We start from the raw sequence: 56,767 nt of genomic DNA, 5'->3' as shown, positions 1-56,767 counted from the left end.
TGCTTTAATTGCCAACAAAAATCGGCAAAATCGCAAATAGGATAAATAGATTTATCCAAAGAGAAAAACAGCAGATCAATCCAAAAACAAAGAGACTGACTTTCTTGGACAGCAAGGCCATCAAAATAGACAGAATACCAAAAACTAGCAAGACTTTCTGTATGCTGAAGAGGTCAATCTTTCCCCCCAGAATCGGACTGCCCCAAGGAAGAAAGAAGAAAGCAATCCAGATCAACAGAACTAAACCAATATAGACCTTAGAATAGCGTGTAATAAATGATTTTAGATGTGCCATAAGCTACCTCCTAGGATTGTATATCCTTTAAATATTGTATGTGTCCGTTTTCGACAACTAATACATCTGTACAAAGGTCTGAAATATCTTCCGATATATGTGACGTCAGGATAACCAGACCATTTTCTTTTTTCAGATAAGATAAAATGACCTGTTTGGTTAACCTCACACTCTTCTCATCCAAAGCATTCATGGGTTCATCGAGAAAGAGTATAGATGGTTCGGCGATAAAGGCTTGAATCAAGGCCATTTTTTGCTTTGTTCCTAAGGATAAATGACGGTATTCAACGTCTTCAAATTCCTGTAAATCATAGTATTGAATCCAATAGGCAATTCTTTTTTCCGTAACTTTAGATGAAAAATACCTTAACAGTTCCAAATTTTCTCTCAGAGATAAATGAGATAAAAACTCGACTTTTTCAATTAAAACCCCTGCATCCTGAATATAATGATTTTTTATCCCGTAGACTTTCCCGTCTTGAAGAACTTTTCCTTTATCAAGCTTAATATAACCAGCAAGTATCTTTAAAAGAACTGTCTTACCAGATCCGTTATCACCTTTAAGACCGTAAATATTTCCTGATTGAAAGACCAGATTTAACTCATTTAAAATAGGTCTTTTCCCGTAATTTTTCTGTCCATTTATAATTTCAAGTCTCATCGTTTATCCTTTCTTAAATTTCTCTTCCAAGCGACTAACAATCAAGATAACCAATAAACTTAAGAGTCCTAAATACACTGTTACAATATGATCCATCATCCATTCTTGTCCCACAAATGCTAAAAAATAGAGAAAAAAGGAAAAACCAGCGCCCGCACTAATCAGTGCTATCAGATAAGACAGTAGTAAGTACAAGATCATTAACTGAGCAAGTAAAAAGAAAAGTGCGACTGTTTTGAAATGAATTCCTAGAGGAAATAAACCAAGGAACCAGACAAATAAATCTTGAGTAAAAAATTTAGAGATAACAACCAATCGTTTCCTTGTATAATCGAAAAAGGAGCTTGATTGATAGCGGATCAAGTGATGGTAATGGTCTGCCAAATCAGTTTCAAGTAAAATGACAGAGAGCCATCCTACCATGAAAAGCGAAAGATTTAACAAGAGTTTGGGGATTTCTAAATTCGCTTCAGAATAGTCATTATAGGAAAAGATTGAAATCAATTCCCTCTTGAAAAAGAGAAAAACATCCTGCTTTTGAACCGCTATTGACAATAGATAGTTAATCAAAATCATCATCAGAACTATACGAAGTAGTAAAACGATCTTTCTCTTTAGCCAAATATTGTTAAAGTTCTTAAACATTATCTTCATATTTTTTAAGTACCATATAGGGGACAATATAAAGGATATAAGGAGTAAAGAGTCTCATCAAACTGACATCCCCATAGCTAGCTTGCATCAAACTCGTCATAGGAACCATATAGTATGGCAAGATACTGTAGAGCATCATAGAACCAAGCCAAAGAAACATCAAATAGGCAATTGCCGAACGAGTCACATTCCCTAAATAATCAACTATTTTAAAAAAATAGACTGCATTGATGAAGATACCGATTAGAAGGACACACATAAAAAACAAATAGCTTTTTATTTCTCCATCTAAAAGCCTTTGTAAACCACTTCCATCAGAAAATAGAGAATTCCATTCCAGAGGCGAAAAAGTCCCAAAGAAATAGGTTATGATTGCAATTATCAGCACAGTCACTAAATATATCACACAAGGGATACTTGCAAGTTGAAAAGTCAACTTTCTTTTTAACCCTTGATAACTCACTTCTCTTCCAATACTCAATCGTAAAACTTTATTTTTCAGCTGAATGTATTGAAAACCTAGCAAAGAAATGATGATTGGAATAATAAATGATTGATAAAAGCCTAGATTGAACTGGAGAATACGAAAATCTAATGCTGATTTTAATAAGTCATTTTTAATTGCTTGTCCATCAAATTTGGCTAGGTCAGGTGCATGAATATCAAAAAAGAAATAAGTCATCAAAACATCACGATAAACCAAAGCAAGAAAAAGCAAAGTAAGCAAGACATAAACAAATTTATGCCTTGCCAAAGTTAAGAGAGGAATCTTCATAAGCCACCTCCTACAAATAAAAACCGATATAAATCAATGCCTCCCCGCTTTAGACTTCCCTAGTTCTCGTCTCAAGCGAAGCATTTTTTTGAAACAGAAATAAGTTAACCTATTCAGACCAATAGCTAGCAGAATAAAAAGAAACCAAATGCCCCATAACTTGATATCTGTCAAATTTCTCAAGACGATATTGAAAAACAGAACTGAAATAACTGTCCAAGCAAGGCTAAAAAGAGCATAGAGGGGGATGTAAAACCAGTAAAAATAGTAAAAAATTGGGAAAAATTTACTTTCTCTATTATCCTTTTCAATCCAGCTGAAAAAGTAAAACCAGGGAAATAAGATTATAAATTTAAACAAATGTTTCATCGACACCTCCTTTTTGATAGCGTTTTCTATTATTTTATTATATCAAAAAAATCTGGAAATGTCATTCCAGATTCTACTTTTTTATTTGCGTTTTCTTGCGATGAGATGGATCGGTGTTCCTTCAAAGACAAAGGCCTTGCGGATTTGATTTTCCAAGAAACGCAGGTAAGAAAAGTGCATAAGTTCTTCTTCGTTGACAAAGATAACAAAGGTTGGTGGTTTGGTTGCCACTTGGGTCGCATAGAAAATCTTGAGGCGTTTTCCTTTGTCTGTCGGTGTTGGGTTGATGGCAATGGCATCCATGATCACATCGTTCAAGACAGCTGATGGGATACGTGTGTTTTGACTTTCGCTGATTTGCTTGATCATCTCAGGAAGTTTGTGGAGACGTTGCTTGGTCAAGGCTGATACAAAGATAATCGGTGCATAAGGCAGGTATTGGAACTGCTCACGGATATCTTCTTCCCAGTTTTTCATAGTATAGTTGTCTTTTTCAAGCGTATCCCACTTGTTGACCACAATAATCATTCCTTTACCAGCTTCATGAGCAAATCCTGCAATACGCTTATCGTATTCACGAATGCCTTCTTCCGCATTGATGACCATCAAGACCACATCAGAACGGTCAATAGCACGCATGGCACGCATGACAGAGTATTTCTCGGTATTTTCATAAACCTTACCAGACTTACGCATACCAGCCGTATCAATCATGGTAAACTCTTGGCCATCTGTATCTGTAAAGTGGGTATCAATGGCGTCACGAGTTGTTCCAGCAACTGGACTGGCAATGACACGGTCTTCTCCCAAGATAGCGTTAATCAAGCTTGATTTTCCAACATTGGGACGTCCAATTAGGCTAAACTTAATCACATCTGGATTTTCTTCTTCATATTCATTTGGAAGATTTTCTACGATCGCGTCTAGCACATCCCCTGTACCGATACCATGGACAGATGAGATTGGCAGTGGTTCCCCCAAACCAAGAGCATAGAAATCATAGATATCATTTCGCATCTCAGGGTTGTCCACCTTGTTAACTGCGAGGATAACTGGTTTGTGGGTCTTATAAAGCTTACGAGCTACGTATTCGTCTGCATCAGTAATTCCTTCCTTACCAGACACGACAAAGACGATAACATCTGCTTCTTCCATGGCAATTTCTGCCTGATGCTTGATTTGTTCCATGAAAGGAGCATCGACATCATCGATTCCTCCTGTATCAATCATGCTAAAGGAACGATTGAGCCACTCACCCGTTGCATAGATACGGTCACGTGTCACTCCTTCGACATCTTCTACAATGGAGATTCGCTCACCAGCGATCCGATTAAATAGGGTTGATTTCCCAACATTGGGACGTCCTACAATGGCAATAGTTGGTAGGGCCATAATTTCTCACTTTCTACAATAACTTCTTCTGTTCAAGATTTTTTCTAGTTGAGCTTGGTTCTGCTTGACCAAACTGTTCTGCTAGACGCTGACTCCAGCTTGTGGTTGCACGCGCCCCAGCATAGTCAGCCTGTACACGGTCATAAGCTTGGATTGCATCAACTGTTTGTTCCTGATATTCTTCCTCAAATACCACCTGATTCAATGGCAAGCGAGGTTTGACCTCATGTTCTTCATTTGGTAGTCCTAGTGCCATCCCAAAGACAGGATAGGTGTAGTCAGGCAGGTTAAAAAGCTCTGCCACTTCTTCTGACTTGTATCGAACCAAGCCAATAATGACACCACCATAGCCCAAGCTTTCAGCTGCCAGCAGGGCATTTTGACCAGCAAGAGCCGCATCGACTGAACTAATCAAGAGACCTTCTACACCTTGGGGTTGGAAGGTGTCAGTATGAAGCTGGGCTCCCTTTTCTGCTCGGTTCAAATCTCCGACAAAGAGAAGGAAAACAGCTGACTGGCGAATGGCTTCTTGAGGTACCAATTCATACAAGGCATCCTTCTTTTCTTGACTTCGCACTACAATCACAGAGTAGGACTGGAAATTCTTCCAAGATGATGCCATTTGCGCTGCAGTCAGGATTTCAGTCAAGTCTTCCTGAGGAAGGACTTGCTCCTTAAATCTTCGAACAGACTTATGAGCTTTCATCAGTTTAATCGTTTCTGTCATCGACGGTTTACTCCTTCTAAACGAGTCTCCTCAGCCAAATAACGGATGCGTTCCATGACGCGTCTGGCTTCCCAGGTTTCGTCATTTCCATGTTTCCCTTTAGCAAAATGCAGCTCCAATTCTTCAAAGTTGAAGTTGGAGGTGAAAAAGGTCGGTAAATTTTCCTGCATCCGATATTGGAGAATGACCTGCAGGATTTCGTCACGCACCCAAGGTGTTGATTGCTCGGCACCAATATCATCTAAAATCAGGACTTCAGAAAGCTTAATCTCATCCACCAAGGTCTTGACATTGCCATCACCGATAGCATTTTTGACATCAATGACAAAGCTAGGATAGTGGAGGAGTGTGGATGAAACACCACGTTTTTCTGACAAATCATGGGCTAAGGCAGCCACCATGAAACTTTTACCCACACCAAAGTCTCCATACAAGTAAAGACCTTTTCGAATAGCTGGATATTGCTCCACGAAGGCTAATAGCTTTTCAAAAACTGGCAAGCGCCCCAAGTCATCCAAGTCTACTTGAGCCAAACTAGCTTTCCTGAGACTGGCTGGCAGATTGATTAACTTGAGACGGTTCTTAATAGCCGCTTCTTTTTCAGCCGCGATTAGTTCAGGAGTTTCTTCATAAGAAACATCCGCATAGCCATGGTTCATGACTAGTATAGGCTTGTAGCCTTTGGCAATATAATCTGTATCTCCTCGGAGGAATTTATCTCTCTCAGTGATGTATTGGTTAAACTTGGAAATACTACGGTTCAACTCGTCCTGATTGAGGGATTCTTGCTGGATAAAGGCCGCAATATCGGGGTCCTTCATGATTTTCTGGACCAAATCTTGATAATGAAAACGGCTAGGTTGACGTTTGAGTACGTCTCCGACACTTTCCATCTAATCTCCTCCTTTTTCTAATCGAGCTAATAGTTCTTGTTTCTTACGTTCTAGTTCCAGACGAGTTTCCTCACTGGTTTCATTCTTATAATCTGGGTTGCTCCACTTGGGTACATTGGACTTGGCAGGACTAGGGGTACTGCTTTTTTGAGCCTGATTCTTCTGCCCACGCTCACGAATTCGCAAGACTGCCTCTTCTGCCGAATGTATCTTTTGATAGGCATAGTCATTGGCTACCTTCATGGCATATTTCTCATTGATATTTGCCGAATCCACCTTATTAAAGGTCAATAAGAGAATGATATTGATAACTTCGTCCAGCAAGCCCAAGCCAGCCATCTGTTGCAAGAGTTCTCTTTCTGTTTGGGTAATAGTTCCCTTGCGTGTTTGCTTGATTTCTGCCAAGAACTGCAATGCAGTTTTACTTTTGGCCTCTTTGATAATGGTTGCTTCCTTAGGACTAAAGTCAGAGGAAACAGGTTTTTGAGCGATTTTTTCCCGCATGCGTTTGGTTGAAATAACCTGGGAAACAGCTGTTGACTTAGCCAATTGATAAGTCTCAAACCAAGTCCATTTCTTCTCCTCAGCAATGGTAAAGAGGTTTAAGACATCGGACTGCTCATCCGCAAAGCGAAGCCCATCTCTGGCCATAAGCTGACGAAAATGGTCTAAGTCAAAATCGTTGGCCACTTTCTTCTTGAGGCTAAGGTCTTCTTGACTTCCCAGTTCTGCCAAGTCTGGAAAGACTTGATTGAGTGAGACAGGTATTTCTTCTCCCTCAGCACTCTCAACTTTCAAATCCTCCACAGCTGCATCGCCAATCTTTTTCTCCAAAAGTCTGCGATAAACAGGATGTTCCAAGAAGTCCTGACTAGACAGAGGAGCATGGAGGGCTAGCTGATAAACGTCTCCCTTTTGATAGAGGGTCAAGAGATTGAAAGCAGATAGGATTTTCAGGGATTTTATCAGTCTATCCATCCCAAAGTTAAGATGGTTAAGAATGCTTGAAAAAAGATATTCCTTTCTACCATTATCCCAAAAACTAATCGTATAAAGATAAAGGCTCAGTGCCTCCTGACCGATAATCGGGAGGTAGCACTGTACCAGAGATGAGGTATCTTGCGACACCCGATTATTCTTTAGATAAGAAAAACGGTCAATTGGCTTCATTTATCTTTCCTTTTTCTTTTTAGAGGACTGGGTGATTTGTTGGAGCAAGCTCTCTAGCTCACTGACATCCTTAAAACTACGATAGACACTGGCAAAACGTACATAGGTAATCTCATCTAACTCAGCCAACTCCTCCATGACGAGTGAACCAATGTCCTCACTTTGAATTTCATTTTCATTTCGACCACGGAGTTTCTGTTCGATACGATTGACTACCATGTTGATTTCATCACTTGACACAGGACGTTTCTGGGCTGAGCGGATAATCCCATTAAAGATTTTATCTCTGGAGAATTGTTCCCGTGTGCCATCTTTTTTAACAACCACTAAGGTTCTTTCTTCTACCCGTTCGTAGGTTGTAAAACGGTGCTGGCATTCGTCGCACTCACGTCTTCTACGAATGGTGTTCCCTTCTTCTGCTTGGCGACTATCGATAACACTTGACTTGGTAGCCCCACATTTTGGACAACGCATCTTTTCCCTCCTTATCGTTTTCTTTTCATTATACCATTTTTTAAACAATTCCCAAAACAATTCTTCTTTTTGCTTGACAAGTTTTTTGTTTTGTTGTATTATTTAATTAAGACAAATAGATAAAAAGAAAGGAGACCAAGATGTCTTGGACATTTGACAACAAAAAACCCATCTATTTACAGATTATGGAGAAAATCAAGCTTCAGATTGTTTCCCATACACTGGAAGCCAATCAACAACTTCCAACCGTGAGAGAGCTAGCGAGCGAGGCCGGTGTCAATCCCAACACCATCCAAAGAGCCTTGTCAGACCTTGAACGAGAAGGATTTGTCTACAGCAAGCGAACAACTGGACGATTTGTAACTGAGGATAAGGAACTGATCGCCCAATCACGCAAACAATTATCGGAAGAAGAATTGGAACACTTCGTTTCCTCCATGACCCATTTTGGCTATGAAAAAGAAGAACTACCAGGCGTAGTCGGCGATTATATTAAAGGAGTTTAAGCCTATGTCATTACTAGCATTTGAAAATGTATCCAAATCATATGGAGCAACACCAGCCCTTGAAAATGTTTCCCTTGACATCCCAGCTGGTAAAATTGTCGGTCTCCTTGGGCCAAACGGCTCAGGAAAAACAACCCTGATTAAACTAATCAATGGCCTCTTACAACCAGATCAAGGACGTGTCCTGATCAACGACATGGATCCAAGCCCAGCAACCAAGGCCATCGTAGCTTATTTGCCGGATACAACCTATCTTAATGAACAAATGAAGGTCAAAGAAGCCCTAACCTACTTCAAGACCTTCTATAAAGATTTCAATCTTGAACGCGCCCATCATCTACTTGCAGACCTAGGTATTGATGAAAATAGTCGTCTCAAGAAATTATCAAAAGGGAATAAGGAAAAGGTACAACTGATTTTGGTTATGAGCCGTGATGCTCGCCTCTATGTTCTGGACGAACCCATTGGTGGGGTGGACCCAGCAGCCCGTGATTATATCCTCAATACCATCATCAACAACTACTCACCAACTTCTACCGTTTTGATTTCTACCCACTTGATTTCAGATATCGAGCCAATCTTGGATGAAATTGTCTTCCTCAAAGACGGAAAAGTCGTTCGTCAAGGCAATGTAGACGATATTCGCTATGAGTCGGGTGAATCCATTGACCAACTCTTCCGTCAGGAATTTAAGGCTTAAGCAAAGGAGATTATTTATGTTTTGGAATTTAATTCGCTACGAATTTAAAAATGTTAACAAGTGGTATTTAGCCCTCTACGCTGCTGTTCTAGTCCTTTCTGCCCTTATCGGGATACAAGCACAGACCTATAACAATCTACCTGTCAAAGAAAGTCAACCTACTATGCTACTTTTTCTAGCCCTCGTCTTTGGTGGCTTGATGATTACACTTGGGATTTCAACTCTTTTCTTAATCATTAAACGCTTTAAAGGTAGTGTCTATGACCGACAAGGCTATCTGACTTTGACCTTGCCAGTTTCTGAACACCATATCATCACAACCAAACTAATCGGTGCCTTTATCTGGTCGTTGATTAGCACTGCTGTCCTAGCTCTAAGTGCTGTTATTATTGTGACCATAACGGCTTCAGAATGGATCCCTCTTTCTTATGTGATTACATTTGTAGAAACACATCTCCCTCAGATCTTTCTTACAGGTATATCCTTCCTACTAAATACCATTTCCAGTATACTCTGCATCTACTTGGCTATTTCCATTGGACAGCTTTTCAATGAATACCGTACAGCACTCGCTGTTGCAGCCTACATTGGTATCCAAATCGTCATTGGATTTATTGAACTTTTCTTCAATCTTAGTTCTAATTTCTATGTCAATTCACTTGTAGGACTTAATGACCATTTCTATATGGGAGCAGGTATAGCCATTGTTGAAGAACTCATTTTCATAGCTATCTTTTACCTCGGAACCTACTACATCTTGAGAAACAAGGTTAATTTGCAATAATTTTAAAATCAAAAAGGATAACATCTCATCGCAGAGAGGCTATCCTTTTTCTTTTATTTTATTTTCTGTCTAACTTTATCTTACAAACGAATCCTTCTAACCAATTAAATGATAAAATCTGATTTAAAGGTCTTGTTTAATTTCTCTATTGTGACACTATCATTATATTCCTTACATATTCTCATAGCTTTGGAACATTCTTTTTTACCTAACTCTACTTGATTCGTTTTTATGAGATAAATACCTTTTAAAAAAAGCAAATAATTCTTTTCAAAATAATATCCTTGTCTGGTCAGTAAATTTTCTAAATCATCTATAAAAAATTGAGCGCTATCTAACAAATTATTTTTTAATAATAACTCTAAATTAAATAAATATAAAGGAATTACTCTATATGTTCCCATGTCTGTTTTTAAAAAATGTCGTGTTTTCTTGATTACCGCTCTATATAGTAAGCTTATGGTCTTAGTATTCATAAAAAACACCGAATTATAGAAAATTTTTAATTCATACTCCATCCAAGTATCTACAGAAAGCAAATACTTGATTAGCTCATTACATTTAGAGGCATTATAAGGAAGATTTGCAAGCCGGTTGATCTGTTGCTCAGCAATCAATTTTATGTGATAATTGCACAAACTTTTTTCCTGCTTTTGTTTTAGCTCTATTTTCTTTATTAGTTCTTGTAACAAAATGATATCTGAAGAGTTTACAGCATGTTCTAGTTCTTCAAAAAAACATTCTTTTTTGGAATAATAGCAATGAACTAATTCTTCAAATTCCGAAAATGATATCCCCAGGCGATTTAACAACATGTAAAAATGATCAATAGATAATTTTGTAATCCCATTTTCGAAACGAGAAATAGTTGACTCACTAATCTTATCACAAGCCAAATCTTTAAGACGAAAATTTTTTGAAATACGGATATCCTTTAAAACTGCTCCAAAATTTTCCATAGTATTCCTCTTCCATTTCTGCAAAAAATAAAACCTGTTTTTTTTATTTGTGATATGATTATGATTATACAAAAATAAAACAGAAAGGACAATATGATTATGAAAAAAATTTTATTGTCATCAGTTGCTTTACTGAGCCTAGTGACATCACTATCAGTAAATAGTCCAGTTTCTGCACAAGAATCTATCTCTCCCTAGGATTATAGCCACTCCAATGGCAGTTGCTTTCAATCAAAAGGTCGTTGGTGGTATAAACATTCTGACGGTTCTTACACTAGAAACGGGTGAAACATCAACGAGAGCAGTACCTATCGAAGACGTTAATGCTATGGAAAAGGTTTTTAGTAACCAAAACTTTAGCGAAGTAGTTCGTTTCCCAGATAAAACTAAGTCCGAGATTATTGCAAAAATGCAAGAGCTTTTCAAATCTTCTAGCGAAAGCGATGTGAACTATCTTTACCTTACTTGTCATGGAGGAGAAGATGGGACGATAGCCATTGGTAGCGATAAAACATCCTTTTCAGGTTGGGATCCACTTCAAAATAGAATGATTTCGCCTATGGCAGACACCAATACTAACGGAAAAATCACTTTAGAGGAACTGTATCAATACTCTTACCCTCTAGTCCTTGAAGCTGCATCCAGCAGTAACAAGGAGCAACATGTATCAGTTTATCCTAAAAACAGTCAATTTGTTTTATTTCAAAAATAAGGAGTTAAGAAAATGAAAGTATCAAAAAAAATCACATTATTTGGTTTATCTCTAGCTGGCCTAGCTTTACTAGCTTTCCCTCATTCGGGAAAGGCATTTGAGCTTAAAGGAGTTTGGCATGTTAAAGGAGGAGTTGTGTATCAAGATGACAAAATTCTTCGATTTAACAATGGCCATAGCGTAGATATCAAAGTCTTGGATTTGCCAAAAACTGAGAAAATCGAGTGGACGGTTAGTCTCAATGGTCAAGATCAAACTGTCAATTTCCTAAGTCAAGAAGTGGATAGAACCATCGGAGAAGAAGGACGTTACCTGAATTTCTATGTACCTTATGGCTATAGAGGAGATATCAAGGTAGAAGCCAAAAGCGGAAATGAAGTAAAGACCTGGTCCACTAAAGTAGTAGATGATGTATATAATGATGGCGGAAAGAGTGGTTACTTCCGTATTGACGAATCAAATGATCAACACACCTACCTTGATGCAAAATGGGACTATCAAACTAAGACCTACACTGCTACCTTACCAGAGACTCTCAATGGTCAAAAAGTGTTTGCTTGGGAAGACGACTATGTAGAATTGAAACTTCAAAAACCAGGAGTTATCAGTCATTCCTACAGAGGGGGAGGAGCCTTCAAAATACTTTATCCGATTCTAAAAGCAGAAAGTTGGCTAAAAAAGAATTACAGTGAAAAGTGGTACTATCAAAAACAAGGTCAATTAGTTAAAAATGCTTGGGTTAAGGACAAGGGAACTTGGTACTTTATGAATGATAAAGGAGTCATGTTCAATCAAACTTGGCTCTATCAGGGTGGCAACTGGTATGCCTTTAAATCATCAGGAGCCATGATTGCTAGCGATTGGCTATATGATAATCACTCTTGGTATTACCTAAAAGATTCAGGTTCTATGGCAACAGGTTGGATCAAAGATAGTGGATCTTGGTATTATCTAAACAACTCAGGTTCTATGGCAACAGGTTGGGTGAAAGATAGCGGATCTTGGTATTACCTTGCTTCATCAGGTAAGATGCTTCACAATACCTACACACCAGATGGCTACTATGTAGATGCCAGTGGCGCTTGGAAATAATCTAAAGTACACATTTTATTCCATCAGCTATTAGTGTACATGCTCAAACTAATTGTTATCAGAACTACAAGAAAAATTTAGATAATAATACAAAAAGCGAATCGAAACAACGAATTCTGTTTTGTTCGCTTTTTGTTTCAATCTGTTACATTACGACATTGTCATTTAATTGTATATCCCCAAAAATTACATTTTTATATGAAGTATTTGAGATAAAAGCAAACGTTAAATCATATCCTCAAAAAACAGGATTAGAACATTTGAAAAATCGAACGCTCAGCAATGATAGTCTGTCTGGTGGCGAGAAACAACGCCTAGAAATCGCTCGCGCCCTCTACCATGATAGCCAACTCATCTTAGCAGATGAGATTAAGGCCAATCTTGACTCGGAAAATAGCAGAAAAATTAGCGACTTGCTCTTCTCCCTACCTCAAACAGTCATTGAAGTCATTCACCACTACACAGAAGAAGACTTAAAACACTATGACCAAGTCATTCACTTAAGCAAAGAAAAGTAATATTCTTCGAAAATCGCTTCAAACTATGTCAGTTTGACCTACAAACCCAATACTTTGCTTTGAGCAACATGCAGCTGACTTCCTAGTTTGTTCTTTAATTTTCATTATCTCTTGGTGCATTTCCTTGAAATTTTCTGAAAAAAGAGTAAACTGGTATGCAAGAAGTCTATTTCGTGGAGTATAGGATGAAATTATATGTTCAATTAATGATTCTCTTTGTGATTTCTCTAATCGGAGAGGGGATTTCCAGTTTCTTTCATTTGCCCATCCCAGGCAGTATTATCGGTTTGATTATTCTCTTTCTAGCCCTGCAATTTAAGTGGCTGAGAACCAGACATGTCAACATGGTGGGGAATTTCTTGCTGGCCAATATGACCATTCTCTTTTTGCCGCCAGCAGTGGGAATCATGGAGAAGTTTGATGTGATTGCTCCCTATCTTTTGCCCATTGTTTTAATTGTCTTTTTCGCAGCAGTCATCAATATTATCCTCATTGCCTTGGTGGTTCAGTTTATCAAGAGACGATTTGAGGGAGATTATGAGAAAGGAGATGCCAAATGAGTGAATTTGTTTCCAATCCCCTGTTTGGGCTTGCCCTGTCTATCCTAGCTTATCTAGTGGGAATGCTGATTTATAGACGTTTTCCCCATCCTTTGACAACGCCCTTGCTTTTATCAGCTGTTTTCATTATTATCATTCTAAAAGTGACGGGCATTTCTTACCAAGATTACTACCAAGGTGGGGTTTATCTGAACAACTTGATTGTCCCGTCGACCGTGGCTCTAGGGATTCCGCTTTATAAGAGTTTTCACTTGATGAAGCATCATGCTCGGAGTATTCTCTTTGGTAGTCTGTTAGCAGTAGTTGTCAATACCTCTTTCACAGCCCTTGTAGCTAAGATTTTTGGAATGGACTTTTTCCTAGCCATTTCACTCTTTCCTAAGTCAGTAACAACTGCTATGGCAGTGGGAATAACAGAAAAATTGCAAGGTTTGACGACTGTGACCTTGGTGGTTGTGGTGGCGACTGGGATTTTAACCAGTGTCATCGGCCCAACCCTTTTGAAGTGGTTGAAAATAGATGATCCAGTAGCTGTTGGTCTTTCCCTTGGAGGAACAGGCCATGCGGTCGGAACAGGGACAGCCTTCCGATACGGCTCTGTAGCAGGAGCTATGGGTGGTTTGGCTATCGGTGTCACTGGTATTCTCTATGTCTTTGTCAGCCCTATCGTAGCCAGTTTGATATTGAGTTAAAAAGCAAGGAATTCGAGCAATCTCATTATGGTAGTGACATGGGGGTCTAACTTCTCATATTTATACATTTCTCCAATCAGTTAGTTGATTACAATCGAGATTTTCTATACTCTCCTTATAAGATTTTCGCATAAGATGAGACAGCACACGCTGAAGACGTCTATGTTATTTAGATTTAATGTAATCTTTTCAAAGAGTTTTGATAATCTATATTTCTTATTTAGTTTAGTTGATTTCATATCACTATACTATAATGCTTATCCAAATGATTACACTATCAAAATACCCTATTATTAGATGCTTACGAAACAGATCTTTATACTCTTCAAACCACGTCAGCTTGTCCTTAGTGTGTATATGTTACTGACTTGGTCAGTTCCTAAACCTCAAAACATAGTTTCGAAGATCCTTCCGCTAACTTCCCAGTCTGATTTTCATTGACTATTAACGATACTTTATCACATAAAGAGGCTGGATGAAAAGTCTTCACAATCAAAAAACGCATACTATCAGGTCTTGAAATCCTGGTCGTATGCGTTTTTTATGAGCTGACTTATTTCCTTTCACTATATCGCAAAATGAAATAAGAACGGAACGATGGGATTTTGGAATTCAAATCAATTTATAAGAATGTTTTAGACGCAATATTATCCTATTCCAGATTCAGTTCACTATACAATTGAGTTTTCAAGCAACCTGTTTACACAATGTGTGAATAATTAGGTTCGTGATTCCACTCTTTTTATCTCTAAAAAACCTCGCTTTCACGAGGCTCTTCTATTTATAAGCTAAGGCACGTTTAAAGGTTTTCCAAATCCCTAAATCATCCGTTTGAAGGACTAGGCTGGCATACATGCGTCCGATAAATCCTGTTGCTACCACTGCAAAAATCACTGTAATCGCAAGTGAAATCCATGCTTCTACTCCCCCTGCATAGCCATTAATGGTTCTAAATGGCATGAAGAAGGTCGAAATAAAGGGAATATAAGAACCAATCTTCAAGATGAGATTGTCACCAGCTGCACCTAGAGCTGTCACTCCAAAAAAACCACCCATAATCAAAATCATCAAAGGCGACAAGGCTTTTCCTGCGTCCTCAGGACGAGAAACCATAGAACCTAGAAAGGCTGCCAAGACGACGTACATGAAAAGACTAACCAAAATAAAGAGCAAGGTATTTAGAGAGAAAGCATCTCCCAAGTGATCTAAAACACCAGACTGAGCCAAGAATGGCAAATCCTTAAAGAACAGAATGGCAGCCAGACCACCTACAACATAAATCCCAATATGCGTTAAAATCACTAGAAATAGAGCCATCATCCGCGCATAGAAATAGTGACTTGCCCTTATGCTAGAAAAGACGACTTCCATAATTTTGGTGCCTTTTTCACTGGCAACCTCCTGAGCCGTCACACCCGCATAGGTAATCAGAATCATATAAAGAAAGAATCCTAAGGCGCCTGCTGCAATTGTTTGAATAAACTTTTTATTTTCCTTGGCTTCATCAATCTTTTCTGTGAATTGAACTGTCTGCGCTAAGCGTTTTTCCTGCTCTTGAGACAAGGAGGCCGTTGAACGATTAAGCTGATTTTGCAGTTCATTGAGTGTACCTGTAACTGCAAATTTAATTCCATTTTCAAGCGATGTTTCGCCATGATAAACTGCCTTTAGAACACTATCTTCTTGATCAATAGTCAGATAGCCTTTTAATTTTTCATCTTTAATCGCTTCTTTGGCACTTGCTTCGTCTTTATAGTCAAAGTTAACACCATTTACATTCTTCAGTCCTTCTGCTACAGACGGCACTGTTGTCACTACTGCCACTTTATCATTTTTAGCCATTGAAGAGCCTTGGAGATAGCCAATTCCTCCAGAGAGACCGATAAACAAGAATGGTGAAATCACCATAAAGAAGAAACTCCACGATTTGACATGTCGAAGATAGGTTTCCTTGATTACAACCCACATATTTCTCATACTTCCACCCCTGATTCTAGTTTAAAGATTTCATCGATTGTTGGCGCTTGCTGGTCAAAGGTTGCGATATATTGCCCCTGAGTCAAGATTGGGAAGAGTTCCCTTCCAGCGCTCTCATCCTCCAAAATCAATTTCCAACTGCCTTGCTTGGTCAAGCTCACCTGTTTGACATGAGGAAGATTTTCCAATTCTTCCTTGCTTCGTTCACTTGAAACAAAGAGACGCGTTTTCCCGTATTGATTGCGGACATCCTGGACCGGCCCATGCAAGACCACACGGCCATCTCGAATCATGAGAATATCGTCACAAAGCTCCTCGACGTTGGTCATGACATGGTCGGAAAAGATAATGGTTGCTCCACGCTCTTTTTCCTGAAAAATGACTTGCTTGAGCAATTCTGTATTGACTGGGTCCAAGCCACTGAAAGGCTCATCCAAGATAATCAAGTCTGGTTCATGAATCAGAGTGATGATGAGCTGAATCTTCTGCTGATTTCCTTTTGACAGACTCTTAATTTTATCTGTCAGCTTCCCTTTCACTTCCAACCTCTTCATCCATTGAGGGAGTTTCTCCTTGACCTCCTTGGCATCCATGCCTTTTAGAGTCGCCAAATAGCGAACTTGTTCAAGAACTGTCAATTTAGGCATGAGACTGCGTTCTTCAGGCAGATAGCCAATCCGAGCGTAGGTTTCCTGACGAATATTCTGATTATCAAGACTAATTTCTCCTTGATATTCTAAAAACTTCAAAATACTGTGGAAAATCGTTGTCTTCCCAGCACCATTTTTTCCGACTAGTCCCAAAATACGACCTGGTCGCGCTTGAAAGTCAATACCAAACAAAACTTGCTTGGATCCAAAACTTTTCTCTAGACTTCTTACTTCTAGCATCTTTCACCTCCGAAATTTCTTGCACTCATTATACTCCTTTTTGATAGCCTTTACAATGATTTCTGTCCATTTTTAGAAGACTAATGCTATGTAAAATATGGCATGGAGCGTTTTTAGTGATAAATCCATTATACAGTAGCAAACTTAATTTATCCACTCTGCTCCTCAACTGTCTATTTTTGATCCTGAATTGTTATTTGAGTAACTCCTTTTTCCCCATAAAGTTCTCTTCCTCTAAAACTTCTGGAAAAAGGCGAATAATTTCAGACAACATTTTTTATAAGAAACAAGTTCATCTGTCATTTCAAGCAGGAGTAATCCTTTATCTACTAATGGACGGAACGGAATTAAACCGCTTGTCTGATGTGTTTTCTAAGGAACATATCTACTATGCACATTCTTATGCCTCTTGGGAAAGGGGAACTAATGAGAATCACAACAGGCTCATTCGTAGATGGTTACCTAAGGGAACTAAGAAAACGACTCCCAAAGAAATCGCATTCATCGAAAAATGGATTAACAACTATCCTAAAAAATTCTTGAACTACAAGTCGCTCAGAGAAGACTTCTGAATGGCTGACTTGAACTTGAAATTTAGCAATAATTCATTCACCATCTAACTATATTTAGTAATTATTTCAGAACTGATTCATATTAAAATTAACTAACGATTCAAAGGATTCATACTAGACATAAATTACATCCATCAGATAGAGACCCTTATTATTTTTAGATTTTAGCTTTTCTAGCTTCAGAATACATCTAAACTTTAGAGAAGATGACTATTCAAAAGCTCGAATGCCTCAAAATTATCTCAGATAAGCTATTCGAGACTTAGAATGCTTTTAAATTTATGTAATTGCGATTATTCAAAACCTAGAATGCATATAACCTTTAGTTGACAGACCTGTTCTAAGTCTCGAAGGCCTGTATTCCCATCTATTTCTTATCAAAAACACTCATTCCCCCTTTCTCCTCTAAAATATGGTATAGTAGAGTTATACTATCTATGAGGAGTTTACATGTCACAGGATAAACAAATGAAAGCTGTTTCTCCCCTTTTACAGCAAGTTATCAACATCTCATCGATTATCGGTGGGGTTGGGAGTTTGATTTTCTGTATTTGGGCTTATCAGGCTGGGATTTTACAGTCTAAGGAAACCCTCTCTGCCTTTATCCAACAGGCAGGTATCTGGGGGCCACCTCTCTTTATCTTTTTACAGATTTTACAGACGGTCGTCCCTATCATTCCTGGGGCCTTGACCTCGGTGGCTGGTGTCTTTATCTATGGTCACATCATCGGGACTATCTACAACTATATCGGCATCGTGATTGGCTGTGCTATTATCTTTTATCTGGTGCGCCTCTATGGGGCTGCCTTTGTCCAGTCTGTCGTCAGCAAGCGTACCTACGACAAGTATATCGGCTGGTTGGATAAGGGCAATCGTTTTGACCGTTTCTTTATCTTTATGATGATTTGGCCCATTAGTCCAGCTGACTTTCTCTGTATGCTGGCTGCCCTGACCAAGATGAGCTTCAAGCGCTATATGACCATCATCATTCTGACCAAGCCCTTTACCCTCGTGGTTTATACCTACGGTCTGACCTATATTATTGACTTTTTCTGGCAAATGCTTTGACACGTAAAAAATCCGTTTGGTTTCCCAAGCGGATTTTTAAAGCGTAGATTGACTATAGCTTGATACTAAATATACTTTGGTATGGAAATCATTCGTATTTTTCGATAGCGAGTCGAGGACTTACCTAGCCTTTCCGCCGTGATGGAAACACCTGAAATCGAATGGTTTCAGGTGTTCGGAAACTTTGAGACATTAGGCTCAAAGTTTAGGTATGGAATTTCGAAGAAAGTCGCTACCGTCCGTAATCACTTAAGGAAAGGCTCAAAAAACATTGTCTTCAAACAAAAATCCGTTTGGGAAACCAAGCGGATTTTGTACTTTATTTCGAAACTTCTTTTGCAAGTACAAAGTTTCCAAGAGTAGCAGAACCATTTCCTGCAACTGCTGGCGTCACGATGTATTCACGCACATCTGGTACTGGTAGGTAACCATTGAGAAGAGATGTAAATTTCTCACGGACACGGTCCAGCATGTGTTGTTGAGCCATGACCCCTCCGCCAAAGACAATCACGTCTGGGCGGAAAGTCACTGTCGCATTAACCGCAGCTTGAGCGATATAGTAGGCTTGAACATCCCAAACAGGGTTGTTGAGTTCAATATTTTCCCCACGAACACCTGTACGAGCTTCCAAACTTGGACCAGCTGCATAGCCTTCCAGACATCCCTTATGAAAAGGACAAACACCGTTGAATTCTTTTTCAATATCCATTGGGTGTCTAGCCACATAGTAATGACCCATTTCAGGATGACCCACACCGCCGATAAACTCACCACGTTGGATAACACCTGCACCGATACCTGTACCGATTGTGTAGTAAACCAAGTTTTCGATACGACCACCAGCATTATTACGGGCAACCACTTCCCCGTAAGCAGAGCTATTTACGTCTGTAGTGAAGTACATTGGCACGTTGAGGGCGCGACGTAGGGCACCAAGCAAGTCCACATTTGCCCAGTTTGGTTTTGGAGTCGTTGTGATAAAGCCATAAGTTTTTGAGTTTTTATCAATATCAATCGGACCAAATGAACCAACTGCAAGACCAGCAAGATTATCGAATTTCGAGAAGAACTCAATAGTTTTATCGATTGTTTCGATTGGAGTTGTTGTTGGAAATTGTGTTTTTTCTACAACGTTAAAGTTTTCATCACCGACAGCACAGACAAATTTTGTACCGCCCGCTTCCAAGCTTCCATATAATTTTGTCATGATAAACCTCTTGTTTTTATTTTCTTTATTATAGCATATTTTAAAAATCTAAGTTTCTCAATTTTTTAGATTTTCCTCTGTAAATCTTACCATTCAAGCAAAAACGAACAAACATGTCATTTGTTCGTTTTCATTGTGAGTGGGAATATTGTACTCAATGAAAATCAAAGAGCAAACTAGGAAGCTAGCCGAAGGCTGTACTTGAATACGGCAAGGCGAAGCTGACATGGTTTGAATTTGATTTTCGAAGAGTATTAGATTTTCACTTCGATCACAGCATCCCCCTTCGCAACTGAACCTGTTGCGACTGGAGCTACTGAAGCATAGTCAGCTGTATTTGTAACGATAACCATTGTTGTATCATCAAGTCCAGCTGCAGCGATTTTGTTTGAGTCAAATGTTCCAAGAACATCGCCAGCTTTAACCTTATCACCTTGAGCAACTTTTGCTTCAAAACCGTCACCGTTCATAGACACAGTGTCAATACCAACGTGAATCAAAACTTCAGCACCATCAGTTGTTTTCAAACCAAAAGCGTGTCCTGTTGGAAATACGATTGAAACTTCAGCATCAGCTGGTGCATATACCACACCTTGACTTGGTTTCACAGCGATACCTTGTCCCATAGCTCCACTTGAGAAGACTGGGTCATTAACATCAGCAAGAGCGACAACATCACCAACGATAGGAGTTACAAGTGTTTCATTTTGAAGAGCTGCTGGAATGTTACCAGTTGTTTCTTCTTGGACCAAACGTTCTGTCTCTACTTCAGTAGCAACTTCTTTTTCATCCTCATAACCAAACATGTAAGTGAGGGCAAAACCAAGTGCAAATGATACAGCTACCATAAGAAGGTATTGGGCAAGTTGTCCGTTACCGATGTAAAGCATTGTACCAGGGATGATGGTGATACCATTACCAGTACCTGCAAGTCCAAGGATAGAAGCCAATCCACCACCGATTGCACCAGCAATCAATGAAAGGAAGAATGGTTTACGGAAGCGCAAGTTCACTCCGAAGATAGCAGGCTCTGTAATACCGAGGAAGGCAGAAAGAGCAGCTGGGAAAGCAAGTGTTTTTAGTTTTGGATTTTTAGTTTTAACACCAACCGCAACAGTTGCAGCACCTTGAGCTGTCATAGCAGCAGTGATGATAGCGTTGAATGGGTTAGCATGGTCAGCAGCAAGCAATTGAACTTCAAGCAAGTTGAAGATATGGTGCACACCTGACACGACGATCAATTGGTGAACCCCACCAATCAAGAAACCACCAAGACCAAATGGCATACTAAGGATCGCTTTTGTCGCGATAAGGATGTAGTTTTCAACAACGTGAAAGACTGGTCCGATGACAAATAGTCCAAGGATAGACATAACCAAAAGTGTCACGAATGGTGTTACCAAAAGGTCAATGACATCTGGAACGACCTTGCGGACAGCTTTTTCAAATTTAGCTCCGACAACCCCGATGATGAAGGCTGGAAGAACGGAACCTTGCAAACCAACAACAGGGATGAAACCAAAGAAGTTCATAGCTGTTACTTCACCACCTTGAGCAACTGCCCAAGCGTTTGGAAGTGAGCCAGAAACAAGCATCATACCAAGAACGATACCAACGGCAGGGTTACCACCGAATACACGGAAGGTTGACCAAACAACCAAACCTGGCAAGATGATGAAGGCTGTATCTGTCAAGATTTGTGTGTAAGTTGCAAAGTCTCCTGGAAGTGGCATTTCAAGAGCAATGAAAAGACCACGCACACCCATGAAGAGACCTGTCGCTACGATAACTGGGATGATTGGAACGAAAACGTCACCGAAAGTACGGATAGCACGTTGGAACCAGTTCCCTTGTTTAGCAGCTTCTGCTTTCATGTCATCTTTAGATGATGTTGGTAAACCAAGTGCAACAACTTCATCGTACATTTTGTTTACTGTACCAGTACCAAAGATGATTTGGTATTGACCTGAGTTAAAGAAAGCACCTTGAACTTTTTCCAAGTTCTCAATCACTTCTTTATTGATTTTTCCTTCATCTTTGACCATGACACGAAGACGAGTCGCACAGTGAGCTACACTGTTGACATTTTCACGTCCACCCAAGGCATCGATGACTTTTTTTGCAATTTCCTGATTGTTCATTTGCAAAAATCTCCTTATATAAAATTTTGTTCTTGTTTGAAAGCGATTTTATTCGCCCTACGACTATTATTTTATCATGTTTTAGAAATATGTCAAGCGTTTTGCAGAAAAAATATTCTATCCACTTAGTTTGCTCGCTTTAGATTGATTGATTTTGACTGTTTTATCAGGTGTTCCTTAAAAAAATAAGTTTAAAATCTTGGTTAAAAGGGTTTTATTTCATTCTCTTTCATATTTTTGTGAAAATTTGATTGATTTCCTGCATTTATTTTATGATAAACGTTTGACAGTTTTTTCTCTTTTTTAACATAAAAGTCTTGCTTTTTTTTCCGAAAACGGTTACTATTAAAAGTGATAAGATTTTTGGAGGAATAGAAGAATGGAATGGACAACTGAGCGTCGTTACAGACTTTATCAAGATTGGACGCAAGAAGAAATTAAGAATATTAAAGAAAATATGGCACAATCTCCATGGCATACTCATTATCATGTTGAGCCAAAAACAGGACTTCTTAACGACCCAAATGGCTTTTCTTACTTTGATGGAAAGTGGATTGTTTTTTATCAGAACTTTCCTTTTGGTGCAGCCCACGGTTTGAAATCTTGGGTTCAATTGGAAAGTGAGAACTTGGTTCATTTCACAGAAACTGGAGTCAAAGTTTTGCCTGATACTCCATTAGATAGCCACGGTGCCTACTCTGGTTCTGCCATGCAGTTTGGCGATAACTTATTCCTATTCTATACAGGAAATGTCCGTGATGAAAACTGGATCCGTCACCCTTACCAGATCGGTGCTTTGATGGATAAGGATGGCAAGATTACGAAGATTGACAAGATCTTGATTGACCAGCCAGCAGACTCTACTGACCACTTCCGCGATCCGCAAATTTTTAACTTTAAAGGTCAATATTATGCTATCGTCGGAGGACAGGACTTGGAGAAAAAAGGCTTCGTCCGTCTCTACAAGGCTGTGGACAACGACTACACAAACTGGCAAGCAGTTGGCGACCTTGACTTTGCTAACGACCGCACTGCCTACATGATGGAATGCCCAAATCTAGTCTTTGTAGGAGAGCAACCTGTCCTTCTCTACTGCCCACAAGGATTGGATAAGAAAGTTCTAGACTACGACAATATCTATCCAAATATGTACAAAATTGGGGCTTCCTTTGACCCTGAAAACGCCAAAATGGTAGATGTATCTCAACTTCAAAACATGGATTATGGTTTCGAAGCCTATGCAACTCAAGCCTTCAACGCTCCTGATGGACGTGCTCTAGCAGTTAGCTGGCTTGGTTTGCCAGATGTTTCTTACCCATCTGACCGTTTTGACCACCAAGGAACCTTCTCATTGGTCAAAGAACTGACTATCAAAGACGGCAAACTCTACCAATACCCAGTCGCAGCTATCAAGGACCTTCGTGCTTCTGAAGAAGTCTTCTCAAACCGTGCTCAAACCAATAACACCTACGAACTCGAGCTCAACTTGGAAGCTAATAGCCAGAGCGAGATTGTCTTACTTGCTGACAAAGAAGGCAAGGGACTTGCAATCAACTTTGACCTTGTAAATGGTCAAGTGACAGTGGATCGTAGCCAGGCTGGTGAACAGTATGCTCAAGAATTTGGGACAACTCGTTCTTGCCCAATCGATAATCAGGCTACTACTGCTACAATCTTCATCGATAACTCTGTCTTTGAAATTTTCATCAATAAAGGAGAAAAAGTATTTTCTGGTCGTGTCTTCCCACATGCGGACCAAAATGGGATCCTGATCAAATCTGGAAACCCAACTGGAACTTACTATGAATTAGATTATGGTCGCAAAACTAACTGATGTCGCCAAACTTGCAGGCGTCAGCCCTACTACCGTTTCTCGGGTTATCAATAAAAAAGGGTATCTATCTGAAAAAACCATTCAAAAGGTCAATGAAGCCATGCGAGAATTGGGCTATAAACCCAACAACCTGGCTCGTAGTCTGCAAGGAAAATCAGCTAAGTTAATCGGCTTGATTTTCCCCAATATTTCCAATGTTTTCTATGCAGAATTGATTGATAAATTGGAACACCAACTCTTCAAAAATGGTTACAAGACCATCATCTGCAACAGTGAACATGATTCTGAGAAGGAACGCGAATACATCGAAATGTTGGAAGCCAATCAGGTGGACGGCATCATTTCTGGTAGTCACAACCTAGGAATTGAAGACTACAATCGTGTGACGGCACCTATTATTTCCTTTGACCGAAACCTATCGCCAGACATCCCTGTCGTCTCCTCTGACAACTATGCTGGTGGAGTCCTAGCCGCCCAGACCTTGGTTAAGACAGGTGCCCAGTCTATCATCATGATTACAGGGAATGACAATTCTAACTCACCAACCGGACTGCGCCACGCTGGTTTTGCATCCGTACTCCCCAAAGCACCTATTATCAATGTTTCCAGTGACTTTTCTCCCGTCAGAAAAGAAATGGAAATCAAGAATATCTTGACCCGACAAAAACCAGATGCCATCTTTACTTCGGATGATTTGACTGCCATTCTGGTCATTAAAATCGCTCAAGAACTGGGCATTTCTGTCCCAGAAGAGCTCAAGGTCATCGGCTATGATGGGACTTACTTTATCGAAAATTACTATCCTCAACTCGCGACCATCAAACAACCTTTGGAAGAGATTGCCTGCCTCACTGTTGACCTCCTCTTGCAAAAGATTGAAGGCAAGGAAGTCGCAACAACTGGTTACTTTTTACCAGTTACATTATTACCAGGAAAAAGTATTTAATACTCAATGAAAATCAAAGAGCAAACTAGGAAGCTAGCCACAGGCTGCTCAAAGCACTGCTTTGAGGTTGTAGATAAGACTGACGAAGTCAGTTACATATATCTACGGCAAGGCGAAACTGACGTGGTTTGAAGAGATTTTCGAAGAGTATAAGCACAAGAAAACTCAGACCGATCTGTCTGAGTTTTTTATGATCTTAAGTTTTCGAGATAGCGCCGGGCTGTCTCTAGGTTAAAAGTTTTATCTGCGATGAGACGCTCGATTAGGGGAGCAACTTCAAACTCACTAGCACCTGCTAGAAGAGCTAAGGATTTAGCCTGCAATTTCATGTGACCTTGCTGGATTCCTGTGCTCACCAAGGCTTTGAGGGCCGCAAAATTTTGGGCAAGACCGATGGACACGATAATCTGGGCTAAGTCTTTAGCAGAAGGATTTCCCAGTAGTTCATGACTGAGGGCTACACGAGGGTTGAGACCAATAGAACCACCCTTAGTTGCTACAGGCATGGGCAGGGTCATCTCACCAACTAATTCTTCTCTTTCAAGGTCCAGCGTCCAGCAGCTAAGACCTTGGTAATGTCCATCTCGACTTGCAAAAGCATGAGCTCCTGCCTCAATAGCACGCCAGTCATTACCAGTGGCTACTAAAATGGCATCTATACCATTAAAAATCCCTTTATTATGAGTAGCAGCTCGATAAGGATCAGCTTGCGCAAATTGGCTAGCCAACGCAATTTTCTCCGCAATGTCTCGTCCTTGATCCTTTTGACGGCTCAAGTAGCGAAAGGCGATACGACAACTTGCAGTCACCAGAGAATCGGTCGCGTAGTTGGACAGGATTCCCATGAGACTCTGTCCCTGACTCAGTTCTTCTAAGACTGGTTTCAAGGCTTCCAGCATGGTGTTGAGCATATTGGCTCCCATGGCTTCTTGAGTATCAACATGAAGATAGACGACGAGGAAGTCTGTTTCACCTTTAATCTCTTCTACATGCAAATCACGCGCCCCACCTCCTCGTTTAACGATAGAAGGATAGGCTTGATTGGCAAGCTCCAAGAGTTCTGCTTTCTTGCTGGCAATCTTCTCTTGGGCTTGTTCAGGTTCAACAACTTGATAAAGGGCTACCTGTCCAATCATCTGACGCTCATGCACTTGAGCAGTAAAGCCACCTGCTCGCTTGATGATTTTGCTGGCATAACTGGCCGCCGCAACCACGGACGGTTCTTCTGTCACATAGGGAACTGTGTATTCCTGACCATTGACAAGAACCTCTGGAACCAGCGAATAAGGCAGAGAAAAAGTTCCCACCACATTCTCACTCAGCTGGTCTGCCACAGTCACACTCATCTGTTCATCCTGCTCCAGACTCGCTTGTCTCTCAGGACTAAGGAGCGCCTGAGCTTTTAACAGCTCGAGGCGCTCTTGGTATGATTTTTTAGAAAATCCATTCCAACTTATCTTCATTATTTTTCAACCTTGCTATAACGGCGTTGGTGGTCAACAATTTCAACCAAGGCAAAATCTTGATTCTCATAGCCAGCAAACTGGGCAGAGTTTGTTTCATCCAACACCACTTCCTCAAAGAAAACCTTTTCGTATTCTGCAACAGATAAGGCAGTTCTTTGGTTGAGCTTGTTCAAGCGGTCTTTATCTAGATATGCTTCATATCCTTCAACCAATTCACCACTAAAGAACTCAGCCACAGCCCCACTTCCGTAACTATAAAGGGCAATTTTATCCCCAGCCTTCAGGCTATCTGTATTTTCCAAGAGAGACAGAAGCCCAAGGAAGAGGGATCCTGTGTAGATATTCCCCACCTTTTGACTGTAGAGAATAGACTGGTCAAAATGCTTTTGCAAGAGGTCTTTTTTCTCTTGAGGCAGGCTCTTATCCATGATTTTTTTCAAACCTTTTAGTGCTAATTTAGGATAAGGCAAGTGGAAGCAAACAGCCGCAAAATCATCCAAAGTAAGCTGGTAGCGTTTTTGATATTCAAGCCAAGTCGTTTTCAAACTATCCAAGTATTGTTGGGTCGAATAGACACCATTTACATAAGGAGTTGTTGAGTAATTTGGACGCCAGAAATCCATAATATCACGGGTTTGAGCTACATTGTCATTATTAAAGGCCATCATGCGTGGATTTTGTGTAATCAACATAGCCACACTTCCAGCACCCTGAGTGGGTTCTCCTGGAGTTTCAATACCATATTTGGCAATATCACTGGCAATGACCAAGACCTTGGACTCTGGAGAATTTTCCACATGCAGTTTTGCATAATGGAGGGCAGCTGTCGCTCCATAACAGGCTTCTTTAATCTCGAAACTACGAGCAAAGGGCTGGATACCCAGCAAGCCATGCACAAAGACGGCCGCAGCCTTACTCTGGTCAATTCCTGACTCGGTAGCCACAATGACCATGTCAATTTCTTGTCTTTCTTGCTCAGTTAAAATAGAGTCACTAGCACTAGCCGCCAAAGTCACGATGTCTTCAGTTAGGGGCGCAATACTCAATTCCTCGAGTAAGAGTCCTTTACTTAATTTTTCAGGGTCAATCCCCCTCGCTTCTGCTAAGTCTTGTAATTTCAAGACATATTGACTGGTCGCAAAACCAATCTTATCAATACCGATTGTCATATTTACCTCTGTTTTATCATTCATGTAAAAAATCGTTCACTACTATTTTATCACAAATGGCAGTAAAAGAGAGAAAAAAGACTTGATTCACCAAATCAAGCCTCTTATTGGTCATAATTTTAAAGAATGATTAGTTGCTATAGAGTTCACCGATATAAGTAGCTTTATAAGACCCATTCTCAGTTATCAGTTCCTGGAGGATTAAATTTCCTGAGTAAATCCTTCCCATCTCATCTACAAATTCTTGATAAAACTGACTGGTCGGAATTTCTCTGATATCCTTATCAAATGTCTTGTCAAGTGTTTTACTAACCTTTTCAACAATCAACTGATGCTCTTGCCATCCACTTTGAAATTCTGAGCCTGAACTAGACACCATGACTGGGATAAACAACAAAGTCAGTAGACTTACAGACAATAAGGAAAATAGTGATTTTTTCATGATTTTTCCTCCTTTATATAGAGAGAATAGCATACATAGAAAGCCTTGTCACTATATTTATCTCATTTTTCAGAAAATTCTTTTATTTCTGCAAAGTTGTAAAGTCTACGATACTCGATGTGTTTTTATATAATGATACAGTCTGAGAATCACTGTTCCGCTAGCCATTCCAATGGAAATGACCAAAGCCAGCATAACAACTAATGTTGCACTTGCCAGCGCTTTATTATAGTCTCCTGTCACAAAAAAGGCAGTTGTCCGATAGGAGAGATAACCCGGAACCAGTGGTGCCAAGATGGCCAAGATAAAGACCACAGCAGGAGTCTTATAAAGAATACTTAAAATCTGGCTGACACAAGAACCGATAATGGCCGCAATGAAGGTGGCAACAATGACATTGGTCGGTTCCTTGAGCAAAAGATAGATTAGCCAGACAGCCATGCCCAAAATCCCTCCAGGTAAGAGCATGGACCGTTGCACATTGAGTACGATTAAAAAAGTGATGATAGCAAGAAGACTTGCTACTGCTTGTAATAAAAAGGTTGTTAGTGTCATATTAGTTCATCAATACCAAGGCGACAGAAGTTCCCGCCCCTAAAGCAAGGGTAATGAGCAGGGATTCAAACATCTTGCTCATACCAGAGTTTATGTGGTTAGTCATAATATCACGAACCGCATTAGTCAAGGCAATCCCTGGTACAAAAGGCATGACCGCACCAGCTATAATCAAGTCTGCCGTTGAAGGAAAGCCTGTGTAGCGAGCCCAAAACTGGGCAATCATTCCAAAGACGAAGGCCCCAGCAAAGGCCGTCACAAAGGGAATTCGGATAAACTTCTCCACATAGAGGGAAAAGGCAAAACCAAATAAGGTCGCCACTCCTGCCCCAAGTGCGTCGTAGATATTTCCGCTAAACATAACTGAAAAGAAAGGGGCACTAAAGGTCGCAGCCAGAGTTACCTGCAACTTAGTATAGGGAAGGGGTTGGGCTTGCAAGGCCGTCAATTGCTTAAAGGCTGTTTCTAAATCAATCTGCCCCCCAACCAGCTGACGAGAAATCTGGTTCACATCGCAGACTTTTTCGATGTTATAAGAAGAGGAGGTCACCCGCTTCATGCGCGAAATATTGGTATTTTCAACAGAGAAAAAGATAGCGGCAGGCATGGCAAGGACATTGCAATCCACAATCCCCTGCGAATGCGCAATACGAATCATAGTATCTTCTACACGATGAATCTCTGAACCACTTTTGAGAAGAATGGTTCCTGCTAGCATAATCACATCAATGACGGCATTTAATTCTCTTGATTCTTCCATGCTTGCCTCCTTTTATCAACTCCCTCTATTCTATCACAAATCTGGAGTCAAAAAAAATCTTTGCCATGAAATCATGACAAAGATTCGTTTAATCACGAGAATTTTCGTGGTTGCCTTCACTACTTGATTGAGTAGGAGCAGGTGCATTCCCTCGTTGATTCCCCTGACTTGGTGTCGTAGTAGAACCTTGGTTTCCACGTTGGGCTGGTGCTGATGATGACGTTGACGGCGGTGTTTTTGGTTTGTAGATTGAAATCTTGACACGCGTCTTAGTCAAATCAACCTTTTCACCCGCTTTTGGACTCTGTTCAACGACTGTACCCTCAGCAGTTCCATCAGGAGCTGTCGACACTTCTACAACTTCAATATTGGCTTCCTTAATCCCAACAATTTGAACGAGATTGTTTTTAGTAAATTCGAGACTAGATCCTATATAACTTGGCATAGCAACACTAGTTACTTTCTTAGCAACGGTTAAGGTAATCGTTGAGGCCTTGCTCAAATCATAGGTTGTTCCGGCAACTGGACTCTGTCTGAGAACGGTTCCTGCTTCGCTCTCACTTGATTCCTCTTCTTCAATCTTGATGAGATTTTCAGGAACCTTCTTCTGCTTGAGTTCTGCGATAACATCTGTCGATTTACGGCCGATATAGTTACTCAATTGGAAAGATTGCTTGCCTGATGAGACAACCAAATTGATTTTCGTTCCTTCTTTTCGACCAGTTCCAGCGCCAGGATCTGTACGGATAATCCGCCCTTCTTCCACCTTTTCACTAGCCTCTGATTTCTCCTCGCCAATCTCAAAATTGGCTTTCTTGAGCGTTTCCTTGGCCTCCGCAACTGTCTGACCTGCCACTTCTGGGATGGCAATGGTTGCAGGAGTTCTGGATAAGATCCAAATAAGAGAAGCTGCCACCAATACAAGGCTGGCCAAAAAAATCAGGTAACGCATCTTAAATCTACGTTTTTTCGGTGCTTGTGGTTGGTAAGTTTCCTCTGTCACAGCCTGACTTGTTTTTTTGATTGGTTTGTGTTCTGTCTGCGCTTGAACCTTAGGAATCGAGGTCAAGGTGCTCTGGGATACTTTTGGTAGAGTCTTGGTGTCCGCCTTAGTCGCATCGTTAAAGACCAGCTTTGGTTCATTACGACGATTATAAGACAAACTACTAGACAAATCCACATACATTTCAGCAACTGATTTATAGCGATCTGTCAATTTCTTAGCAGTTGCCTTGATAACAACATTCTCCAAAGCCTGGGGCACAGATGGATTCTCAGCAATAACGGACGGCAGTGGTTTCTGGAAATGCTGGAGGGCGATGGTCACCGCACTATCCCCGTCATAAGGAATATGACCTGTCAGCATCTCATAGAAAATAATCCCCATTGCATAGATATCACTTTGTACAGTCGCCTTCGAACCACGCGCCTGCTCTGGTGACAAGTAATGAACTGAACCCAGCATCGAGTTAGTCTGAGTCAGACTCGTCTCAGCAAAGGCTACTGCAATCCCAAAGTCTGTAACCTTGACAGTCCCATCTGGTGTCAAGAGGATGTTTTGAGGTTTCAAGTCCCGGTGAACAATTCCTCTGGTATGGGCCAAACGCATAGCCAAGAGAATTTGTCCCATGATACGGACGGCTTCTTCATTAGAGAGAGGATAGTGTTCCTTGATATAGCGTTTGAGGTCAAGTCCAGCCACATACTCCATAGCTAGGTACTGTTGACCGTCTTCCTCGCCAATATCTGTTATCCGAACGATATGAGGATGGTCTAAATCTGCCATAGCTCTCGCTTCACGCTGAAAACGAGCCACAGCTATCGGGTCTGTCTGGTAGTTGGTTCTCAGAACCTTCACTGCCACTTCTTCCCCATCTAAGATTAAGTCTTTGGCTAGGTAGACATCCGCCATGCCTCCTCGACCAATCTGTTTGACAATCCGATAGCGTCCGGCAAAAATCTTGCCGATTTGGATCATTCTGCATCCTCCTCGTTCATAGAAACAAGGGCAACCGTAATGTTATCTAAACCTCCTGCATTGTTAGCAAAACGAACAAGTGTCTCCGTTTTATCTGCTAAAGGAATATCACTGGTTACAATATCACGAATCTCACTGCCTGAAATCATGTTGGTCAAGCCGTCACTATTGAGCAAGAGATAGTCACCTGACTCAAGAATAACTGTTCCAAAATCAGGCTGAATTTCATCTTTTTGACCAATAGACTGGGTGATAATATTTTTTTGCGGATGAGCTTCTGCCTCTTCTGGTGTCAATTGACCAGCCTTGAGCAATTCATTGACCAAAGAATGGTCGCTCGTCAACTGATGGTATTCTTCTCCACGAATCAAGCCGATACGCGAATCACCAATATGAGCATAGATAGCCTGATTATCGATAATAGCAAGGACTTCCAAAGTAGTTCCCATGCCTCTGTAAGCTTCATCCTGACCAAGCTGGTGAATCTTTTGATTTTCAATTTCTAGGTAATGGGCGAACCATTCACGCACTTCATTGACTGTATCGATTTGGGTATCGACCCAAGCTATACCTAGGTCTGTTACCGCCATTTCACTAGCGATATTCCCTGCGCGATGACCTCCCATCCCATCAGCTAAAATAATCATGGTACGTCCAGCTCTATTGACATAGTGGTTGACATAGTCTTGGTTATTTGTCCGTTTCTGACCAACATCTGTTAATAATGAAATTTCCATGTGTCAGTTCCTTCCTAATCCGATATCTTGCGAAATTGACTGATGAAGAATCCATCACTTCCATACAATTCAGGTGTAATGAGGATACAGCCGTCTTTCATGATATCCTTACATTCATGTTCTAGCTTTACCTGCTCGAACTCAGGATGACTTTCTAAAAACGCTTCAACGACTTGAAAATTCTCCTCTGAGACAATAGTACAGGTACTATAAGTTATTATACCACCTTTGCCTAGTGTTTGACAAACACTACCTAATATTTCTAGCTGAATTTCCTGTAATGACGCGAAATCTGCCGTTTCTTTATTGTATTTGATGTCTGGTTTTCGGCGCAAAAGACCGATTCCTGAACAAGGAGCATCTACCAAAATCTTATCAAATGAATCCTGACCAAAAAACTCATGCACCTTTCTGGCATCTAATTTTTGCCTTTGAACCCGATCTGCAACTCCCAGACGTTGGGCATTTTCTTGAATCAAGTCCAACTTGTGGTCATACAAGTCCAGAGCAGTAACCTGACCTGTCGTAAGATAAGAGGCTATATGGGCTGTTTTCCCACCCGGAGCCGCACAGGCATCTAGTACTCGTTCATCTCCCTGCAAATTCAAAGTTGGCGCAACCAATTGACTGGATTCGTCTTGAATGGTTATAGCCCCTTCTGCAAACAAATTATGGTCTGCAAAATGCCCTTGCTCCTTAACAAGACCAGAGGGAGACAAGGATGAATTACTAGCCTCTAACAAGGCTTGAATTTCCTCTTTTCGGCTTAAGTCAGTCACACGAATACTGGCCTTGTTGCGCACCAAAAGACTTTCAAAAATAGCTTGCGCTCGCTCTTCACCGTATTCTTCTTTGAGCTTGGCAACTAGCCAAACTGGGAGAGAATAGGCAATGGAATCACGCTTGTTTTTTCGCTTGATGCTAGCAATATCTGGCCAGCCTTCACGCAAGATACGGCGAAGGAGGGCGTTGACCAATTTTTCACTGCCTTTTTTACGGATTTTGGCCAATTCTACTGCTTCGTTGACCACAGCATGATCTGGAATCTTGTTCAAATAGCGGAGCTGGTAGGCACTCATGAGAAGAAGGACATAGAGCCAGTTATCTAACTTATCTCTGTCTTCGATAAAGTGTGATAGGTACCATTCCAGAGTCAGTTTACGGGCTACCGTTCCATAGACTAGCTCGGTCACCAAGCCCTTGTCTGCTGCCGAAAGTTGACTTCCCTTGAGATGCTTATTTAAGGCGATATTTGAGTATGCTTGATTGATAAAAACATCCTCTAATACTGCTAGGGCTAAATTTCTAGCCGTTTCTACTTTAGTCACCAAATCGTTCTCCTACAGTCAATGTACGTCCAACTCCGTTGAGGAAGGAAGCAATGTCCATCTTAGGTTTACCCGCTGGCTGCACTTGTTTGAGGGATAGAGCCCCTTCTGCCGTTGCAACAATCAATTCTTTCTTGCCGATAGAGAGAATCTCACCTGGATTTCCCTGACCTTCTACAACTAGAGCTTCATAAATCTTAAAGCGGTCGCCCTTAAGGAAAGTATGGGCAACAGGCCAGGGGTTCATGCCTCGGATTTGGTTAAAAAGTTGACGATTGGTTTTGTTCCAGTCCAGTTTTTCTTCCTCTGGCTTGATATTTGGCGAGAAAGTAACCTGACTTGGATCCTGCGCTTCAGGTTTGATGTCACCAGCAATGTAGGCAGGCAAAGTATCCAAAAGCAAATCGCGACCAACTAGCGCTAATTTCTCAAACAAGGTGCCAACATTGTCCTCATCTGTGATCGGAATGCTACGACGAGAAATCATATCCCCTGCATCCATTTCCTTAACCATTTCCATAATGGTCACACCAGCTTCCTCATCCCCTTGAATCAAGGCATAATGGATAGGCGCACCACCACGGTGTTTAGGAAGGAGTGAGGCGTGAACATTGACAGCAAAGTCCATGCTATCAAGGAGTTTACTTGGGAGAAACTGCCCAAAAGCAGCGGTCACAATTCCATCCGCTCCTAGCTTCATAATAGCTTCCATCTCTGGACTTCCAGATAATTTTTCAGGTTGGTAGATAGGAAGCCCCGCTTCTTTGGCAGCTTGTTTAACTGGGGTTTCCTGAATCACTTTTTTACGACCAACAGCACGGTCTGGCTGGGTCACAACGGCTAGAATTTCGTAACGGTCATCTGTCAAAAGTCCTTTTAAGACTGTTGCTGAAAAGTCGGGTGTCCCCATAAAGATTAGTTTTGTCATATCTTCTCCTTCTTATAAAAATTGCTGTGGCTCATGGTCAATGCTGAGACGGAGCTCACTATTTTCCCGTTCTTGAGTCAAAGCCAGAACCTGATTTAGAGTCGGCCCCAGCTCATCTTCTAAACGGTATTTAATCAAAATCTGGTAATGATAGAGGTTGTGGGTACGGGCGATGGGTTTGGGCGTTGGCCCAAGGATGTTACTGGTTTCAGACAGGCCTGAGCGCAAAATGTTCATCACTTCATAGGCACGTTTGACCACCTCTTCTTCCTTCTTGTGAGAAAGGGTAATGCCAATGGTGAAATAATAAGGTGGATAACCAAGTTGTCGTCTGATTCCCATTTCATAAGCGTAAAAGCCTTCGTAATCTTGGTCTTTTGCAAATCGAATAGCGTAGTGTTGCGGATTGTAAGACTGAATCAAGACCTGCCCAGCTTTTTCAGCACGTCCTGCCCGACCTGCCACCTGAGTCAAAAGCTGGAAGGTTCTCTCAGAAGAACGGAAATCAGGCAAATTCAAGGCTGTATCTGCATTAAGAACTCCTACTAGGGTCACATTTGGAAAATCCAAACCCTTGGCAATCATCTGAGTACCTAGTAAAATATCCGCTTCCCCTTGTCCAAACTGGTCAAGCATAGCTTGATGACTCCCTTTCTTGCGAGTCGTATCCACATCCATGCGCAAAATACGGGCCCGGGGAAAGAGTTCTGCTAGCTCGTCATAAGCCTTCTGAGTTCCCGTACCGTAGTAACGAATACTGCGACTCTTACAGTTAGGGCAGACCTGAGGAATGTCTTTCGAAAAACCACAATAATGGCAGTTCATGTTCTTGGTATCCATGTGCAAGGTCAGGGAAATGTCACAGTTAGGACAAGTATCCACCGTCCCACACTCCCGACACATGACAAAGCTAGAATAACCACGGCGATTGAGCATGAGAACCACCTGCTCTTTTTTAGCCAGACGGTCTTGAATGGCTTCTAGCAAAGGAGGTGTAAAGTTTGATGTCTCGTTTTGTCCGATATAGTCTCGAAAGTCAATTACTTGAACCTCAGGGATTGTAGCCAAAGGATTGGCCCGTTGGGTTAGACGTAAATGTTGATAGACGCCTTTGCCAGCCCGAGCACGGCTTTCCAGACTAGGAGTTGCTGAACCAAGCACCAAAGCTGCTTGATTATACTGAGCCCGTAAAATAGCTACCTCTCTAGCATGATAACGGGGATTACTGTCCTGCTTATAAGTCGCTTCATGCTCTTCATCGATAATCATGACACCCAGATTTTTCAGCGGAGCAAAGATAGCAGATCTGGCACCAACCACAACTTGGGCATCACCGCGTTCCACCTTGCGCCATTCATCATACTTTTCACCATTAGACAAGCCTGAGTGAAGTATGGCCACTTTCTCACCAAAACGTGCAATAAAACGCTCCGTCATCTGAGGAGTCAAGGAAATCTCAGGCACCAGCAAAATGGCTGTCTTGCCCTTGTCCAAGGCTCCTTGAATAATCTGCAAATAAACCTCCGTTTTCCCACTTCCTGTAATCCCTTGAAGGAGGAAGGGAGGCTGATGACTTCCAATCGCACTGACAACCACATCACGCGCCTGTCTTTGCTCTGGATTCAACTCTAAAGGCTGACTTGCCTCAATACCTTCAAAATAGGCAGCCGAGCGTTGAACTTCCTTTTGGACTATGGTCACAGCACCTTGTTCCACAAAGAAGTTAACTTGCTCCCGCGAATAGAACTCTAGCAAACTAGCCAAAGAAGCGCTCTCAGGATGAGACAGCAGATGGTCTCTCAGTTCTAACTTTTTCTTGGCGCGTGTAGAAATCTCTACACCCTCTAATTGAGCAAGATCAACCTCATACCAAGACTGGGTCTTGACCTTCTTTTGATCGACCGCCTGATATTCCAGACCAAGTAAACCTTTCCTAGTCAAACGCATCATTTCTGCTTGCTTACCTAAATCTAGAGAAGAAAAGGCAAGTGAATCCTCTGAACCAAACAAGCGTTCTCGGTCTTCCTGACTTAGGCCTGCCAGAGGATAGAGAATCTTGTCATAACTGGAGTTCAGAAACCCTGGTAACATAGCCTTGAGGATAGAGATTTTGTAGGAGAAGACAGATTTGCGTAACTCCTCAGCCAGCCAGAGTTGTTCTTGCGTGAGAACAGGAGAAAAATCCAGCACCTCCGCAATATCTTTCAAATCTTGCTCCATCTCTTCTTCATCTAATTGGGACTCCAAACCAAGAACAATCCCTTGAATCAGGCGATTTCCCTTACCAAAGGGCACGTGAACCCGCATCCCAACTTCCAGCATTCCCTCAAATTCCTCAGGAATCCTGTAACTATAGGGCTGATCCGTCTGCATCAAGGGCACATCTACAATAATCTTGGCTACGGCCATCTTCTCACCTCCTCCTTGTCAGTACATTCTTGCAATAGAAAAAATAAGATTGAGTCCCCCCAACCTTAAATTTTTTCACCATCTTCTTTTTCTTTAGCGATTTGCTCTTTGATTTTCTTTTCTTCTTCTTCTTTGCGGCGTTTTTCTTCTTCGATACGGCGACGCACCGCTTCACGTTTTCCTTCTGGATCTGGGTGAATTGTAACGTTTCCTGATTCGATTTCTTCTAAAGCGCGAAGAGTTGATTTTTCAGACTTGAAACCTTGAGTTGCTGGCGCACCTGCTTCCAATTCGTGGGCACGTTTTGCTTCCAAGATTACGAGTGAATATTTTGATGGAACCTTGTCAAGCAAGGTATCAATAGAGGGTTTTAACATCATTTGCTTGTACCTATTTTCTAAATTTTATCGGGTAGTTGGAGACTTTGGTAACATCTCCTGATAGTGACCAATGACACGATCCACACGGAAGTGCTCGGCTTCGATCACACGTTTGACACGCTCAGCAGCTAGGGGCACCTGATCGTTGACAATCGCATAATCATACTCACGCATAAGGGCAATTTCTTCCTTGGCCTTTTCGATTCGTTGGGCAATCACTTCTGCGCTGTCTGTTCCACGACCTACCAAACGGTCTTGCAATTCATCCAAATCTGGTGGTGTCAGGAAGATAAAGACAGCATCTGGAACCTTTTTCTTGACCTGAAGAGCGCCCTGAACTTCAATTTCAAGGAAAACATCGATTCCCTTGTCCAAGGTTTCATTGACATAGGTCAGAGGAGTTCCATAGTAGTTGCCGACATATTCTGCGTATTCCAACATCTGTCCTTGACGAATCAGCTCTTCAAACTCTTCACGAGTACGGAAGAAATAGTCAACACCGTCCACTTCTCCAGGACGTTGTGCGCGTGTCGTCATCGATACAGAGTATTGAAATTGGTTTTCAGAACTCTCAAAAATCTCTCTTCTAACCGTTCCTTTTCCAACCCCTGAAGGACCAGAAAAAACGATTAGTAAGCCTCGGTCTGCCATTGTGTCTCCTTTTAGTCAGTCTGTGAAAATAAAATAAAATTTTCCTTCAGATAGTAGCATTTTACACAAACTATCCTTCTACAGTCTTTCTATCTAGTGTAACAAAAAAGCAGTAATTTTTCAACTGCTCTTTCTTATTTATTTAGCATAATCTATGATTTATACAAGGTAGCCCCTTTAAAAAAGACTTGCCTTTTTATTCCATTTAAGAGATAATGAAACTACTAATATAAAAGGAGAGATTTATGCCAATTTATAAAGGAAAAAATGTCGATGAAGCTATTGAAAATGGCTTGTATGAACTCAATCTCAAAAAAAATGAGGTTAAAATCAATATTATTGAAGAAGGAAATGCTGGAGTATTTGGTTTTTTTGAAAAAGAAGCTGAGGTTGAAATTACACCATTAAGCCCACTGGAATTGAAGGTAAAAAAACTAATTCCATATTTAATTGGTGTTGCTGTAATATTTATTATTCTTCTGTTGGTTCTATTTGGAGGAAACTCAGATAAGTCAACTTCTGTTCCTACTTCTACATCTACAGAAACTAGTTCCATTGTGGAAAAATCCGTCGAAAAAACAAATGAGGCATCATCTACATCACAAAGTTCTACATCTATTTCCTCTAGTTCAACTAGTACCTCATCAAGTTCTACCGAATACTCATCAACAAGTCCAGCTCAATCAGCTGTCATCACGACTGAAAACAATGAGGAATTTAAAGCACTATTGCAGACTGAAGATTCAAACACAATAATAGATTTTGTTCAAAAACATAAAGGTCAAATCATCGAATTTGATGGACACATAGCAGATATTGCACACTATAAAAATTACAAAACAAAATTTGATATGCTTATTTATGGCGGAAATTACTTAGGAGCAGAACAAGCACCTTCGGGACCAAACTTTAAATTTGTAAATATAACAACAGTTTCTAACGCCGCTTTCAACTCTTTTAATGGCGAAAATATTTCTAAAGGCCAAAATGTACATATAAAAGCACAAATTGGAAACTATAACTCCACTCAAGATTTAGTCTACCTATCTCCAATTGAAGTTTCACCTCGATAATATAACGAATTATTTTCAAATAATTTATTCAAAAAAACTGAAGTCAGATTGCACTGACCTCAGTTTTTTATTATTTAGCATAATCTACTGCACGAAGCTCGCGAATCACGGTTACCTTGATATTTCCTGGGTAATCGAGATTGTTTTCAATTTTCTCGCGAACTTTGTGAGCCAAGATTGTGACTTTGTCGTCCTTGATTTGTCCTGGATTGACCATGATGCGGATTTCACGTCCTGCTTGAAGGGCAAAGCTATTTTGTACCCCTTCAAAGCCATTCGCAATTTCTTCCAAATCATGAAGACGCTTGATGTAGCTTTCAAGAGACTCACTACGAGCACCTGGACGGGCTGCGCTCAAGGCATCTGCTGCAGCGACGATCACTGCAATCACGCTTTCGGCTTCTACATCGCCGTGGTGACTAGCAATCGTATTGACCACAACTGGATGTTCCTTGTACTTACGGGCCAATTCCATACCGATTTCAACGTGGCTACCTTCAACTTCGCGGTCAATAGCTTTCCCTATATCGTGAAGGAATCCAGCACGACGAGCAAGAGCCGCATTTTCGCCAAGCTCGCTCGCCATGATACCAGCCAACTTAGCAACTTCAATCGAATGGCGCAAAACATTTTGTCCATAAGAGGTACGGAACTGCAAACGTCCCATAATCTTCATCAAGTCTGGATGAAGGTTTGGCGCACCAATCTCATAGGCTGCTGCCTCACCGTATTCACGGATCTTATTGTCAATCTCTTGACGGTTTTTCTCAACCAACTCTTCGATACGAGCTGGGTGGATACGACCATCTTTGAGCAACATTTCCATGGTCATACGGGCAATCTCGCGACGAATCGGGTCAAAACCTGACAAGGTCACCACTTCTGGTGTATCGTCGATAATCACATCAACCCCTGTCAAACTTTCAAAGGTACGAATGTTACGACCTTCACGACCAATAATGCGCCCCTTCATGGTATCATCTGGTAGATGAACCGTTGAGTTTGTTGACTCCGCCACATACTCACCAGCGATACGTTGCATAGCTTGAACCAGGATGTCCTTGGCCATTTTGTCAGAACGTTCCTTGACCTCTTGCTCAGCTTCACGAATGCGGCTGGCAATCTCCTTGGTCAAGTTTTCCTCTGTCTGTGCCAAGATAATATCTCGTGCTTCTGCCTGAGACAGAGCACCAATACGCTCTAACTCTACTTCTTTTTGTCTTTCGACTTCCTCTAATTGCTCTTCACGCGCATCAAGGTTTTTCGCTCTATCAGAAATACTTTGTTCTTTTTGTTCAAGTGTTTGTTCTTTACTCGTCAAATTGTCGTCCTTACGGTCAAGGCTAGTAGCTCTCTCTGTCAAACGACTTTCGATTTGTTTGAGTTCTTGACGTTCTGATTTGAATTCAGCGTCCACTTCTTCACGGTATTTTCTGGCTTCTTCTTTGGCCTCCAATAGTGCTTCTTTTTTAAGAGACTTGCTTTCACGTTTGGCTTCATTAACCAGTAAATCCGCTTCACGTTCAGCTTGTCCACGTAAATTAGTTGCTTCTTGTTCAGCATTTAAAAGCATCAACTCTGCAGCTTCCTGAGATGATTTCATCTTAGCTGAGATGCTGACATATCCAATGACTAAACCAATGATGACGGCAAAAACAGCAATCGCAAGCGACATGATTTCCATGTTTTTACCTCATTTTATTGTTATTCCGAATGACATACATTCTTTTACATTCTACCATAAAAAAGTGATTTTCACAAACCTAAAATAGAATATGTTTTGGGGAATTTGGAGTTTAATTACCTATAATTTATTAGCACAATCTCTATTTCTTAGAAACAGTTGTTTAGTAGAGATTTGAGAAAAAGTCTACTTTTCAGTAGACTTAGTTTGTTTCTATTCTAATCGGCACTCTTCCAAAATTCTGCTCTGCTATACTTGACTTTCCAAGTTGGTAAATCTGGTCTGCCTTTTGGGTCATAGTATCCCAAGGCTCTTTGCCAATTCGACTGACTAGATTGACCTGTCCTTTCAGAGATTTAAGATGTTGTCTGCCTTTTTCAGTAAATCCAAGGACATGAATCCCTTCTGGCAAGTCACTTTCTCTAGCTTGCACCAAAATATAGGCCAAGATGCGTCTGACACGCGCCTTGGTGTAGCGTTTGGTAGCAACCACTTCAACCAATTCGTCAACAGACTGAGCCGTCTTGATAGCTTCCTTAATGCGCACAGCCATTTCTTGATTGACCTGATAGATGGTGGTTAGGTCTGGATTTGACAAGATTTGATAATGGAGCAAGGGAAAATAGTCTTCCCAGTTCACCTTACTGGCCTGCTCAAAAAGGGTAACAGAAGGCATAAAGCGTTCTAAGAAATCTTTGTCCCTTTGGTGCTGACGCAGGGCTGTCGCCGAGGCAAAGTCTACATCCTTGTCCACAGAATGGTAGCCTGCCCCCTGACGCTGAATTGGCTCAAGTTTGATGTCTCGTCCTGCAACTGCCTTGGCATAGGCGAGAGCAAGGATATGATTGGGCGTATTGCCTGAAAAATCAAGACCTGCAAATTCCTTCCACATAGCTTGGGTTTTCTGGGGATAAGAGAGAGAATCAGCCAGATTTTCCACAAATTGCTCCATCTCAGCACCCTGCTCTGTGTATAAGTCAGCGATTTTCTGGTAATCTAGAACTTCCTCCGTCCCAAAAGCTAGAGTATCAATACCCAAACGAGTCAAGATATCCACAGCTCCTTGGCCGAAGAAATCTGCTGCCTGAACACTGACTAAAAAGGGCAATTCTACTACCAAGTCTGCCCCATTTTCCAGTGCCATCTGGGCCCTTGTCCACTTGTCCACAATAGCAGGCTCGCCTCTCTGCATGAAATTCCCTGACATGGCAACAATTTTCAATCCCTCAGCCTGATTTAGCAGGTATTTATGCCCATTATGAAAGGGATTAAACTCCGCGATAATACCTGTGATGGTCATGATAATCTCCTACTTCTGCGCGACAAAAAACCAACGGGTGCTAGTTTCTGTAGGCTCTTTGTCCTCAAAGTCCGCATAAAGTTTGAAGGACTTGAAACCAGCCTGTTCCAGCAAAATATCATAGGTCAGGACCTCATAAGTCCGCTCCTCATGCACTTCATCGTGGCGACTAAAGGAACCGTCAGCCTCCTTGATGAAAAAGGTCAACTCATGCACGATGGAGTGAGGTGCTTCGTCCTCGTAGGTATCCCAGAGCATGGCGAAATCTTCCGCATTTTCATGGTAGGAATAGCCTGGAAAAACTTCATCTGTCTGGTAGGTGGAATGCACATCAAAGATGAAAACTCCATCTTCATTAAGGGCATTATACACTTCCTTAAAGACGTCCCCTACTTCCACCTCATCCTGCATGTAGCAGATTGAGTCCGAGTAACACGTGACAAAATCGTATTGACCTACCTTGGACAAATCCAGCATATTGCCTTCAATAAAATCAATCTTTTGTTTGGCTGAAGTAGCTCTCTTCTCAGCAATCTTCAACATATCCGCGCTCAAGTCCAACCCAGTCACATCAAAACCAGCCTGAGAGAAGCGCACCGATTGAATTCCTGTCCCACAAGCCAATTCCAAGAGTTTCTTTCTCTCCTTAGTTTTTGGCAAATGACGCAGAGAAAAATCAGTCCATTTGTCGTATAAACTGTCATCCATGACCGCATCATAGACCGCCGCAAAGGTTTCATAAGTTGCCATAATCATGATACTAAGAGCTCCATGGTAAACACCACTCGCCCTTTACCTTTCCATCAATTTTCTAAAATAAGCAAAGAAACCCAGTTGACTACAACTGAGTTCATCTTCTAAGCAAGAGCTTCTGAAATATCTACTGAATCCGCCTCATGCCATAGCTTCTCTAGGTTATAGTGGGCACGCATTTCTTCTGAGAAGATATGCACAACGACAGCACCGAGGTCCAGCAAGACCCATCCTCCAGCTGCATCGCCTTCGACATGACTGCCTTTAAAGCCTGCTTCCGCTACTTTTTCACGGATATTGTCAGCGATAGCATCCAACTGACGGCTATTCATTGAACTAGTGATAACAAAGTAGTCTGTCACGCTGGTCAAATCTTGTACATCAAGTGCGAGGATATCCTCCGCACGTTTCTCATCAGCCGCTTTCACGACTAGTTCTAGTAATTCTTTTTCGTTCATTTAGTCCTCTTTCAAATAGTGCACAAAGGCGTTATAGGTTTCAAGGGTTTGGGGATAGATGGGGAATTTCTGATGAGCTAGATGCTCCACAGTACGAGCTGTTTCATAGGCTACCGCCTTATTAAGTGATAGACTTGCAATCTCACGCGCCACATCTACTCCTGGAAAGGCGCGATTATGCTCGATATAGTCTGCGACGTAGATGACTTTATCTAGGTCTGTCATCTGGTCAGCACCGACTGTATGGATTTCAATAGCTCGCAGGATTTCTGAATCATGCAAATCCAAATCTTCCTGAATCTTGTAAATTCCGACCATACCATGCCAGACATTATTGCCCCAGTTTTTGAGGTCAGGGTCTAGCTGATAACGGTCAATCAAATCCAAAAATTCCTGATCTGACAGCTTTTTAGCATAGTCATGAAGAAGGCCTGCTAGACCTGCCTTCTCACCATCTACTCCAAATCTCTCTGCTAGTTCTATGGCTGCACGCTCCACACCCAAGCAATGGGTTAAACGTTTTTCAGGTAGAAGCTCTGCCATTTTTTCCAACAAAGCCTCACGGGAACAGTTGATATAGTCTTGATAGGCCATCAGTAGAGTCCCTCCTTCTCGATGTAGTCTAGCACCGGCTGAGGTAGGAGAAAGTTGGGTTTCCGACCTTGGGCAAGGAAGTCCCGCACCATGCTGGATGAGATATCCATGAGAGGCACATCCACCCAGATAACGGGATAGGAAGTCCCTGCCTTGTAGCGTGGGCGCTGAACCCCTACAAACTGAACCATGTCTACCAGCTCATCAATTCGATACCACTTAGGCAGATAGTCCACCATGTCGGCACCGATGATAAAGTAATAATCCGTATCTGGATTCTTCTCAGTTAGAAGCTTCATGGTGTCGTAAGTATAGGAAATACCCTTACGCTCTAACTCAATGGTTTCAATAGCTAGGCCGTCAATCCCCTCAATCGCCAACTCAAGCATCTTGAGACGATGGTGTTCAGGGATGGTTTCCTTTTTATCTACGTGAGGAGGTTGGTATTCAGGCATGAGCAGAACTTGGTCCAGTCCCAACTGCTGGCGCACTTGGTCCGCAACGATCAGATGGGCATTGTGAACAGGGTTAAAATTCCCCCCTAAAATCCCGACTTGCTTGCGTTTTTTCTCCTTGATTTCTGGCTCCAACTCTACCTTGGTAAAGGGAGTCAATAGTTCGATTGCCATAGGCTAGTCTCCTTTATTTCTCTGTAAAAACAGTTATTTGGAGTAGTTTTTTAGATTTCTTTGACTTTTTTAGAAATCTTGCGATTTTCTTTCTTGCTAGATTGTTTAAACAAAATCAAGATGCGTCCGATTTTTTGGACAGTATCCACACCGATTTCTTCTTCCAAAATTTCAGCTACTTCGTGGATGTTTTCATCTGTGTTTTGCAAGAGCGTTACTTTAATCAATTCGCGGGCGTCAAGAGCCTGACGGACGCTGGTTTTGATTTGGTCGTTCAGTCCATTTTTCCCGATTTGGATGATGGGTTTAAGAGTGTGTGCCTGGCTGTTGAGGAAGGCACGTTGTTTTGATGTTAATGACATAATTTCTTAAAAGAGTTTCTTTTTATACTTTTCTAAAGTGGTGGCGGACGTCAGCAAAGTCCTTTGGACTTTCATGACTAAAATTTGAGCCTAAGGTCTCAAATTTTCCGCAGTTGGTACAATCACTTGTCCCAACTAACACCACGACGAAAAGTATTCTCTATGGGGTTCACCCTGCTCGTTCGAGTTCAGAAAACCCTTTCCTTTCTGTGTTTAAATAATTGCTTTTCGTGTGACGACGGCGACGCCTTCTGGTGCCCAGACGGCAACTTTGGCGGTGCCTGTTACGCGGATCCAGCCTAGGCCTGAGATGACTAAGTCTGTCTTTTCCTTAATGTTAAATACATGCTGAACTAGTTTTGGAAAATCTTCTTTTTCCTTGCTATTTGGTGGTGTCAAAAGAGTTCCGACGTGCTTATCGTAAAAGGCACTGGCTCCTTCTAGCTTAGTACGATGGAGTTTCAATTCGTTGTCAAAAAAGGCAGTGAATCCTTGCTTTTCACCCGCAATGAAGTCAAAGCGTCCGAGACCTCCTAAAAACAGGGTTTGTTCAGGATTGAGCTGATAGGTTTTAGGCTTGATTTCCTTTTTGGGGCTGACATACTTGAGGTTTTTGGCCGTCAAGTAGTGGGCCATCTGGTGGCGGTGGATAATCCCCGGCGTATCATAAATATAAGATCCGTCGTCAAGCGGAATCTCGATTTTATCCAAGGTTGTCCCTGGGAAGCGCGAAGTCGTAATGACATTCTGATCACCCGTGATTTCTTGGATAATGGCATTGATTAGAGTTGATTTTCCAACGTTGGTCACCCCAACCACATAGACATCGCGGCCCTTTCGGTAGTGCTCGATTTTGTCAATGACTTCCTTAATAGCATGTTTGTTTTGGGCTGAAGTTAGGACGACATCGACTGGACGAAGCCCTTCTTCGTGGGCACGCTCCATGAGCCACTGGCTAATCTTGCTCGACTTAACTGACTTGGGCAAGATATCTTTTTTATTTCCCACCAAGAGGACATCATTGCCTGATACAAAACGTGGTAAGCCTGGGATGACCGAGCCATTAAAGTCAAAGATGTCAATGACATTGACCACCAAAGCATCACTGTCTCCCACCTCGTGCAAGAGTTTGAGGAAATCATCGTCCGTCAACTGGACATCCGTGATTTCATTGTAGTGGCGGAGACGGAAACAGCGTTGGCAATAGACTTCGCCAGTATCCAAACCTTTTTCAAGTGCCGACTGGGGAGTAAATCCAAGACCAGCCTTGTCTGTCGTCTGAATGGTTGCTCCACAACCAATACAGAGAATTTCTTCCATAGTTAAATTCCTTTTTTATATGTAATCGGCCCGTACTTTTCAGTGATTTTTCGCATCACACGACGCTCACGAGCTCGGTTAATCTGTGTTTTAATCGAGTCATGTTGGACCAAGGGTTTGACTAAAATCGAGCGAATGCCAGCACGGTGGGCTGCTCGTATATCTGTCATGAGCTGGTCGCCAACCATGACCACTTCGCTTTTCTCATAGTGGAATTCCTTCATGGCACGGTCAATCCCAAATGTGAAGGGTTTCAGAGCCCAATAGACGTAATCAATTCCAAACTTCTCAACTGCTCTTTGGACGCGTTTCTTAGTGTTATTTGAGACTACGATAATGCGAATGCCCGCGTCCCGAAGATCATGTAGCCATTGCTTCATCTCTGGCGTCCCATCAGGGTTGTTCCAAGCAATGAGGGTATTGTCCAAATCGACCAAAACAGCCTTGATTCCCTGCGCCTGCAGGCTTGGAACTGTCAGATCATAGACTGCTTCCACAGCAAAGTCTGGCATGTAGTTTTCAATCACCATTTTGGCTCCTTTTCTTTTATTTTCTAGTAATTTTCTTCAGCCATTGAGATAAGGCCACCCATAAAATCAAGCTAGTCATTAAGATATAAATCCAAGCATTTGGCTCTTCTGTAAATGGTAGAGGAACATTCATTCCGAAGAAACCTGTAATAACCGCAAGTACTGCTAGTAAGACGGAGATAATAGTCAAAATTGACAAACTATCATTCAAGTTATTGTTTAGGATGTTGTTGTAAGAAGCTGAGAGTTGTTGCAAGACTTGAGAAATCAAGTCTGTCATAGACACCAACTGATGGGCTTCAATCATGGCATCATCAAACTGCTCTCGTTCGACATCATTAAATCTCCGATAAAGAGCATGGCCCTGGATATGTTCCAAGAGGAGTCGATTTTGTTTTGCTGCTGCTGTCAGGTAAACCATACCAGTCTCCAAGTCAGAGAGGGCGAAGAGATTTTTCTTTGTTGTAGTTTGACGTAGCAAGGCACTAATTTCGTCCTTACTTTTATCCATCTCTTCAATAACTGGATAGTAAGCATTGCTAATAATCTCTAAACTGGCAAAAAGAAATTTGTAGATTGAAATAATTTCATGGCTTTCAAGGTAGATTGCCATGCGTTTAATCACATAAGTATTCTTGTGATTGCTGATAGTAATCAGCCGTTGTTTTTCAACGATAAAGGTCATCGGAATCGCTTCATAATATTCTTTGTCTTTTTCTAAATCAAGAACATTATAAATAAAGGTTACCGTCTCCGTTTCACGGTTATAATCCATATGAGCTCGTTCATTTCTATCCAGAGCATACTCAATGGTTTCCTTGTCCAATCCATAGATGTCAGAAAGATCTTCCATATTTTTAATCTTATCCACATCAAGGTCTATCCAGGTACAACCATTGCCTAACTGCTTTTCTAAAACCATCTTTTCTCCTTTATCAAACTCTTTTTATTGTACCATAAATTACTTAAAATAACAGGTCTAGTCTGTGCGTGAGAAATTGCTAACAACTGTGATATTTCGGTTAGGAACAAAGTGAAGAGCTTGCTCCTCGCTACGAAGCTGGGTCGTACGAATTCCCACGCTGACGACCTTGCCCGATACAGTAATAGGACCATTTGTCAGAACGACCTCATCTCCCACATCCAGTTGACGTTCAAAAAGGATGAAAAAGCCATTGATGACATCAGACAGAAAACCTTGGGCTCCCATCCCAATGGCCACCCCAGCAATCCCAGCTCCAGCCAACAAACTAGATACAGGTAAGCCTAAAATCGATAAAATACAGTAGAGTAAAAAGAAATATAGCGTATAATTAAACACATTTTCTAGTAAACGCGCAATAGTCTTTTGTCGCCCGACATCATGATGGGACATTTTTAGAGAAGGTTTGACAATTCTCTGCACCATGGTATGAAGCATTTTTTTAGCAATATAAAATACAATCAAAAGCAGTAAAAGAGAAATGATCTTGGTTAGAATATTCTCGATAATGGTTGTCACATCTAGCTTTTCAATATAAGCTTGAATAAATTTTTGCATATAAAACTCCTTTATTTCATTATACCATATTTTCATCAGTCTCATTCTCCATAAATATTCAAAAAATAGACAGAAAATTCTTGATTTTGTCTATCATTTATACTATAATCATAATCACTACACAAAAAGGAGATTGTTATGAAAAGAATCATTCATGCTTGGAATAAGGCAAGCCTTGTCAAGCGTATCTTGATTGGTATGCTTTGTGGGGGAATCCTAGGACTGACCCTTCCTAATCTCTCAGGAATTGGTCTACTCGGGGATTTATTCGTTGGAGGTCTAAAAGCTGTTGCTCCTATCCTAGTCTTTGCCCTCGTTGCCAATGCCCTTTCCCAACATCAAAAGGGACAAGATAGCAATATGAAAACTGTTGTTTTCTTGTATATCCTAGGAACTTTTGCTGCTGCTCTTGTAGCTGTTGTAGCTAGTTTCATCGTCCCTATTGAAATTACCCTAAATAGTGCCAATACTGAAATTGCACCACCAGATGGGATTGGCCAGGTCCTCAGCAACCTCTTGCTCAAACTGGTTGACAATCCAGTCAATGCCCTCATTACTGCCAACTACATCGGTATCCTATCTTGGGCAGTCATTTTTGGAATTGCTATGAGAGAGGCCAGCAAAAATAGTAAAGAATTACTAAAAACTATCGCTGACGTGACTTCTAAAATTGTCGAATGGATCATCAACCTGGCTCCATTTGGAATCCTTGGTCTTGTTTTTAAAACCATTTCTGACAAGGGAATCGGAAGCCTTGCCAACTACGGTATTTTATTGGTTCTATTAGTAACGACTATGCTTTTTGTTGCCCTTGTGGTCAACCCTTTGATTGCCTTCTTCTTTATGAGACGCAATCCTTACCCTCTAGTTTGGAACTGCCTCCGTGTCAGCGGTGTGACAGCCTTCTTCACTCGTAGTTCTGCGGCTAACATTCCTGTCAACATGAAACTCTGCCATGACCTTGGACTCAACCCAGATACCTATTCTGTTTCTATCCCACTTGGTTCTACTATCAACATGGCTGGAGCAGCGATTACCATTAACGTTTTGACCCTTGCTGCAGTTAATACTCTTGGAATTCCTGTTGACTTTGCAACAGCCTTTGTCCTCAGTGTAGTAGCAGCTATCTCAGCCTGTGGTGCTTCTGGTATTGCTGGAGGTTCCCTCCTTCTTATCCCAGTTGCTTGTAGCCTTTTCGGTATTTCTAACGATATTGCCATGCAAGTTGTCGGAGTTGGTTTTGTGATTGGGGTCATCCAAGACTCATGTGAAACAGCCCTTAACTCTTCTACAGATGTCCTCTTTACCGCCGTTGCCGAATACGCAGCAGCCCGTAAAAAATAACTCATAAAGGCAAGCCTGCTCAGGTCTTGTCTTTTACGCTTTTATTCTAACTTATCAGGAAATTCTTATGTCTATTAGCCAACGTACGACCAAGCTCATCTTAGCTACCTGTCTTGCCTGCCTTCTTGCTTATTTTCTCAATCTCTCCTCAGCTGTCTCGGCTGGAATCATCGCTCTCTTGAGCCTATCTGATACTCGTAGAAGTACCTTAAAACTGGCTCGCAATCGACTCTTTTCCATGCTCCTAGCTCTGGCTATCGGTGTTCTGGCCTTTCACTTGAGCGGATTTCATATCTGGAGCCTCGGCCTCTATCTTGCCTTCTATGTGCCTCTAGCCTACAAGATGGGCTGGGAAATTGGCATCACACCAAGCACTGTTTTAGTTAGCCACCTCTTGGTACAAGAGTCAACCTCTCCAGACCTTCTAGTCAATGAATTCCTTCTCTTTGCTATCGGTACAGGATTTGCCTTACTGGTCAATCTCTACATGCCTTCACGAGAAGAGGAAATCCAGCACTACCACACGCTGGTGGAAGAAAAGTTAAAAGATATTCTCCAGCGCTTTAAATACTATTTATCCAGAGGAGACGGACGCAACCGAGCACAGCTGGTAGAGGAATTAGACACACTTTTAGAAGAAGCCCTCAGACTGGTCTATTTGGATCACTCTGACCACCTCTTTCACCAGACCGACTACCATATCCACTACTTTGAGATGAGACAGCGACAAAGTCGTATCCTGCGAAATATGGCCCAGCAGATTAACACTTGTCACCTTGCCGCCAGTGAAAGCCTGATTTTAGCCCAACTCTTTTCAAAAATTGGTGGCCAACTGAGCCAGACCAATCCTGCTTCTGATTTACTAAATGAAATCGAACGCTATCTGGAAGTCTTCCGTAACCGCAGTCTGCCCAAGACAAGAGAAGAATTTGAAACCCGTGCCACGCTTCTTCAACTCCTACGTGAAGCCAAAACCTTCATCCAAGTAAAAGTTGACTTTTACCAAAAATATGGACAGTAATACTCAATGAAAATCAAAGAGTAAACTAGGAAGTTAGCCGCAGGCTGCTCAAAACACTGTTTTGAGGTTGTAGATAAGACTGACGAAGTCAGTCACAGATATACGACAAGGCGACGCTGACGTGGTTTGAAGAGATTTTCGAAGAGTATAAAAAAGAAAACTTCAGACCAATCACAAAAGGTGAATATCTGAAGTTTTCTTTTATTTGTAAGTTAGCACCATAAAGGTTAGTAATAGGACAAATAGGGCCAAACTCACTAATAAGGTGAGTACCTTTACCAAGGTGTTGCTCTGCCAGTAACTTGGTTTACCAATATTACTGGTGGCATCCATAGAAAATAGTTGATTTTGACGGGGTTGTATGGTTACCAATACAATCAAAGCAATAGAGAGGACAATAGCTAAAACAATTAGTATTTCAATCATAGGCCTACCTCAAAATTCCCAGCAAAGTAAAGAGCAAACCAATCAGAATCATCAAACCCAGTAAGAGTGAAAAAGTCTTACTAATCTTTTCCCCTCGGGTTTCTTTTTCCTTCTTGATGGGTTTTTGTTTCAACTCTTCCATGCGGCCTTCAACGTCTTTGTAAAATAAATCTTCCTCTGACATGTTAGCCTCCTAAAATAGTTTGCATGGTTTCCTGATATCGCACCAAGTCAACATAGTTGGCATGTTGGCCTTGTTTGCCAAGTGCCTGATTCATTTGTTCAACATCTGAAAGGGCCAATTTAATGGTCTCAACCAAAGCAGAAACTTCATTACTTTCAAATAGATGTTCTGGAGCGATATAAAGTCTATTGTGCGCCGTCTGATTAAATCCAAGAATCAACATATTATGCTCAAAGGCCTGACGAACTGCCTGCAACAACTCATTGCTATAGTTGATATCCAAGTAAATATCCGACAGTTGATAGAGCTCCTGAATCTTCTGTGGACTAGCATTCTGGTAAAGGACCACATTAGGATAGCGAAGCATATCTAAGAGCTTAGAAGACATCTCTGTTACCGCTGCGATACGGAAAGTGACATCAGGCAAGGCTTCTACGATTGCTTCCATTTGCTCAATCTGATCGGAATTAGTCAAGATTAAGGCATCTCGTCTTAGGAAATTATCGCGTTTAAACTGGTAATGGTAACCCAAGTGCATAAACTGATCATGGTATTTCTCGTCAGTCAACTCTAAAGCGCGCTCATAAGTCGCCTTATTGGGAATGATGATTTTCTTAGTACGCACATTATCACTTTCTAAAATCAACTGCATGTTGCCTGGAATGGCATCATAGAGAGGTTCTTGCCAAACCAAAACATCTGAGCCAGATTTATCTGGATGATGGAAGGAAACCAAGAAAGGAGTCGCTAGAGTATTAAAGATAAGCTGACTGGTATCTATTTCCAAATCTTGCAAAAAGAAGGTGATAAATTCAACCTTATTTGCAAAGTAACGCATGGACTGACCAGGTAAGGTCAATAAGATATCACCCGTCACATGGTTTTCAAGTAATACTTGTTGACTGTTGACATCTTGGTAAACGGTCATAATCGGCTCACTATCTGCGCTATAGGTCGTTGTAGCAAAGCAAGCACCAAAGCGATTGTAGTGGTCAACCTGACGGACTCGACCTTCCAGGTCTTTCCAATCTACTTGCTTAACCAAACGAGCCTGCATTCCATCAGCATAATGAATAACGGCTCTCTCCTGTGTCCTATCTTCAATACGAGCAGACTGATTATTTCCTGAAATTTCCCAAAAAGCTGGAACAGGGACTTGGTTAAAATAGAGAGGTTTTCCATCCTCGTAACCTAGATAATAGGTAAAAGGAGAAACCAGACCATCAGGCAGAAAACCATCTGCATCGATGACTACTCCAAGCTGGGAAAGACCAGTAGCGACTAGACTTTCATGTAAATCTCGACTTTCCTGACTATATCGATCATAAAGGTCAATCATGGAGCACCTCCTCTACTGTTTTCTTCCACTTTTCTAACATTTCTTTGGTTAAGAAACCTTCCGCAATTTGATAAGAATGGGCACGCATGGCTTCCAAACGATTTTCTTGATACAATTGACAAATCTTAGTTGAAAAAGCTTGCTTAATTTGATCTTCTACATGGTCAGATGAACTTGGAATCAAATAACCATTTTGCCCATCTTCTATAAAGGTCTGATTCCCATAAGGCACATCAAAACCGATTAGTGGTAGACCCGATCCAACAGCTTCCATCAAGGTCAAACCAAAGCCTTCGCTGGTAGAAGCCGTCAAGTAGACCTCATACTGACTATAAATCTGCGCAAGATCCGCATGCCCCTTGAGTTGGATATAATCTTCAGCCTGATGATTTGCAATAATGTCTCTAAGCAGAGAATCTTCTCCACCGCTACCATAAATATCAAAGGTTAATTCAGGTATTTCCTTATGAGCCTCAATGACTGCCTTGACCAACCAGTCAATGTGTTTTTCTTTGGCAAGACGTGAAGCCGTAATCAATGAAAATGGCTTACGTCCCTGACTTGACTCAGTTAATGCATCAATACTTCCTACAGGAATAGTAACAATCTTTGGACGATGCTGAGTATATTTGGCAAATTGCTCCTGTAGAACTTCATTTTGTCTATCAGTTGATACGATAAAGAAGTCAACCTTATCTGCATTGGTAAACTGATAGTCATAGTAGTTGTTCCAAAGGATGTAATCCTCATTTGTAGCATTTTCACTATAATGCTCCGCGTGAACGACTACCGCTAGGTGCGCTACTTGTGCTTCTTCAAACACAACCTGTCCAATGCCTGTCTCCCTATCCAGAATAACCAAATCAGACTTGTTCAAATTCAAGGATTTCATAAAGGCACGCATAAAAGCTTGTTTCCCATAGAAAATCTTATCCTTGAAACGGTAAACTTCTTCCTTTCCTTGATTCATCAAGATAGCATAGGCTGGAGTTCCGTCCTCATTATAAAAAGTTCGTTGATATAGGACTGCAACATTGTCCTTGGGAGCAAAGTATTCGCTACAATAACGCGTATAAGAAAAGTAATCCTTACGAATCAGTTTTCCTTTAAAAACATACTCGGCATGTTGAACCAAGTCCTTGTTCTCATCCACCAAATAACAGGTTACAAACTTATCTTGGTCAGAAAAGAAGACACGCAAGACCTTCCCATTCTTTTCTCTACGACTTTCCACACCACCAAAGTAAGCCAAGACATCATCCACTGTCACACTTGTCGGTGCAATCTTGATGTCTGTAAAATGATTATAAAGCCAGATCACTTGATCATCATCAAAACCAATATTGGCTGTCAAGTGCTGAATGTTATCGGCTAAAATCATATCTGTAAATATGAACTTAGAGGGCAGATTTAACTTCCGAAAAACACCAGCACGATAGGCTTGGGCGTATTCAACACCGCTACTAGCCCAGCCAATGCCTAAATTTATATTATAAATTGTCATATATTCTCCTCTTATGGGAAATGAGTCACGATTTCACCTTTTGGAGTGACCTCAACCAGCCCCATCAGGAGATTCCGTACCATATCCGCACGGATTTGTTCTTTCATAGCTTCAAAGCCCGCGTAGGCTTCTTGATAGTATTCTACAATCGGATTTTTCTGACTAGCAGATTGACCACCGATAGCCATAGATAACTGTTGTAGATAGTCTACCTGCTCTACCCAGTTGTCATCAATAGCCTTGAGTAAAGAAAGTCGTAAAAACTGTTCATACAAGCCATGTTGCTCAAGCAATTCTTTCTTTTCAGAAAGCTCTCTATCAATCACCTGCTTCATAAATCTACGAACAGCAGTTTTGTCAGTCACATCTATATAATCTGGAACCTCTTTAATATGAAAACTAATATTGGTCACGATAAAGTGGAAGAGCAACTCTCGACTTTCATAATTTGAAGCGGTCACTTGATCTATATAACTGGCAATGATTTCCTCCACCACATCTTCTAAAGCACGAGAACCATCTATTAGACGATTTCTCTCTCTATAGACTATATCCCGTTGGATATTCATACTCTCAGCATACTCCAGAGTCTGACGACGTGCCGAACGTCCAGCACTATCACTGGCATGCTGAGACTTTTCGACTAGCTTTCGGTATTTACGACCTTTCAATACTTCTGGCTGAGTCATATCTTGAACCTGATAATCTTTATACTTTTTATGAACCCAAGATGGGCCAAATTTTTTGATAACATCGTCTTCTAAGGATACAAAAAACTTACTCATACCAGGATCACCCTGACGACCAGAACGTCCACGAATTTGCAGGTCAATCCGTTGACTCTCCATTCGTTCCGTTCCTATGACAATCAAGCCCCCAAGCTCTGCAACTCCCTTACCAAGTTTGATATCCGTACCCCGTCCTGCCATAGAGGTAGCCACTGTCACAGCCCCCATCTGACCTGACTCGGAGATAATCTGAGCCTCTCTCGCCACATTGTGAGCATTCAGCACATTATGGGCAATCCCTTCTCGTAACAAAAGCGATGAGTATAAATGAGACATCTCCACAGAACCAACAAAGACCAATAAAGGATTTCCCTTAGCATGGTATTCTTTGATATACTCCAAAGAAGCATATACCTTTTCAGGTAATGTCACATATAGATTATCTGGATAGTCAATCCGTTGTTTAGGGCGATTGGTAGGAATCCGTACAACAGCCATATTATAAGTCTCTCGAAATTCTTTTTCTGCAACTTTCCCTGTCCCTGTCATACCAGACAGCTTATTGAACATCTTAAAGAGGCTCTGATAAGTAATAGAAGCCATAGCCCGTGTTTCCGGAGATAGTTTGACTTGTTCTTTAACCTCAATCGCCTGATGAAGCCCTCCCTGCAGTTTAGTTTGTTCTAATAAACGTCCAGAACCTTTATCTACAAGAAGCATCTCATTGTCTCTAATAACATAATCTTTATCTTTTGTATAAAGCTTATGAGCCCTCATTGCATATGATATATGACGAGCAAAGACTGCATTTTTTTCATTATATAGATGGTCAATCCCAAAGAAACTTTCCGCTTCCTTGGCTCCCTGTTTCGTTAACCAAACTTCCCCCTTCTCCTCTTTGAAAATAAAATCCTTACCTTCTACTAGTGTGGTCATAAGAGTATTAACAATACCATAATGATTAGACTGAACTCTGGGAGCTCCAGCGATAATTAAAGGAGTTTGGGCACTGTCTAATAAAATATCATCTATCTCATCAATAATTGCATAATCAAAAGGACGTAAAAATTTACCTTCCTCGTTTGATGCTAAATTATCATTTAAATAATCAAAACCTAAGTTAGCATTTGTTGTATACACAATATCAGAGTCATACATCTCCCTCTTTTCCTCAACAGACAATTCTTCACCACTCTCTACAAAAGGAACTCCTATTGTTAAGCCTAGAAAACGGTAAACTACTCCCATCTCCTCAGCATCTCGCTTAGCAAGATAGGCATTTGGGGTAATAACCATCGTCCCTTTTCCTGTTAAAGCGTTGAGGTAAACAGGCATCGTTGCTGTCAAAGTTTTCCCTTCTCCAGTATTCATCTCAGCGACGTTCCCCTCATGGATAACGATTCCTCCCATGACTTGGACGTCATAAGGGAACATGCCCAATACACGTCTATCCGCTTCACGAACAACCGCAAAAGCCTCTACCAAGAGATCATCCAAAGTTTCTCCTTTAGCCAGACGTTGGCGAAACTCCACTGTTTTTGCAGCCAATTCTCGATCCGACAAAGATTCCATCGTCCTCTTTAATGCATTGATTTTTTTTAGAATTTTTGTAACTTTTCTAAGTTGAAAACTCTGATAAACCTCTTTAATCACGATTCATCTCCTCAATAGAAAAAGAATAAAAATCCAAAGATTCAAAACCAGCACTTAAGAGATGGACTTGATAGGTGTGGGCTTCTTCCGGATAAATAAAAGTAAATCTTTTATCTTTTTCAATTTTTTCTTCAATCACATCACCATATCGATCAAAAAATGTAATCGATGTGTACACCCCTTTTTTAGGTAGACAGTCAAATTTCATTATCATTTGGTATTCTTGTTTTCGTTTCAATAAGGGAAGGCTTGGCTGTTTTCGAGCTGCTTGATAATTCGTATGCGAAACCCAACCTTGAATTTTAGTCCCTGAGGGAACTAATGGATTATATATACTTACATGAGAGTCAGAATGATAGGTCACCTTCGTACCGTAAATATACATATTTAGTCTGTCTCCCCATTTGATATCTGGTCTTTGTCTGATAATCATACCTCACCTCGTCCAAATCCTGTTTTCAAAACCATATGATAGAAATGCAAAAACCAGGCAACATTCTCCCCAGTATCATCATTATGTCGACCAGCTGTGCCTCTGGAAAGTATCTTAGCACCTGTTTTACATAAATATTCCACCAACTCTTCATATGCCTGAGGATCCATATCTTCATCCTTCATATAGGATAGACCAAAGGTCGTATTCGAAAAATCTGCTTTTTTGAAGGATTTCCAAAAATATTGATCCAATTCAATCATATGGCTAGAATCCACTCCACCTGTTTGATGTCTTAGAATATCAAATCCTGTATTAAACACTCCCGGTGCATCCAAGCGACCACGTCTTGCAATCGTTCCAATATTCGTCAAAGGTTTCCCAACAACAACGGCATATGGCTCAAAAAAAGAGCCATAATAAAGCGATGGAAAGGTCCCCATAGAAAGCCCCGACAAAATTAAATCACTAGAGGTTAGACCTAAATAATCCAGGTAATACTGAATAGTTTTTCTAACCTT

General features: G+C 41.2%; 60 protein-coding genes and 1 pseudogene (1 of these 61 running past the window's edge). 16 read left to right on the top strand and 45 right to left on the bottom strand.

Going from position 1 to position 56,767, the window contains the following annotated elements; translation table 11 throughout:
- Window positions 1-4 precede the first annotated feature (4 nt).
- The 10 genes from HWX15_RS06505 to nrdR form a co-directional block, all read right to left on the bottom strand.
- The gene (locus HWX15_RS06505) at window positions 5-295 is read right to left on the bottom strand and encodes a hypothetical protein (RefSeq protein ID WP_000940698.1); all 291 of its coding nucleotides are present in this window, start codon (window positions 293-295) and stop codon (window positions 5-7) included.
- 10 nt (window positions 296-305) lie between these two features.
- Window positions 306-956 carry an ABC transporter ATP-binding protein gene (locus tag HWX15_RS06500; RefSeq protein WP_175880603.1) on the bottom strand — a complete coding sequence of 217 codons (651 nt, stop codon included), beginning with the start codon at window positions 954-956 and terminating at the stop codon, window positions 306-308.
- A 3-nt stretch (window positions 957-959) separates the two neighbouring features.
- On the bottom strand, window positions 960-1,601 hold the full coding sequence (locus tag HWX15_RS06495) for a hypothetical protein (protein WP_175880602.1): 642 nt from the start codon (window positions 1,599-1,601) through the stop codon (window positions 960-962).
- Window positions 1,594-2,385: a hypothetical protein gene (locus tag HWX15_RS06490; protein WP_175880601.1), complete on the bottom strand. Its 792-nt coding sequence runs from the start codon at window positions 2,383-2,385 to the stop codon at window positions 1,594-1,596. The genes HWX15_RS06495 and HWX15_RS06490 overlap by 8 nt, the downstream gene beginning before the upstream one ends.
- Before the next feature lie 33 nt (window positions 2,386-2,418).
- Entirely contained in the window at window positions 2,419-2,754 is a 336-nt protein-coding gene (locus HWX15_RS09960) for a hypothetical protein (RefSeq protein ID WP_254867351.1), read from the bottom strand.
- Window positions 2,755-2,835: 81 nt separating this feature from the next.
- The gene (gene der / locus HWX15_RS06485; protein ID WP_001207702.1) at window positions 2,836-4,146 is read right to left on the bottom strand and encodes a ribosome biogenesis GTPase Der; all 1,311 of its coding nucleotides are present in this window, start codon (window positions 4,144-4,146) and stop codon (window positions 2,836-2,838) included.
- Window positions 4,147-4,159: 13 nt separating this feature from the next.
- Entirely contained in the window at window positions 4,160-4,873 is a 714-nt protein-coding gene (locus HWX15_RS06480; protein ID WP_175880600.1) for an NADPH-dependent oxidoreductase, read from the bottom strand.
- Complete coding sequence (dnaI, locus tag HWX15_RS06475; RefSeq protein ID WP_175880599.1) at window positions 4,870-5,766, bottom strand: primosomal protein DnaI; 897 nt, start codon at window positions 5,764-5,766, stop codon at window positions 4,870-4,872. Before dnaI ends, HWX15_RS06480 begins: the two co-directional genes overlap by 4 nt.
- The gene (locus HWX15_RS06470; RefSeq protein WP_175880598.1) at window positions 5,767-6,936 is read right to left on the bottom strand and encodes a DnaD domain protein; all 1,170 of its coding nucleotides are present in this window, start codon (window positions 6,934-6,936) and stop codon (window positions 5,767-5,769) included. It abuts the gene before it with no gap.
- Window positions 6,937-7,410, bottom strand: a complete 474-nt coding sequence (gene nrdR, locus HWX15_RS06465) for a transcriptional regulator NrdR (RefSeq protein WP_001203672.1) — start codon at window positions 7,408-7,410, stop codon at window positions 6,937-6,939.
- Between the two features lie 140 nt (window positions 7,411-7,550).
- On the opposite strand from nrdR, the gene HWX15_RS06460 reads away from it, so the two are divergent.
- Genes HWX15_RS06460 through HWX15_RS06450 form a run of 3 tightly spaced genes read left to right on the top strand, consistent with a single transcriptional unit; the run spans window position 7,551 to window position 9,400 of the window.
- The gene (locus tag HWX15_RS06460; protein WP_000119147.1) at window positions 7,551-7,916 is read left to right on the top strand and encodes a GntR family transcriptional regulator; all 366 of its coding nucleotides are present in this window, start codon (window positions 7,551-7,553) and stop codon (window positions 7,914-7,916) included.
- A 4-nt stretch (window positions 7,917-7,920) separates the two neighbouring features.
- Entirely contained in the window at window positions 7,921-8,616 is a 696-nt protein-coding gene (locus HWX15_RS06455; RefSeq protein ID WP_004256110.1) for an ABC transporter ATP-binding protein, read from the top strand.
- 16 nt (window positions 8,617-8,632) lie between these two features.
- Window positions 8,633-9,400, top strand: coding sequence for a hypothetical protein (locus tag HWX15_RS06450; RefSeq protein WP_175880597.1), 768 nt, complete (start codon window positions 8,633-8,635; stop codon window positions 9,398-9,400).
- Between the two features lie 104 nt (window positions 9,401-9,504).
- Here HWX15_RS06450 and HWX15_RS06445 read toward each other — a convergent pair whose 3' ends face one another.
- Window positions 9,505-10,359, bottom strand: coding sequence for a helix-turn-helix domain-containing protein (locus HWX15_RS06445; RefSeq protein WP_175880596.1), 855 nt, complete (start codon window positions 10,357-10,359; stop codon window positions 9,505-9,507).
- 214 nt (window positions 10,360-10,573) lie between these two features.
- Here HWX15_RS06445 and HWX15_RS06440 point away from each other — a divergent pair, with 214 nt between their 5' ends.
- From HWX15_RS06440 to HWX15_RS06420, 5 genes are all read left to right on the top strand, one after another.
- Complete coding sequence (locus HWX15_RS06440) at window positions 10,574-11,071, top strand: caspase family protein (protein WP_254867350.1); 498 nt, start codon at window positions 10,574-10,576, stop codon at window positions 11,069-11,071.
- Window positions 11,072-11,083: 12 nt separating this feature from the next.
- Window positions 11,084-12,163, top strand: coding sequence for an N-acetylmuramoyl-L-alanine amidase family protein (locus tag HWX15_RS06435; RefSeq protein WP_175880595.1), 1,080 nt, complete (start codon window positions 11,084-11,086; stop codon window positions 12,161-12,163).
- A gap of 17 nt (window positions 12,164-12,180) precedes the next feature.
- On the top strand, window positions 12,181-12,681 hold the full coding sequence (locus HWX15_RS06430; RefSeq protein WP_175880732.1) for an ATP-binding cassette domain-containing protein: 501 nt from the start codon (window positions 12,181-12,183) through the stop codon (window positions 12,679-12,681).
- Between the two features lie 185 nt (window positions 12,682-12,866).
- The gene (locus tag HWX15_RS06425) at window positions 12,867-13,241 is read left to right on the top strand and encodes a CidA/LrgA family protein (protein WP_000781325.1); all 375 of its coding nucleotides are present in this window, start codon (window positions 12,867-12,869) and stop codon (window positions 13,239-13,241) included.
- Window positions 13,238-13,933, top strand: coding sequence for an LrgB family protein (locus HWX15_RS06420; RefSeq protein ID WP_001288954.1), 696 nt, complete (start codon window positions 13,238-13,240; stop codon window positions 13,931-13,933). Before HWX15_RS06425 ends, HWX15_RS06420 begins: the two co-directional genes overlap by 4 nt.
- A gap of 777 nt (window positions 13,934-14,710) precedes the next feature.
- On the opposite strand, the gene HWX15_RS06415 is transcribed toward HWX15_RS06420, so the two are convergent.
- A complete protein-coding gene (locus HWX15_RS06415) occupies window positions 14,711-15,910 on the bottom strand; it encodes an ABC transporter permease (protein WP_175880594.1) in 1,200 nt (399 codons plus the stop codon).
- A complete protein-coding gene (locus tag HWX15_RS06410; protein WP_175880593.1) occupies window positions 15,907-16,800 on the bottom strand; it encodes an ABC transporter ATP-binding protein in 894 nt (297 codons plus the stop codon). The genes HWX15_RS06415 and HWX15_RS06410 overlap by 4 nt, the downstream gene beginning before the upstream one ends.
- 335 nt (window positions 16,801-17,135) lie before the next feature.
- Between HWX15_RS06410 and HWX15_RS06405 the strand changes: the two are divergent.
- Both HWX15_RS06405 and HWX15_RS06400 read left to right on the top strand, forming a co-directional pair.
- Window positions 17,136-17,372: pseudogene (locus tag HWX15_RS06405) on the top strand (IS30 family transposase); the annotation flags it as partial.
- A gap of 450 nt (window positions 17,373-17,822) precedes the next feature.
- Entirely contained in the window at window positions 17,823-18,440 is a 618-nt protein-coding gene (locus tag HWX15_RS06400) for a TVP38/TMEM64 family protein (RefSeq protein WP_175880592.1), read from the top strand.
- Window positions 18,441-18,759: 319 nt separating this feature from the next.
- Here HWX15_RS06400 and scrK read toward each other — a convergent pair whose 3' ends face one another.
- Both scrK and HWX15_RS06390 read right to left on the bottom strand, forming a co-directional pair.
- Entirely contained in the window at window positions 18,760-19,647 is an 888-nt protein-coding gene (scrK, locus tag HWX15_RS06395) for a fructokinase ScrK (RefSeq protein ID WP_153210556.1), read from the bottom strand.
- A gap of 254 nt (window positions 19,648-19,901) precedes the next feature.
- On the bottom strand, window positions 19,902-21,788 hold the full coding sequence (locus HWX15_RS06390) for a sucrose-specific PTS transporter subunit IIBC (protein ID WP_254867349.1): 1,887 nt from the start codon (window positions 21,786-21,788) through the stop codon (window positions 19,902-19,904).
- Between the two features lie 379 nt (window positions 21,789-22,167).
- Here HWX15_RS06390 and HWX15_RS06385 point away from each other — a divergent pair, with 379 nt between their 5' ends.
- The 3 genes from HWX15_RS06385 to HWX15_RS10180 are packed head-to-tail and all read left to right on the top strand — an operon-like array spanning window position 22,168 to window position 24,700.
- Window positions 22,168-23,622, top strand: coding sequence for a sucrose-6-phosphate hydrolase (locus tag HWX15_RS06385; protein WP_173306617.1), 1,455 nt, complete (start codon window positions 22,168-22,170; stop codon window positions 23,620-23,622).
- Window positions 23,603-24,568 (top strand): LacI family DNA-binding transcriptional regulator, encoded by a 966-nt coding sequence (locus HWX15_RS06380; RefSeq protein WP_175880591.1) that lies wholly within the window; start codon window positions 23,603-23,605, stop codon window positions 24,566-24,568. The genes HWX15_RS06385 and HWX15_RS06380 overlap by 20 nt, the downstream gene beginning before the upstream one ends.
- A 6-nt stretch (window positions 24,569-24,574) precedes the next feature.
- Window positions 24,575-24,700: a hypothetical protein gene (locus HWX15_RS10180; RefSeq protein ID WP_303048052.1), complete on the top strand. Its 126-nt coding sequence runs from the start codon at window positions 24,575-24,577 to the stop codon at window positions 24,698-24,700.
- A gap of 56 nt (window positions 24,701-24,756) precedes the next feature.
- Here the strand turns inward: HWX15_RS10180 and HWX15_RS06375 are convergent, their stop codons facing one another.
- The 12 genes from HWX15_RS06375 to gmk all read right to left on the bottom strand — a co-directional run bounded on the left by HWX15_RS06375 (window position 24,757) and on the right by gmk (window position 37,371).
- Complete coding sequence (locus HWX15_RS06375) at window positions 24,757-26,031, bottom strand: hydroxymethylglutaryl-CoA reductase, degradative (protein WP_175880590.1); 1,275 nt, start codon at window positions 26,029-26,031, stop codon at window positions 24,757-24,759.
- Window positions 26,031-27,203 carry a hydroxymethylglutaryl-CoA synthase gene (locus HWX15_RS06370; RefSeq protein WP_175880589.1) on the bottom strand — a complete coding sequence of 391 codons (1,173 nt, stop codon included), beginning with the start codon at window positions 27,201-27,203 and terminating at the stop codon, window positions 26,031-26,033. The genes HWX15_RS06375 and HWX15_RS06370 overlap by 1 nt, the downstream gene beginning before the upstream one ends.
- Window positions 27,204-27,333: 130 nt before the next feature.
- The gene (locus HWX15_RS06365; RefSeq protein ID WP_175880730.1) at window positions 27,334-27,582 is read right to left on the bottom strand and encodes a hypothetical protein; all 249 of its coding nucleotides are present in this window, start codon (window positions 27,580-27,582) and stop codon (window positions 27,334-27,336) included.
- Between the two features lie 168 nt (window positions 27,583-27,750).
- Window positions 27,751-28,200: a threonine/serine exporter family protein gene (locus HWX15_RS06360; RefSeq protein WP_057487161.1), complete on the bottom strand. Its 450-nt coding sequence runs from the start codon at window positions 28,198-28,200 to the stop codon at window positions 27,751-27,753.
- Window position 28,201: 1 nt separating this feature from the next.
- A complete protein-coding gene (locus tag HWX15_RS06355; protein ID WP_175880588.1) occupies window positions 28,202-28,960 on the bottom strand; it encodes a threonine/serine exporter family protein in 759 nt (252 codons plus the stop codon).
- A gap of 88 nt (window positions 28,961-29,048) precedes the next feature.
- Window positions 29,049-30,938, bottom strand: coding sequence for a Stk1 family PASTA domain-containing Ser/Thr kinase (pknB, locus tag HWX15_RS06350; RefSeq protein WP_175880587.1), 1,890 nt, complete (start codon window positions 30,936-30,938; stop codon window positions 29,049-29,051).
- Window positions 30,935-31,675 carry a Stp1/IreP family PP2C-type Ser/Thr phosphatase gene (locus tag HWX15_RS06345; protein ID WP_000406237.1) on the bottom strand — a complete coding sequence of 247 codons (741 nt, stop codon included), beginning with the start codon at window positions 31,673-31,675 and terminating at the stop codon, window positions 30,935-30,937. Before HWX15_RS06345 ends, pknB begins: the two co-directional genes overlap by 4 nt.
- A gap of 14 nt (window positions 31,676-31,689) precedes the next feature.
- Window positions 31,690-33,003 (bottom strand): 16S rRNA (cytosine(967)-C(5))-methyltransferase RsmB, encoded by a 1,314-nt coding sequence (gene rsmB / locus HWX15_RS06340; protein ID WP_175880586.1) that lies wholly within the window; start codon window positions 33,001-33,003, stop codon window positions 31,690-31,692.
- On the bottom strand, window positions 32,996-33,931 hold the full coding sequence (gene fmt / locus HWX15_RS06335) for a methionyl-tRNA formyltransferase (RefSeq protein ID WP_175880585.1): 936 nt from the start codon (window positions 33,929-33,931) through the stop codon (window positions 32,996-32,998). The genes rsmB and fmt overlap by 8 nt, the downstream gene beginning before the upstream one ends.
- A gap of 12 nt (window positions 33,932-33,943) precedes the next feature.
- The gene (locus HWX15_RS06330) at window positions 33,944-36,340 is read right to left on the bottom strand and encodes a primosomal protein N' (RefSeq protein ID WP_175880584.1); all 2,397 of its coding nucleotides are present in this window, start codon (window positions 36,338-36,340) and stop codon (window positions 33,944-33,946) included.
- Window positions 36,341-36,405: 65 nt separating this feature from the next.
- The gene (gene rpoZ / locus HWX15_RS06325; RefSeq protein WP_000979235.1) at window positions 36,406-36,720 is read right to left on the bottom strand and encodes a DNA-directed RNA polymerase subunit omega; all 315 of its coding nucleotides are present in this window, start codon (window positions 36,718-36,720) and stop codon (window positions 36,406-36,408) included.
- A 24-nt stretch (window positions 36,721-36,744) separates the two neighbouring features.
- Window positions 36,745-37,371, bottom strand: coding sequence for a guanylate kinase (gene gmk / locus HWX15_RS06320; protein WP_000775041.1), 627 nt, complete (start codon window positions 37,369-37,371; stop codon window positions 36,745-36,747).
- A 245-nt stretch (window positions 37,372-37,616) separates the two neighbouring features.
- Between gmk and HWX15_RS06315 the strand changes: the two genes are divergently transcribed.
- A complete protein-coding gene (locus tag HWX15_RS06315) occupies window positions 37,617-38,444 on the top strand; it encodes a DUF4839 domain-containing protein (protein WP_175880583.1) in 828 nt (275 codons plus the stop codon).
- 70 nt (window positions 38,445-38,514) lie between these two features.
- Here the strand turns inward: HWX15_RS06315 and HWX15_RS06310 are convergent, their stop codons facing one another.
- The 11 genes from HWX15_RS06310 to HWX15_RS06260 form a co-directional block, all read right to left on the bottom strand.
- On the bottom strand, window positions 38,515-40,128 hold the full coding sequence (locus tag HWX15_RS06310; RefSeq protein WP_175880582.1) for a ribonuclease Y: 1,614 nt from the start codon (window positions 40,126-40,128) through the stop codon (window positions 38,515-38,517).
- A gap of 202 nt (window positions 40,129-40,330) precedes the next feature.
- Entirely contained in the window at window positions 40,331-41,428 is a 1,098-nt protein-coding gene (locus HWX15_RS06305; protein WP_175880581.1) for a nucleotidyltransferase, read from the bottom strand.
- 9 nt (window positions 41,429-41,437) lie between these two features.
- Entirely contained in the window at window positions 41,438-42,178 is a 741-nt protein-coding gene (locus HWX15_RS06300; RefSeq protein WP_175880729.1) for a class I SAM-dependent DNA methyltransferase, read from the bottom strand.
- A gap of 107 nt (window positions 42,179-42,285) precedes the next feature.
- Window positions 42,286-42,639 (bottom strand): ribosome silencing factor, encoded by a 354-nt coding sequence (gene rsfS / locus HWX15_RS06295; RefSeq protein WP_124787858.1) that lies wholly within the window; start codon window positions 42,637-42,639, stop codon window positions 42,286-42,288.
- Window positions 42,640-43,233, bottom strand: a complete 594-nt coding sequence (gene yqeK / locus HWX15_RS06290; RefSeq protein ID WP_175880580.1) for a bis(5'-nucleosyl)-tetraphosphatase (symmetrical) YqeK — start codon at window positions 43,231-43,233, stop codon at window positions 42,640-42,642. It lies immediately after the preceding gene.
- Complete coding sequence (locus tag HWX15_RS06285) at window positions 43,233-43,862, bottom strand: nicotinate-nucleotide adenylyltransferase (protein ID WP_175880579.1); 630 nt, start codon at window positions 43,860-43,862, stop codon at window positions 43,233-43,235. Before HWX15_RS06285 ends, yqeK begins: the two co-directional genes overlap by 1 nt.
- A 50-nt stretch (window positions 43,863-43,912) precedes the next feature.
- Window positions 43,913-44,224 (bottom strand): ribosome assembly RNA-binding protein YhbY, encoded by a 312-nt coding sequence (gene yhbY, locus HWX15_RS06280; RefSeq protein WP_000060169.1) that lies wholly within the window; start codon window positions 44,222-44,224, stop codon window positions 43,913-43,915.
- Window positions 44,225-44,437: 213 nt separating this feature from the next.
- A complete protein-coding gene (gene yqeH / locus HWX15_RS06275; RefSeq protein ID WP_175880578.1) occupies window positions 44,438-45,544 on the bottom strand; it encodes a ribosome biogenesis GTPase YqeH in 1,107 nt (368 codons plus the stop codon).
- A gap of 2 nt (window positions 45,545-45,546) precedes the next feature.
- The gene (locus HWX15_RS06270; RefSeq protein ID WP_000234220.1) at window positions 45,547-46,074 is read right to left on the bottom strand and encodes a YqeG family HAD IIIA-type phosphatase; all 528 of its coding nucleotides are present in this window, start codon (window positions 46,072-46,074) and stop codon (window positions 45,547-45,549) included.
- A 16-nt stretch (window positions 46,075-46,090) separates the two neighbouring features.
- Entirely contained in the window at window positions 46,091-46,996 is a 906-nt protein-coding gene (locus tag HWX15_RS06265; protein ID WP_175880577.1) for a magnesium transporter CorA family protein, read from the bottom strand.
- A 57-nt stretch (window positions 46,997-47,053) separates the two neighbouring features.
- The gene (locus HWX15_RS06260; protein ID WP_001168881.1) at window positions 47,054-47,614 is read right to left on the bottom strand and encodes a mechanosensitive ion channel family protein; all 561 of its coding nucleotides are present in this window, start codon (window positions 47,612-47,614) and stop codon (window positions 47,054-47,056) included.
- 138 nt (window positions 47,615-47,752) lie between these two features.
- Between HWX15_RS06260 and sstT the strand changes: the two genes are divergently transcribed.
- Window positions 47,753-48,958, top strand: a complete 1,206-nt coding sequence (gene sstT / locus HWX15_RS06255) for a serine/threonine transporter SstT (RefSeq protein ID WP_175880576.1) — start codon at window positions 47,753-47,755, stop codon at window positions 48,956-48,958.
- A 67-nt stretch (window positions 48,959-49,025) separates the two neighbouring features.
- Window positions 49,026-49,979 carry an aromatic acid exporter family protein gene (locus HWX15_RS06250; protein WP_175880575.1) on the top strand — a complete coding sequence of 318 codons (954 nt, stop codon included), beginning with the start codon at window positions 49,026-49,028 and terminating at the stop codon, window positions 49,977-49,979.
- Window positions 49,980-50,180: 201 nt separating this feature from the next.
- Here the strand turns inward: HWX15_RS06250 and asp5 are convergent, their stop codons facing one another.
- The 7 genes in view from asp5 to asp2 are tightly spaced (at most 11 nt apart) and all read right to left on the bottom strand, a layout consistent with a single transcriptional unit that may run on beyond the window.
- On the bottom strand, window positions 50,181-50,405 hold the full coding sequence (asp5, locus tag HWX15_RS06245; protein ID WP_175880574.1) for an accessory Sec system protein Asp5: 225 nt from the start codon (window positions 50,403-50,405) through the stop codon (window positions 50,181-50,183).
- Between the two features lie 4 nt (window positions 50,406-50,409).
- Window positions 50,410-50,589, bottom strand: a complete 180-nt coding sequence (asp4, locus tag HWX15_RS06240; protein ID WP_001287962.1) for an accessory Sec system protein Asp4 — start codon at window positions 50,587-50,589, stop codon at window positions 50,410-50,412.
- 1 nt (window position 50,590) lies between these two features.
- The gene (gene gtfB / locus HWX15_RS06235; RefSeq protein ID WP_175880573.1) at window positions 50,591-51,928 is read right to left on the bottom strand and encodes an accessory Sec system glycosylation chaperone GtfB; all 1,338 of its coding nucleotides are present in this window, start codon (window positions 51,926-51,928) and stop codon (window positions 50,591-50,593) included.
- Window positions 51,921-53,432, bottom strand: coding sequence for an accessory Sec system glycosyltransferase GtfA (gtfA, locus tag HWX15_RS06230; RefSeq protein ID WP_175880572.1), 1,512 nt, complete (start codon window positions 53,430-53,432; stop codon window positions 51,921-51,923). The genes gtfB and gtfA overlap by 8 nt, the downstream gene beginning before the upstream one ends.
- A gap of 11 nt (window positions 53,433-53,443) precedes the next feature.
- Window positions 53,444-55,813, bottom strand: coding sequence for an accessory Sec system translocase SecA2 (gene secA2 / locus HWX15_RS06225; protein ID WP_175880571.1), 2,370 nt, complete (start codon window positions 55,811-55,813; stop codon window positions 53,444-53,446).
- On the bottom strand, window positions 55,806-56,246 hold the full coding sequence (gene asp3, locus HWX15_RS06220; protein ID WP_050390634.1) for an accessory Sec system protein Asp3: 441 nt from the start codon (window positions 56,244-56,246) through the stop codon (window positions 55,806-55,808). The genes secA2 and asp3 overlap by 8 nt, the downstream gene beginning before the upstream one ends.
- Window positions 56,243-56,767: the 3' portion of an accessory Sec system protein Asp2 gene (asp2, locus tag HWX15_RS06215; protein ID WP_175880570.1), read on the bottom strand. 1,008 nt of this gene lie beyond the right edge of the window; 525 of the gene's 1,533 nt are visible here — the last part of the coding sequence; the start codon falls outside the window, past its right edge — the gene reads right to left on this strand; the stop codon is at window positions 56,243-56,245. The genes asp3 and asp2 overlap by 4 nt, the downstream gene beginning before the upstream one ends.

It is taken from the genome of Streptococcus thalassemiae (assembly GCF_903645285.1).
Lineage (GTDB): Bacteria > Bacillota > Bacilli > Lactobacillales > Streptococcaceae > Streptococcus > Streptococcus thalassemiae.
The sequence above is the reverse complement of the archived record's forward strand: the minus strand, read 5'-3'. Positions and strand labels throughout refer to the sequence as shown.

What these genes read in the sequence shown, in the direction of transcription:
- HWX15_RS06310 (WP_175880582.1), bottom strand. Translation starts at nt 40,128, where the DNA reads ATGGAAATCATGTCGCTTGCGATTGCTGTTTTTGCCGTCATCATTGGT.
- gtfB (WP_175880573.1), bottom strand. Translation starts at nt 51,928, where the DNA reads ATGATTGACCTTTATGATCGATATAGTCAGGAAAGTCGAGATTTACAT.
- HWX15_RS06260 (WP_001168881.1), bottom strand. Translation starts at nt 47,614, where the DNA reads ATGCAAAAATTTATTCAAGCTTATATTGAAAAGCTAGATGTGACAACC.
- HWX15_RS06315 (WP_175880583.1), top strand. Translation starts at nt 37,617, where the DNA reads ATGCCAATTTATAAAGGAAAAAATGTCGATGAAGCTATTGAAAATGGC.
- HWX15_RS06400 (WP_175880592.1), top strand. Translation starts at nt 17,823, where the DNA reads ATGTCACAGGATAAACAAATGAAAGCTGTTTCTCCCCTTTTACAGCAA.
- HWX15_RS06455 (WP_004256110.1), top strand. Translation starts at nt 7,921, where the DNA reads ATGTCATTACTAGCATTTGAAAATGTATCCAAATCATATGGAGCAACA.
- HWX15_RS06420 (WP_001288954.1), top strand. Translation starts at nt 13,238, where the DNA reads ATGAGTGAATTTGTTTCCAATCCCCTGTTTGGGCTTGCCCTGTCTATC.
- HWX15_RS06500 (WP_175880603.1), bottom strand. Translation starts at nt 956, where the DNA reads ATGAGACTTGAAATTATAAATGGACAGAAAAATTACGGGAAAAGACCT.
- HWX15_RS06390 (WP_254867349.1), bottom strand. Translation starts at nt 21,788, where the DNA reads ATGAACAATCAGGAAATTGCAAAAAAAGTCATCGATGCCTTGGGTGGA.
- HWX15_RS06450 (WP_175880597.1), top strand. Translation starts at nt 8,633, where the DNA reads ATGTTTTGGAATTTAATTCGCTACGAATTTAAAAATGTTAACAAGTGG.
- HWX15_RS06440 (WP_254867350.1), top strand. Translation starts at nt 10,574, where the DNA reads ATGGCAGTTGCTTTCAATCAAAAGGTCGTTGGTGGTATAAACATTCTG.
- HWX15_RS06375 (WP_175880590.1), bottom strand. Translation starts at nt 26,031, where the DNA reads ATGAAGATAAGTTGGAATGGATTTTCTAAAAAATCATACCAAGAGCGC.
- HWX15_RS06425 (WP_000781325.1), top strand. Translation starts at nt 12,867, where the DNA reads ATGAAATTATATGTTCAATTAATGATTCTCTTTGTGATTTCTCTAATC.
- HWX15_RS06330 (WP_175880584.1), bottom strand. Translation starts at nt 36,340, where the DNA reads ATGGCCGTAGCCAAGATTATTGTAGATGTGCCCTTGATGCAGACGGAT.
- HWX15_RS06355 (WP_175880588.1), bottom strand. Translation starts at nt 28,960, where the DNA reads ATGGAAGAATCAAGAGAATTAAATGCCGTCATTGATGTGATTATGCTA.
- HWX15_RS06470 (WP_175880598.1), bottom strand. Translation starts at nt 6,936, where the DNA reads ATGAAGCCAATTGACCGTTTTTCTTATCTAAAGAATAATCGGGTGTCG.
- HWX15_RS09960 (WP_254867351.1), bottom strand. Translation starts at nt 2,754, where the DNA reads ATGAAACATTTGTTTAAATTTATAATCTTATTTCCCTGGTTTTACTTT.
- gtfA (WP_175880572.1), bottom strand. Translation starts at nt 53,432, where the DNA reads ATGACAATTTATAATATAAATTTAGGCATTGGCTGGGCTAGTAGCGGT.
- gmk (WP_000775041.1), bottom strand. Translation starts at nt 37,371, where the DNA reads ATGGCAGACCGAGGCTTACTAATCGTTTTTTCTGGTCCTTCAGGGGTT.
- HWX15_RS06285 (WP_175880579.1), bottom strand. Translation starts at nt 43,862, where the DNA reads ATGGCAATCGAACTATTGACTCCCTTTACCAAGGTAGAGTTGGAGCCA.
- fmt (WP_175880585.1), bottom strand. Translation starts at nt 33,931, where the DNA reads ATGACAAAACTAATCTTTATGGGGACACCCGACTTTTCAGCAACAGTC.
- sstT (WP_175880576.1), top strand. Translation starts at nt 47,753, where the DNA reads ATGAAAAGAATCATTCATGCTTGGAATAAGGCAAGCCTTGTCAAGCGT.
- asp5 (WP_175880574.1), bottom strand. Translation starts at nt 50,405, where the DNA reads ATGATTGAAATACTAATTGTTTTAGCTATTGTCCTCTCTATTGCTTTG.
- HWX15_RS06410 (WP_175880593.1), bottom strand. Translation starts at nt 16,800, where the DNA reads ATGCTAGAAGTAAGAAGTCTAGAGAAAAGTTTTGGATCCAAGCAAGTT.
- HWX15_RS06370 (WP_175880589.1), bottom strand. Translation starts at nt 27,203, where the DNA reads ATGACAATCGGTATTGATAAGATTGGTTTTGCGACCAGTCAATATGTC.
- HWX15_RS06365 (WP_175880730.1), bottom strand. Translation starts at nt 27,582, where the DNA reads ATGGTGTCTAGTTCAGGCTCAGAATTTCAAAGTGGATGGCAAGAGCAT.
- HWX15_RS06505 (WP_000940698.1), bottom strand. Translation starts at nt 295, where the DNA reads ATGGCACATCTAAAATCATTTATTACACGCTATTCTAAGGTCTATATT.
- HWX15_RS06250 (WP_175880575.1), top strand. Translation starts at nt 49,026, where the DNA reads ATGTCTATTAGCCAACGTACGACCAAGCTCATCTTAGCTACCTGTCTT.
- yqeK (WP_175880580.1), bottom strand. Translation starts at nt 43,233, where the DNA reads ATGGCCTATCAAGACTATATCAACTGTTCCCGTGAGGCTTTGTTGGAA.
- HWX15_RS06345 (WP_000406237.1), bottom strand. Translation starts at nt 31,675, where the DNA reads ATGGAAATTTCATTATTAACAGATGTTGGTCAGAAACGGACAAATAAC.
- asp3 (WP_050390634.1), bottom strand. Translation starts at nt 56,246, where the DNA reads ATGATTATCAGACAAAGACCAGATATCAAATGGGGAGACAGACTAAAT.
- HWX15_RS06495 (WP_175880602.1), bottom strand. Translation starts at nt 1,601, where the DNA reads ATGTTTAAGAACTTTAACAATATTTGGCTAAAGAGAAAGATCGTTTTA.
- HWX15_RS06435 (WP_175880595.1), top strand. Translation starts at nt 11,084, where the DNA reads ATGAAAGTATCAAAAAAAATCACATTATTTGGTTTATCTCTAGCTGGC.
- HWX15_RS10180 (WP_303048052.1), top strand. Translation starts at nt 24,575, where the DNA reads ATGAAAATCAAAGAGCAAACTAGGAAGCTAGCCACAGGCTGCTCAAAG.
- yqeH (WP_175880578.1), bottom strand. Translation starts at nt 45,544, where the DNA reads ATGGAAGAAATTCTCTGTATTGGTTGTGGAGCAACCATTCAGACGACA.
- rpoZ (WP_000979235.1), bottom strand. Translation starts at nt 36,720, where the DNA reads ATGATGTTAAAACCCTCTATTGATACCTTGCTTGACAAGGTTCCATCA.
- HWX15_RS06445 (WP_175880596.1), bottom strand. Translation starts at nt 10,359, where the DNA reads ATGGAAAATTTTGGAGCAGTTTTAAAGGATATCCGTATTTCAAAAAAT.
- HWX15_RS06480 (WP_175880600.1), bottom strand. Translation starts at nt 4,873, where the DNA reads ATGACAGAAACGATTAAACTGATGAAAGCTCATAAGTCTGTTCGAAGA.
- scrK (WP_153210556.1), bottom strand. Translation starts at nt 19,647, where the DNA reads ATGACAAAATTATATGGAAGCTTGGAAGCGGGCGGTACAAAATTTGTC.
- dnaI (WP_175880599.1), bottom strand. Translation starts at nt 5,766, where the DNA reads ATGGAAAGTGTCGGAGACGTACTCAAACGTCAACCTAGCCGTTTTCAT.
- HWX15_RS06270 (WP_000234220.1), bottom strand. Translation starts at nt 46,074, where the DNA reads ATGGTGATTGAAAACTACATGCCAGACTTTGCTGTGGAAGCAGTCTAT.
- HWX15_RS06380 (WP_175880591.1), top strand. Translation starts at nt 23,603, where the DNA reads ATGGTCGCAAAACTAACTGATGTCGCCAAACTTGCAGGCGTCAGCCCT.
- HWX15_RS06300 (WP_175880729.1), bottom strand. Translation starts at nt 42,178, where the DNA reads ATGGCAACTTATGAAACCTTTGCGGCGGTCTATGATGCGGTCATGGAT.
- HWX15_RS06415 (WP_175880594.1), bottom strand. Translation starts at nt 15,910, where the DNA reads ATGAGAAATATGTGGGTTGTAATCAAGGAAACCTATCTTCGACATGTC.
- nrdR (WP_001203672.1), bottom strand. Translation starts at nt 7,410, where the DNA reads ATGCGTTGTCCAAAATGTGGGGCTACCAAGTCAAGTGTTATCGATAGT.
- rsfS (WP_124787858.1), bottom strand. Translation starts at nt 42,639, where the DNA reads ATGAACGAAAAAGAATTACTAGAACTAGTCGTGAAAGCGGCTGATGAG.
- yhbY (WP_000060169.1), bottom strand. Translation starts at nt 44,224, where the DNA reads ATGTCATTAACATCAAAACAACGTGCCTTCCTCAACAGCCAGGCACAC.
- der (WP_001207702.1), bottom strand. Translation starts at nt 4,146, where the DNA reads ATGGCCCTACCAACTATTGCCATTGTAGGACGTCCCAATGTTGGGAAA.
- HWX15_RS06490 (WP_175880601.1), bottom strand. Translation starts at nt 2,385, where the DNA reads ATGAAGATTCCTCTCTTAACTTTGGCAAGGCATAAATTTGTTTATGTC.
- HWX15_RS06460 (WP_000119147.1), top strand. Translation starts at nt 7,551, where the DNA reads ATGTCTTGGACATTTGACAACAAAAAACCCATCTATTTACAGATTATG.
- HWX15_RS06385 (WP_173306617.1), top strand. Translation starts at nt 22,168, where the DNA reads ATGGAATGGACAACTGAGCGTCGTTACAGACTTTATCAAGATTGGACG.
- asp4 (WP_001287962.1), bottom strand. Translation starts at nt 50,589, where the DNA reads ATGTCAGAGGAAGATTTATTTTACAAAGACGTTGAAGGCCGCATGGAA.
- pknB (WP_175880587.1), bottom strand. Translation starts at nt 30,938, where the DNA reads ATGATCCAAATCGGCAAGATTTTTGCCGGACGCTATCGGATTGTCAAA.
- HWX15_RS06305 (WP_175880581.1), bottom strand. Translation starts at nt 41,428, where the DNA reads ATGACCATCACAGGTATTATCGCGGAGTTTAATCCCTTTCATAATGGG.
- HWX15_RS06360 (WP_057487161.1), bottom strand. Translation starts at nt 28,200, where the DNA reads ATGACACTAACAACCTTTTTATTACAAGCAGTAGCAAGTCTTCTTGCT.
- HWX15_RS06265 (WP_175880577.1), bottom strand. Translation starts at nt 46,996, where the DNA reads ATGGTTTTAGAAAAGCAGTTAGGCAATGGTTGTACCTGGATAGACCTT.